The following is a 40,668-nucleotide window of genomic DNA, read 5'->3' as shown; positions in this document are numbered from 1 at the left end:
AAGTCGACCGCGACAACAGAGCAGCCACAGCTAACTTAGCCGACCAGTAACGTCAGACACACTACGATCACTACTTCCATGATAGTACATCTTACTCACCAGATCTACGACTAAGTCTAGACGCCGGCAAGCACCTTGTGTGCATGTGTTTTTTAAATGATACGGCGACCACCGAGATCTACACACTGCATATCGTCGGCAGCGGGTTCGCCGCCTTCGAGTGTGCGTGCAGACTGTGCCGGCGGTTAGCCAGGTCGCGCGTCTCGGAGGCACGGGTGACCATTGTTTCGCCAGTCGATTACCTGCAGTACACGCCCCTGCCGGCGGATGTCGCGGGCGGCCTGGTCGACCCGCGGTTTTTGTCTGTATCTCGCTGGCCGGAACGCTCAAGGGTGTGCGGACGGTGCGCGGCCGCGTCGACAGCGTTGACTTCGACCGGCATACGCTCTCGTTCACCGATCCGGAGGGTCGGGTAGCAGCGCTGCCGTGGGACCGGTTGGTCTTGACGCCCGGTTCGGTCACTCAGCTCTTCGATACGCCCGGCCTGGCCAAATATGCACACGGCCTGAAATCGACGGCTGAGGCGCTGTATCTGCGCGATCGTGTGATCGAGCAGCCGGAACTGGCGAACGGCGACGAACACTAATGCGCGCGGCGGGCGCGCCGGACGATTGTCGTTGTCGGTGCCTCGTATTCGGATCCGAGTTGACGGCACAACTGCGCGCGCTTGCCGACGCGGCGGCCAAGCAGATCGGCTTCGATCGAGCCTTGGTGTGGTTTGTGCTGCTGGATCTGTCCGACCACGTCATGCCGGAACTGGGGCAGGGCAAAATCGCCCCGCCCACGGCCCAGCACGCCGTCCGGCAAGTTAAGACGTTGACCTACAACGTCGCCGCGAGTCTCGGCTACCGCAAACGGAAGGACTACCGGCACAGCGACAAAGGCATGGTCGTCGACCTGGGTCCGCGCTACGCCGTCGCCAACCCGCTAGGCGTACACCTGTCGGGCTACCCGGCCAAGTTTGTCACTCGCGCCTACCATCTCTACGCGCTTCCCCGGCTGGTCAACCGCTGGGCGGTTGCCATCGCGTATCTCACCGCCGTCTTCTTTGCCAGGACGGTGTTGTCGGTGGGATTCGCCGAGGTCGACCTGACGGCGGGCGAGGTCATCCGGTTGTCGAAGGCGGCGTGCGCGGAATGATCTTCGACGACACCCATCACCCGGATGAACTGCCCAGCCGGATGACGACATCTCACCCCGTCGGGTGGATAGTGGTCGGTGAGCCAAGCGGTGACCCCCGAGACCTGGGCCGACCACGCTGACGGCACAGCAACCGCCGATCAATGATAAGAGAAAATGCGCACATGGCCACGCTCGAATTCTTCGACACACCCGGATACGGCGAGATTGCCCGTACCCGCAACCAATATTGCCCGTACCCGCGATCAATACAGGCAAGCTCTGCGGATTGGTGATCGTGTATCCTTCTCGTGCATGCCGTATTGGCGAGATTGCGCTTCGCTCCAGGGGTTCGACGTTTCATCGATCCGCCGCTGAAGGTGCTGATCCGGAATGGACGCGTCGAGCAACGTAACCTACGGCGGTGCGGACTCACGACTGCCGACCTGGAGGCTGTGCTGCGCCAGCACAGCCACGAAAGTCCCGAACACGTGCACCTGGCGATTATCGAAGCCAAGGGTGCTATCTCGATATTGGAATCGGATGAGAAGAAATGGTCAGGCGGGCACGTAGGAAGCCAAAGTCGACACGAACTGCTAGATGACCATCACGGTGCGCGCAACTTCGGCGCCGACATGCGCAATGGGAGTAGGGATGTGAGTTGAGTCGGGAACGTCGGCGCCGCCGACGACTATCACGCTGGACTCTGCCGCCAGCAGATCGCCAGCCAGTGCGGGCAAGGCCCCGTCCGAGTGCAGGAAGGAATCGAAAAGCACAGCGGTCAGCCGAGCGTTCGCCCGTCGCACAAGGCCGCGTAGGTCTTGCTCCGCGGTATGGCCCCGTGGCGTCGATCCCGGTCGCGTTGTTCGTGAGCAATGCTGCGTATAGCGCGGCCGCGGCGTGCTGGTTGAACCAGATATAGGACAACCGCGAATCCTGCTGGACCGCAACGCTGGCAGCCACTTCACGAAGTTCGGGCGGCAGCGTCGCGGTGGCGACGGTGCGCGCGAAATCGTCACTGTCCTCGTTGAGGAGTATCGAGGCGACATAATCGTGAACGATCAGTACGTTGAAAAATCCTGTCGGGCTGCCGGTTGCCGCGCTGCGCAGGAGAACCTCACAGTCCGCGACGGCAGTCAGGGGACTGGCCATGTCATCGGTGATCGCCACCACCGCTTCCGGCCTGATGGTTCGGCCGAGCTCATCGGCCAAGGTTCGGATATGTGCGTTCAAGCCCGATCATGACGTGACGATTAGCAGCGAGTCGGGGGTGGCAAGTCGCGGGGTCTCCAACAGACTCTTCGCATCGACCCACCAAGCGGCTTCGCCCGCGCCGCCACGAGCCGCCGCCAACTCGGCAGGCCAGCGATATGCTACGGGCCCGTTCCGGCGAAGATGACGCGCCGATAGTGGTCGCGCAGCAACGGATACAAGCCTAACGAGATCGGCGCTCGATCGAATTCGAGCAAGGACCGGGCCTGGGCCCGGGTGTCGACGCGAAACTGGCGCCGCGACCGTCGGTTGCACAAGAGCAATGCGGTTCTGGGGTTCACCGGTTCGTACTTCTTCATAGCTCGTTTGAATGGCGCGTCGTCGGCCACGGGGTCCTGCTTCCGTGTCGGCGAGACACGGAAGCGTACTGGTGGATATGCGTGCGAGAGCCGCGGCGCTTTGACTACGAGCGTGCTGCCTGCCCGGGTGAAATGTCATCACCCCCGCGACCGAATCACCCGGGTGACGGCGAACGCGAACAGCGTCCTGGCTGACGACTCGGTGTGCCGACAGCCACGGGCCAGAATGTCAACGATGGGCAGCATTTCGCGGTCTAACGATTCGCGGCCCGAGGCGTCGAAACGTGAACAGAGTTCTTGTATTTCGTCTTTGAGCTGCACCAGTTGTTAAAGACCGATGAGTTCGCCGTCAATCCGGATCGGCGAAACCGGTCACCAGGATGGTGATTTTACCGTAGGGACTGGCGACGTAGCAGACGGGCTCCGTGCGGCTGTCCACAAAGAGTTGGAGCATGGCGTCAAACCGCTGGTTGGTAACCGTGCGATGATGCCGGTCGTGTGGACGCTGTGGCCAAGGTAGCCGGATTCGCGGTCCAGGTGCTCGGACGCCCAATTGTTGTAATAGAGCACCACTGCCGTGGCGGTCCACGACGGTGACACCGAGACCAACTTGCTCGAGCAGCCGGTTCCGCCTATTCGTTTAAGGCTCAACCCGCGATTATCCGGTGGTCGGCGACCTCGGGCAGTTCCCCGTGTGCTTTCATCCAATACTCCGACGTGAGTGTCCGTCCCGGCGTCCACATCAAATGTATTGAGAAAAAAAATCACATTCGACGCGAGGCCCATTGCGGATGCGGTGGCCCCGTCTCACGGCGTTTTAGATGTCGATTCGTCGACCGGTGCGGTCGTTCTACGAATTCGTGCTTAATTTGGCTGATTTCGCGACAGGGCGAGCACCGGGCCGTCGAGCGTGGGGGCTATGGATGCAATCGACGGGTGAGGCGTGCATATCCCCCCACGGTCGACGCGCCCGACCAACGGAGTGGTAGCGAGCTCGGTCTCACGGTGCCAGTGTGATGAGGCCCGGCTCCAGGGGAGGCTTCGTTGTCATGCCGCCGGCACCTCCGCCATTGCCGCCGGCGCCGCCACCACCAATTGCCGGAGGGCCGACAACCGGCGGGCCTTTCTTTGGCGGGGCCGCGGGCGCCATCACGCGTGGTGAAATCATGGTATTTGCGTCGGGAACCTGCGGAAGCGGAACAGGTGCCGGTTGCTGGATCCCGTCCGAATACGACGCGAGCACAACCCGACGACGGCTGGTCCACGCTACAGGTCTGCCCGGGCAATAAGCTCCCACCGCCGCCTTGAGGAAAAGGGTTTCGCTACGCCGGACTCTGCCAGGGTCGCGCCCGGGCGTCACGTTGTTGGCGTTGTCCACCAGCGCCTGTACCACTGCATCCGGTGACATGCCGCCACCGAGCAATGCACAGATTTTGTGGGCTGTTTCGATAAGCGCCGGGACACCCGAAATGGGTGCAATGCCTTCTTGATTGAGGAGTGCCACAAACTGATCGTCTTGGGTTGAGTTGGCCGCTGCTGGGCCGCCCAGCAGAATGGCGGCGCCGATCAACGCCGCAATGGCGGCAATCAAGTAGCCAGCGCGAGTGGTGATGCCGGCAAACATGGCAGGGTTTCCGTTTCTGCTGAAGCCGTTCCCTGGTGGGATGCCGATCGCACCCCGGAGCCGTCCCTGGGGGCAGGCATATTGAGGGCATCCCGATTCCGGATCGGCGTTCGGATCAGGGTGCGCATCCAAAGTGACGGCTGCCAGGACGGCCGCGCCAACTAACCCCGCTTTTTGTGTGGCATCCTGGGCCCGCCTTGGCGCGGACGCGGTGGACACGGTGCGGTTCCCGTCAAACGCTTCACATGCACCTAACGGCATGCCGGGGCTGATTACTGCATGGAACCGAATTGACATTTGCCACCCCACTCGGCTAAACTATAAATCATTGGCATTTGAGCCTCCCGCCACTTGTTTTCTGGCAGATCCTGGGCGGATGCGCAATGGACTGCTACCACAATATACGTCGCGACCGGCTCGCTACGCCCAATTTGTTCAGTGTGATTTGATCATGATCGCGAGAGCTTAAACACGGCTGGATTTTACTTGTGAGATCCTATACGTCGCTCACGCTTCACCCGTTGGACATCTCGATGTCAAGCGCCGCACCGGCCGACGGATACGTCAAGGATCAATCGAAGTAACTGTTAACCATCAGCCGAGTCATACACGCCACAAAGTGCCCCCGGCAGGATTCGAACCTGCGACACCGGCTTTAGGAGAACCGTGCTCTATCCCCTGAGCTACGAGGGCGAACGGGCCTGAGCATACCGGGGCGGGCCGGCCCGCCCCGGTATGCTCAGGCCGTCAGCGCAGTTCCGCGATGACCTTGGCGAAGTTGTCGATGTTGTTGTCCTGCACGGTGAAGGAGGACACCCCGTACTTCTCCCGGTACGCCAGTAGGGTGTCGGCGATCGCGCGCGGCGATCCGCTGAGCACCGAGAGCTGGGAAAGGATCTCCTCGTAGGACAGATCCAGGGCGTAGCTGCGGGTAAGCTTCAGGTCCGGTTCGGTCTCGCCCAGCCGCGGCATCGCGGTGATGGCTAGGTTCAACTCCAGCGAGTCGACCCGGTCCCTGGTGGCGTTGCGGACGAAATCGATCCGTTCGGCGAACGGGTCGTCGACGGCGCGCACCTTGGAACCGGTCAACCCAATGATGTCGGCGTTGCGGGCCGCGATGGTCAGCAAGCGGCGAGTCGGGTCAGCCAGCGGGGTGAAGGCATGTGACGGGGTTTTCCCTTCGGTCTTCACAGTGAAGGCCGCTAATTTGTGCGCGGTCAACACGGCGCGGAGATGAAAACCTGCAAAAGGTCGGACGAATCCCGTGAAGGATGACGCAAGTTTTACGGTTTGGGCGCCGGGGCCGCATTCCCGGCCAAGCAGTCACGAAGTTCCTGACTGCCCGGCGCGAAGTCGAATCCGCAGTTGCACTCGTGGACTTGCTGGGTGTTGCCAAGGCCACTGCAATAGGGGTCTCCGCCGAGGCCGACGGTGCGGTCCACACAACCGCAGCGGCCAACGCCGCCGACGCGGTGCCGAACACGGCCATCAACAGATGAGTCTTTATGGTGGAATTCCTTTTCTGTCCGGTGCGTTCGAAGCAGCATCTCATCGGAATCGGCGTACCGCAGCGCCAGCACCGTCAGGTCGGCGCCGCAGGCGTGCGACGTTTGCTACTGCCCCTTCATTGTCAGATGGATCAGCACCACATTGAGCAGCGTGACCAGGAGCGCGACCGCCCAGCCGATGGCGGTCGTGACCGGGTGATTGGTGTCCTCGCCCATCAGCTTGCGGTTGCTGGTGAGTCGCACCAGCGGCAGCACCGCGAACGGGATGCCGAACGACAGCACGACTTGCGAGATCACCAACGAACGGGTCGGGTCGAGGCCCAGCGCCAACAGTGCGACGGCTGGGCACAGCGTGACCAGCCGTCGCACCATCATCGGTATCGATCGATGCAGCAGTCCCTGCATGATCATGGCACCGGCGTAAGCGCCGACCGACGAGGAGGCCAACCCGGACGCGAGCAGGCCCACCGCGAACAGCACCGCGGTGCTCGGGCCGAGCGTGCCGTGGATCGCGCTGTAGGCGCCGTCGATCGACGCCACGTCTGCCTGGCCGCGCAGATTGATCGCGGCGACCAACAGTATCGCCGCGTTCACCGTCCCGGCGACGGCCATCGCCAGCACCACGTCCACCTGGGTGATCCGCAACAGCCAGCGCCGGTCATGGCCGGGTTCGGGGTACCCGTGCCGATCCAGCACCAGGCCGGAGTGCATGTACACGGCGTGCGGCATCACGGTGGCACCGAGGATGGCGGCGGCCAATAGCATGCTTTCGGTGCCCTGGAACCGGGGCAATAGTCCGCCGAGTACGGCGCCGGGCGGTGGCGTGGTGACGAAGAAGCTCGCCGCGAAGCCGACCGCGATGATCAGCAACAGGCCGGTGATGACCCGCTCGAAAATGAGCTGTCCGCGGCGGTCCTTGATCGCCAGCAGCAGCATCGACATCACGCCGGTGATCACCCCGCCGAGCGGCAACGGCAGTCCGAACAGGATCCGCAGCGCGATCGCCCCGCCGATGACTTCGGCGACATCGGTTGCAATCGCCACGATTTCGGCTTGCGCCCAGAAGGTCAGCCGCAGCGGGTGGCTCATGTCCTTACCGATCGCCGCGGGCAGGGCACGTCCCGTCACCAGGCCGAGTTTGGCCGAGAGATATTGCACTAGCCCGGCCATCACGTTGGCGGCGACGATCACCCACAGCAGCAGATAACCTAGCTGGGCGCCGGAACTGACGTTGGCGGCGACGTTTCCGGGATCGACGTAGGCGATGGCGGCGACGAACGCCGGCCCGAGCAGATACCAGCTCGTCTTGAACGAGGCCCGGGTGTCCTGCGCCAACTGACCGACCTTCGATCCGCACTACCGAATAAAAAGTTAGGGTAGCCGATACTTGCTGGCCGGCCGCTGCCGGGCCTAGGTGGCGCCGGTGCTACCGCCGCCGTCGACCCGGAGGATTTGTCCGGTTAGATAGCCCGCATCCTCGTGCAGCAGCATGCAGATCACGTGGGCGATCTCGACGGAGACTCCGACGCGCTGCAGCAGAATACCTGTGAGCAGAAGCGCCTCGCGCTCCGATCCGACCGGGCTGCGTTCCCGTTACATCTCGGTCTCCCGTCGGACCCGGGGGCCGCCGCGTTGACGGTGATGCCCGACGGCGCCAGCTCGCGGGCCCAGATCCGGGTGCAGGTCTCCAGCGCGGCCTTCGCCGCGGCATAGAGTCCGTTCGGCGACGCCGAGCGTCGTTAGGCTACTGACGTTGACGATGCGGCCCCACCCCGCCTCGACCATGCCGGGCAACACCGCCTGAACCACCTTGACCGCGGTGCGCACGTTCATGTCGTAGGCATGCGCGAGATCGTCCAGATCGACCGACCCGATGCGGCCGAACCCCCAGGCCGACGTTGTTGACCACCGCGTCGACTGGGCCCTCGGCGAGGATCTCGTCCAGGGCCGCCGCCGTCGCCTCGCGGCTCGCCAAATCCGCCGCGCGGAACTGGCCGGGGAAATCCGGCGGCGCGCTGCGCGCCATACCCGATGGGTTCGTGGCCATCGGCCACCAGGCGGTCGACGACCGCACGCCCGATTCCCTTCGACGCCCCAGTGACCAGGACTCGTCGTTTCGACATCGCATTCCCCTTCCGCCCATGCAGCCAACGGAGGCAACGCCGGATCAGCATGGTTCATGCCGTGAGACACGTCACTGCGGTACGTATAGTCCCTTGCCGGTGATCAGGGGAGGTCGAGCGTGGTCACGATGCCCGGCAGGGTAGCCACCACCGCGGGGATCGCGTTCACCACCCGTATCGCGGTGGCGACCAGTCCAGCATGGTTGTCATCGCCGTTGCGGCTGCCCAGGCAGATGTCCATGGCGTAGGACGGTTCACCGGTGATCTCGACGCGGGGTAGGACCCGCCGGGCTGGGCGGGTAAGCCAGTTGCCGGACCACCGATCCCCACGCCAGGCTCAACACACCGGGCTGCAGGAGCATGGGGATGACGTCTGTGGGCTTACCGAATCCCATGACGTCGAACATGACTGCGGCGCTGTCGTAGGTCGCGTAGTCGACGATCTCCATGTATCGCAGTTGTTGAATACTTTGGCAGGTGCCGGCCAGGGCCAGCGGTAGCAGGTCGTTGGCAAAACCTGTATCAATTCCGTTGACGCATACGATCGAATTGCACTCGCGTGCAGTATCTTCCATCGGTCCGATGAGTTACTGTGGTATGACCTCCCACGGATACTGCAGGAAGACCGGGCCGCTGCCGACGACGTTGATCCCGGCCGCCAGCACCCGGCGGTAGCCCTCGAGCGCTTCGGGTAGCCGGTTGTCGGCGAGAGTGTTGTAGACCGCGCACTGTGGTCCGCCGGCGAGTACTGCATCCAGGTCGGTGCTGGCCAGTACGCCGGTCGAATTCGCAAGCCCGGCAAGCTCTGCGGCATCCTTGCCGGCTTTGGCGTCTGAGGACACCCATACGCCGGTGAGCTCGAATGCGGGGTTGGTGATGAGCGCGCGCAACGCATGGATACCGACATTGCCGTGCCCAGCTGAACGACACGAATGGGCATGACTGGCTCCTTCAGGGGTGGCTGATCACAGGTCCGGGACGGGAATGTCGAGATTCGGGAAGGTCAGGCCCCCTAGACCTCGAGTGTCTTGCCGGTCAGGAAGTTTCCGGCAGGTGATGCCAAATACACTGCCGCAGCGGCAATGTCGATGGGCCGAGACGGCGCATGGGTGTCACCTTCTCCATAGGCTTGCGCAGCTCGTCGTTGGAGGCCACCACGTCCAGCGCCGAGGTCAAGATCGAACCCGGCGCGATGGCGTTCACCCGGATGCGCGGGCACAAGTCGAGCGCGGCCAGCCGGATGTAGTGCGACAGCGCGGCCCTGGCGGTGCCGTAGGCGGCGAATCCTCGCCCGGCCAGCCGGCCCCATGGTCGAAGTGATGTTGATGATGCTGCCCTTGCAGGAATGCTCGAGGATCAGCGGAACGGCGACGACGGTCAGGGCGTGGGCGGTGGCGACGTTGAAGGTGAAGGCGTCCTTGAGGTCCTTCGTCGACGTGGTCAACAGCGTGTTGGGCATGGTTCCGCCGACGTTGTTGACGACGATGTCCAGTCGTCCGAAGGCCGCGACCGCCTGCTCGGCCAGCTGGGCGGTCGCCTCCGGATACGCCAAATCGGCGGCGACGGTGTAGGCCCGGAGGCCGGCCTCCCGGACCTGTTTGGCAACGGCCTCTAGTTGGGATTCTGTACGCGACGCGATGAGGACGTCGGCACCCGCTTCGGCAAACGCCACCGCGATCGCTGCCCCCAGTCCGCGGCCACAACCAGTGATGACAGCGACTTTATCGTCGAGACGGAACCTGTCCAGGATCATTACGGCCGCTCTTCGTCGAGGTGTCGACCGAAACGGAAATAAGACTGACCGGCTCGTATCGGGCATTTCTGAAACAGGTTCTAGTTTGGCATATGCCTGGCGCAATGCACCGGCCGATTCCATTTATTGGGATGCGGGGGCGAACCGGGCCGAGCGGTATGTACCAGGCGCGGCGACCGTCACGATCTGTCCAAGGCTCATAGGCATTTCTCCTAAATAGCTTGGCGGACAACGAAGGTCATACCCTAGGCGGAGACTGCCCGCGGCCGGCCGTCGCCACGCGCGACGGGAGCAGCCGAATACCGCGATTGTCAGGCTTGCGGGCCGGCCTGTTCGGGGGCGTCTGCCATGTCAAGATTTGCCGAACGTTAACCTGGCCGTACCGTTGCTTCATGTTCGCGACTCAGACGGTTGATTTTGTAGGCTGCTGCGGCCAGGGCCGTGGCGTTCAATCGTAAAGGTGAGGAACTGACTTGAAAATCAACTGGTTTGGCGGCCTGATGGGTGTGCTGGCTGCGGGGGCATTCGTCATTTCGGGATGTGGAAGTGACAACAACGCGTCCGGAGGGAGCTTGGCGACGAGTGCCCCCTCGGGGACTTCGGCGAAGGTGGCCTGCGGGGGCGCTAAGACGTTGAAGGCGAGCGGGTCGACGGCTCAGGCCAACGCGATGACCCGGTTCGTCAAGGCGTTCGAGCAGGCCTGCCCGGGGCAGACGTTGAACTACACTCCCAACGGATCTGGCGCCGGTATCCACGAATTCACGGGCAGGCAAACAGATTTCGGCGGCTCGGACTCACCGCTGAGCAAGGACGAGTACGCGGCCGCGCAGCAGCGGTGCGGCTCGCCGGCGTGGAACCTGCCCACGGTGTTCGGCCCGATCGCGGTGACCTACAATACCAGTGGGGTCACGTCGCTGAACCTCGACGGCCCGACGTTGGCGAAGATTTTCAACGGCGGCATCACCTCGTGGAACGACGCCGCGATCCAGGCGCTCAACGCCGGTGTGACGCTGCCGAACCAGCCGGTTCACGTCGTATTTCGCAGCGACGAGTCCGGGACCACCGACAACTTCCAGAAATACCTCGATGCCGCGTCCAACGGTGCGTGGGGCAAGGGCGCCGGAAAGAAATTCACCGGCGGTGTCGGCGAGGGGGCCAAGGGGAACGACGGCACCAGCGCCGCCGTCAAGGGAACGGACGGCTCGATCAGCTACAACCAATGGTCGTTCGCCCAGGCACAGCACCTGAACATGGCCAAGATCGTCACCTCGGCCAGTCCGGACCCGGTGGCGATCAGCACCGACTCGGTGGGCAAGACGATCGATGGAGCCTCGATCACCGGGCAGGGCAACGACTTGGTCCTCGACACGATCTCCTTCTACCGTCCCAGCCAGGCTGGCGCCTACCCGATCGTGCTGGCCACTTACGAGATCGTCTGCTCGAAGTATCCCGACGCCCAGGTCGGTGCGGCGGTGAAGGCCTTCCTGCAAAGCGCCATCGGTGCTGGTCAGAACGGCTTGGCCGGCAACGGATACATCCCCCTTCCGGATTCGTTCGGGTCGAGACTGTCGGCCGTGGCGAATGCGATCTCGTGACCCCGAGCTCGTAGTGGCGGAACGACCGCCCGTCAGCTCATCCGGCACAGAGCCCGCTCTGGCGGCGGTTGACGTACGCGCGGTCCGGCGGGGCGATCGGCTGTTTAAGTCGATCGCCACCGCCGCCGGTTCCACGATCGTGATCGCGATCGTGCTGATCGCGATCTTCCTGCTGGTGCGGGCCATCCCCGCGCTGCGGGTCAACCACGTGAACTTTTTCACCAGCGCCGAGTTCGACACCAGTAATGCGGCGGCGTTGGCGTTCGGCATCCGCGACCTGCTGATGGTGACCGTGCTGAGCTCGGTCAGCGCGCTGGTGCTGGCTGTGCCGGTCGCGGTGGGGATCGCGGTGTTCCTCACCCAGTACGCACCGGCGTGCCTGGCCCGCCCGTTCGCCGCCATGGTCGACCTGTTGGCGGCGGTGCCCTCGATCATATTCGGGCTGTGGGGAATTTTTGTGCTGGCACCCAAACTGCAGCCGGTCGCTGAATTCTTGAATCACCATCTGGGGTGGATCTTTCTGTTCAGGCAGGGCAACGTGTCGCTGGCGGGTGGCGGCACCGTCTTCACGGCCGGGATCGTGCTGTCGGTGATGATCCTGCCGATCATCACTTCGGTTGCGCGAGAAGTGTTCCGGCAGACTCCGCGGATCCAGATAGAAGCGGCACAGGCGCTCGGTGCCACTCGGTGGGAGGTGATCCGCATGACTGTGCTGCCGTACGGCCGCAGCGGCGTGGTCGCGGCGTCGATGCTCGGCCTGGAGCGCGCACTGGGCGAGACCGTTGCGGTGCTGATCATCTTGCGGGCGGCGGCCCGTCCCGGCAGTTGGTCGCTGTTCGACGGCGGTTACACGTTTGCCTCGAAAATCGCCTCGGCGGCATCGGAGTTCAGCGAACCATTGCCGACCGGGGCGTATATCGCCGCCGGCTTCGCGTTGTTCGTCGTGACGTTCGTGGTCAACGCGGCGGCCCGGGCGGTCGCCGGCGGAAAGGTCAACGCGTGAGCACCGACATCCTGCGGCAACCCGTCAAGCTCACGGTGTTGCAGCCGCTGAGCGTGTCAAGGCGGATCAAAAATCACGTCGCGACACTGTTTTTCCTTGCTTCCTTTGGCGTTGCCCTGGTGCCGCTGATCTGGGTGCTCTGGGTGGTGATCGCGCGGGGCGGGTACGCCGTGACGCGGCCGGATTGGTGGACGCACTCGCTGCGGGGGGTGTTACCTGAGGAGTTCGCCGGGGGTGTCTACCACGCCTTGTACGGGACGGTGGTGCAGGCCGGGGTGGCTGCCGCGCTGGCGGTGCCGCTCGGTTTGATGACGGCGGTGTTCCTGGTCGAATACGGTTCCGGGCGGCTGGCGCAGGTGACGACCTTCATGGTCGACGTGCTCGCCGGGGTCCCCTCGATCGTGGCGGCGCTGTTCATTTTCAGCCTGTGGATCGCCACGTTGGGATTTCAGCAGAGCGCGTTCGCCGTGTCGCTGGCGCTGGTTCTACTGATGCTGCCGGTCGTGGTGCGGTCCACCGAGGAGATGCTGCGACTCGTGCCCAACGAACTGCGCGAGGCCAGCTATGCGTTGGGCGTACCCAAGTGGAAAACCATTGTGCGGATTGTCTTTCCAATCGCGACGCAGGGCATCATCTCTGGTGTGCTGTTGGCGGTCGCGCGGGTTATCGGTGAAACCGCGCCGGTGCTAATCCTGGTAGGATATAACCGGTCGATCAACCTCGACGTCTTCCACGGCAACATGGCGTCGCTGCCAATGCTGATCTACACAGAACTCACCAATCCGCAGCACGCGGGTTTCCTGCGGATCTGGGGTGCGGCGCTGACCCTGATCATCATGGTGGCCGGGATCAACCTCACCGCCGTGGCGTTTCGCTTCCTGGCCGGCCTCCGGCGGTTATGACGCGCTCAGGAGCGTGACGAGGCTTTCGCGGCGGCCTTCTTCGCCGGCGCCTTTTTGGCGGCGGACTTTTTGGCCCCCGACAAGGCCGTCTTCTTCTTGACAACGGTCTTCTTCGCCGGTGCGTTTCCGTTCTCAGACCGAGCCTTCACGCTGGCCTCCAGCTTGGCTAGCAGGTCGGAGACGTCTCCGGTCTCGTCCAGCTCCTTCGGTTGTTCCTCGGTGGTAAACGCCTCTACGCCTTCGAGTTTCGCCTTAACCAGCTCGTGCAGCTGTTCCTGATAGGTGTCGTGGTAGCGATCCGGGTTAAAGTCCTCCGCCATCGATTCCACCACCTGGCCGGCCATCTTGAGCTCCGCGGGCTTGATCTCGACTTTCTTGTCCAGCACCGGACAGTCCGGGTAGCGGATCTCGTCCGGCCACAACAGAGTGTGGATCACCATCACGTCTCGCTTGCCAAAGTCTTTCACCCGCAACGCCGCAAGTCGGGTCTTGTTACGTAGCGTGAAATGAACGATGGCCATCCGGTCCGTCTCTGCGAGTGTCTTGGCCAGCAGCACATAAGGTTTCGAGGACTTCGAATCGGGCTCCAAAAAATAGCTGCGGTCGAACAATATCGGGTCCACGTCGCCGGTGGGAACGAACTCAAGCACTTCGATCTCGCGGCTGCGTTCTTCGGGCAGGGTGGCGATGTCGTCGTCGGTGATGATCACCATCTGGCCGTCGTCGGACTGATAGGCCCGCGCGATGTCGCGGTATGCGACGACCTTGCCGTCCACCTCGCACACCCGCTGATAGCGAATGCGGCCGTTGTCCTTGGCGTGCACCTGATGGAACTTGATGTCGTGGTCCTCGGTGGCGCTGTACACCTTGACCGGCACGTTGACGAGCCCGAATGTGATCGAACCCTTCCAGATAGAACGCATGCAGCCAGCATGCCCACACCGGTGCCGGCAAAACAGCCTGACAGGCGTGCTGAACAGGGTCAGCGCGAGTTGCAGGCAGAGGACGGTCCGGGTCGGGTGAAAACCGTTGCTGTTCAACACGATCAGTGATAAGTGCCCAGCGGCGGGGCCGTCACTTGGGTGTGGGCACCGCCCCGGAAAGATGGCGGGCCTGGTTGCCGCCGGCGCGTTTGGTCTGGTACATGGCGGCGTCCGAGGTCCGGATCAGGTCGTCGATGAGTTGCATGGCCGTCGTGAGAGGTTCGGCGTCGAGCGGGACGCTGGACGTGCCGATGCTCGCGGTGATCTCAAACGGCAGTGCGGCGACCGCGCGGCAGATCCGTTCGGCCATGGCCGAGGGGATCGGTGTGGTCTCGATATCGGCGACCACGATTTCTTCGCCGCCGGCGCGGCCGATCACCGCGGTCGCCCGACAACTGCGTTGCAGTGCGGCGGTGACGACCAGGGCCTGATCGCCGGCGGCGTGGCCGTGGGTGTCGTTCAGCCGCTTGAAGTCGTCGAGATCGATCACCGCGACCACCAGGTACGCGCCGGGTTGTGTTGCGGTGGACCCTGAGCAGTTCGTAGGCCGAGTTGTTGAAGGAACGCCGGTTGTGCAGGCCAGTGAGCGGATCACGATCGGAGCTCTGTAGGTCGGTCCGCAGCGTGTGCACCAGCGAGTGCATGCCGAACGGAACGCCGACGATAAGCCCGAGCACCACGATCAGCGACTCGGCGGTGAGGGCGACGTCACGGGTCTCGGCGATGATTCGGTACGCCAGCACCGCCAAGCACGTCACCGCCAGGGTTGACCAGCACATAACCGATGGTGTGAAAATAGGCGATGTAGGCGCTCAGGAGCGCGAAGGTCGTGCAGCTCATTAACGCCACGTACGGATTCGCCAGCGTGAACAGCATCGCCGCGATGCCGGTGATCGCGATAAGCAGCCACACGCTTGATTGCCGTCGCGTCGGCCAACGCTTCCAGCGTAACCCGGCGTCGACGATTCCGAATGATGCCGCCACCATCGTCACGGCACGCGCCACCGGATTGACCGGCCCGGCCGGGCTCCACAGCATGATCAACGGGTAGGCCGCGAACGAGGCGATGAAGACGGCCGAAATCCGCCGCCACGAGTTCAGGAGGCCGTAACCGTCCAGGTTAGGCACTGTAGCGCCGCGACGGCCAGGCAGCCCGGCTCACGCACGGCTGCGATCGACCCGGTGTGTACGAACAGCGGTGGGGCGACGTCCGTTGTGCAGGAGAGCTTCCACTCCAGATCGAAGGTGTAGGTGGCCGAGCCGTCGGCGCCGATCGTGGCCACCGCGGTGGGTGTGCGAACGGCACCGATGCTTCCCGGAAACAGTTGTACGCCCGAGACTTTCACGTACTCGACGATGCGCCGGCCGTGCGGGTCGTTGGCGATGTGAGTGAGGAAATCGACGTCGCGGCCCCAGCCGGCACAGCCCGACCGCTACGTTGAGGGGACTGCCGATGACGTGTTCGTCGTCACCGACGACATCGATCAGCGACTCGCCGATCACCAGACCACGGCTCATCGCACCAATGCCTTCAACGTCGCGCGAGCGCCTTTGTCGTGCAACGACTCCAGCGCCCAGCGGTAGGCCTGGACGAAGGCAGGTTGCGCAGCCAGATCGCCGAACGTTGCGGTGATCTCGATGAAGGCGGTGGGATTCTCGGACTGCGTCCGGGCGATCGGGATCAGCGAGTCCGCGAGCTGGTCGACCACCTCGAACGGTTCACCCCACTCGTCGGTGCCCCTCGGCGTAGCGGGCCCAACTAGCCACCGCTGCCGCCATCAGCCGAACCGGGCCGCCGGGCGAGGTTGTCATTGATCACCGGCACCAGCCACTTCGGGATGCGATCCGACGAGTAGGCGCACAGCCGCGCAACGGTGTCGCGGACGCCGGCGTTGGCGAACCGCTCGATCAACGTGCGGCTGTAGTCGTGCAGATCGATGCCCGGCACCGGCGGCAGCGTGGGAATGGCCTCGGATTCGAAGTAGCCGAACAGAAAGTCGGCGAACGACGGATCGCGGGCCGCGTCGTGGACGAACTCGAAGCCGCACAGATGGGCGAAGTAGGCCAGGCACTGATGCCCCGCGTTGAGCAGCCGCAGCTTCATCAGTTCGTACGGGCGACGTCGTCGACCAGCAGAACACCGGCCCGCTCCAATGGTGGTCTGCCGTCGGCGAAGGCGTCTTCGAGCACCCACGCGGCGAACGGTTCGGCCAGCACCGGCCACCGGTCGTTGACACCGAAATCTCGGCGCACCTCCTCGGCCTATCTACACCGTGGCCGGAGTGATGCGGTCGACCATCGAACTCGGGAAGCGGGCCTGCTCGGCGATCCAGTCAGCCCGTTCGGGATCCTGGCTTTCGGCGTTTGCCAGCACCGCTCGCCGCGCGATCTCACCGTTGCTTTCGATGTTGTCGCACGACACGATCGTCGGCGCGGCGATGCGGCGGTGCCGGCGTCGGTGCAGGGCCTCGGTGATCAACGCGAACACGGGGCCCGTCCGGATCGCGGTAACCGCCCTCGGTGATGGTCAACGAGATGATCCGGGTGGAGGCCGCGGCGAGCACCGCCAACGACGATTCCGGATCGTCGGGTGCCAGGCCTTGCTGCAGTAACCGCTCGATGTACATCGCCTGATGGGCCCGGTGAAAGTGACCGGCTCCGATGTGGGCGATACCGACACCGATGCCGGCGCGGTCATAGCGCGGTGCTTCGATGGGCAGCCGCCCGAGCGCCGCATTGTTCAGGTTGACCGCGCCAGCCACCATTGGCTAACTCATCCCCGGACCACTGCCCGGATCGTTAACGGGGTAGAAAACCTCCGGTCGGCGCGACCGACAACCGCAAGACGTCGGCCAGGGCACGCCACGAATCGATGATTGCCACCACACCCGCCGCGATCAATTCTTCACGGCGGCAAGCGATCCGACATTCCTGAACGGGCAAGGTCGTCGAAGTACACGGCCTGATGTGCCCTGTGGAAGTTGCCGGCGCCGATGTGCATCACCCCCCGCTGCAGGGCCGACCTGTCGTAGGTGGGCACGTCAACGCGTTGCGCATGCAGTTGCAGGGTCGCGTCGCTCAATGGGACGCCGGTTTTTGGACGCCAAGGGGAGGGAATGACATCAAACATTGCCTTCCTGTGCCCGCGGGCGGGGTGTGAACTAAACGCGTCGTGGTTGACGTCACACGGAGGTACGTTTAGCGGCGTACATCGAGGTCAACACCGTAACACTGCTGAAACGCGTAGGTTTGACACTATGGCAGCGCGGGTGAAGCTCACCAACGCCGACAAGGTGCTGTATCCGGCGACCGGAACCACCAAGCGGGACGTCTTCGACTACTACACGCGCATCGCCGAAGTGATGATCCCGCACATCGCTGGCCGACCGGCGACCCGCAAGCGTTGGCCCAACGGCGTCGACCAGGATTCCTTTTTTGAGAAGCAACTGGCGTCGTCGGCGCCGGACTGGCTGGCGCGTGCCAGCGTGACGCACCGGTCCGGCACCACGACGTATCCGATCATCGACAGCGTCGACGGGCTGGCCTGGATCGCGCAACAGGCGGCCCTGGAAGTGCACGTGCCACAGTGGCGGTTCGTCGCGCAGCGGACCCGAAGTAGGGCCCAGGAGCTCAAGCCCGGTCCGGCAACACGATTGGTGTTCGACCTCGACCCCGGTGAGGGAGTGACGATGACGCAACTCTGCGAGGTCGCCCACGCCGTGCGGGAGTTGATCATCGATATCGGATTGACCACTCTCCCGTTGACCAGCGGCAGCAAAGGACTGCATCTCTACACCCCCCTGGACGATCCGGTGAGCAGCACTGGTGCCAGCGTATTGGCGAAACGCATTGCGCAGCAGCTGGAAAAGACGATGCCCAAGCTGGTGACCTCGACGATGACCAAGCGTCTGCGCGCCGGCAAGGTGTTTGTGGACTGGAGCCAGAACAACGCGTCGAAAACTACGATCGCGCCGTACTCGTTGCGTGGCCGCGAACATCCGACGGTGGCCGCGCCGCGCACCTGGGACGAACTCGAAGACCCGCAGCTGCGCCAGCTGCGTTACGACGAGATGCTCGACCGGGTCGCCCGCGACGGCGATCTCATCGCGGCGCTGGACGCCTCAGAAATCGGAGCGCCGGTCGCGGGCAGGCTCACCAGGTACCGCAGCATGCGCGACCCGTCGAAGACACCTGAGCCTGTTCCCCAAGTCAAACCTACTGCTGGACGAGGTAATAAGTTTGTCATCCATGAACACCATGCCCGCCGGCTGCATTACGATTTCCGGCTGGAACGCGACGGGGTACTGGTGTCGTGGGCGGTGCCGAAAAACCTGCCCGAGACGACGTCGGTGAACCACCTCGCCGTCCACACCGAAGACCATCCGCTCGAATACGGCTCCTTCGAGGGCACCATCCCCAAAGGCGAATACGGCGCGGGCAAGGTCGTCATCTGGGACGCCGGCACTTACGATGCCGAGAAGTTCCGCGAGGACGAGATCATCGTGAACCTGCACGGCAACCGGATCTCGGGGCGCTATGCGCTGATCCGGACCAACGGTGATCAGTGGCTGGCGCACCGGATGAAAGACCAGCATGTCTTCGAGTTCGATGAGATTGCACCGATGTTCGCGACACACGGTTCGGTGACGTCCCTGAAGGCGACACAGTGGGTGTTCGAAGGGAAATGGGACGGCTACCGGCTGCTGGTCGAGGCGGATCACGGCGCCCTGCGGGTGCGGTCCCGAAGCGGTCGCGACGTCACCGGCGAATACCCGCAATTACAGTCCCTGGCAGACGCTTTGGCCGACCATCACGTGGTGCTCGACGGCGAGGCCGTGGTGCTGGATAACTCCGGCGTGCCCAGTTTTCATGCGATGCAGAACCGCGGCCGCGGCAGCCAGGTCGAATTCTGGGCGTTCGACCTGCTTTACCTCGACGGCCGCTCGCTGCTGCGGACGAAATACTCCGATCGCCGAAAGCTGCTGGAAACACTTTCCAGCGCAGGCACTCTCATCGTCCCCGAGCTGCTGCCGTGGGACGGCGCCGACGCACTCGAATACTCCCTGGCGCACGGCTGGGAGGGGGTGGTCGCCAAAAAGCGCGACTCCACCTACCAGCCCGGCCAGCGCTCGGCGTTCTGGTTTAAAGAAAAGAACTGGAACACACAGGAAGTCGTCATCGGCGGCTGGAAAGCCGGCGAAGGCGGGCGCAGCGGCGGCATCGGATCACTGATGGTGGGCATACCGAGCGAGGGTGGGCTGCGCTTCGTCGGGCGCGTGGGCACCGGCTTCACCGAACGCGATCTGGCCAACCTCAAGAAGGCGCTGGCGCCGCTACATACCGACGACTCCCCGTTCGACGCGCGACTGCCGACACGGGACGCCAAGGGCGTGACCTTTGTCGAACCGGTTCTGGTCGGTGAGGTCCGGTACAGCGAATGGACCCCCGATAACCGCCTGCGCCAACCGAGTTGGCGTGGACTGCGACCCGACAAGAAGCCGAGCGAGGTGGTGCGCGAATGAAATGGGTGACATTCCGGGGGCCTGACGGCGAGCGGACCGGCGTGCTGGCCGGCGACGCGATCCACTTCGGCGCCGGCGGGGGTTACGCTGCTCGATCTGGTGGCCCGGGGCGCCGACGGGTTGCGCGAGGCCGGCGAGCAGGCCCTGCAAACCGGTCCCATGCCGGTGCGTGAGGTCACCCTGCTGGCCCCGATACCGCGGCCGCCGTCCATCCGAGATTCGCTGTGCTTCCTGGACCACATGCGCAACTGTCAGGCCACCATGGGCGGCACCCGGGTGCTCAGCGACACCTGGTACCCCATCACCTCGTTCTACTTTGCTTGTACGGCAACAGTTTTCGGTCCTTACGACGATGTTCGGGCGGCACCGGGAAGCGCGTGGCAGGACTTCGAGTTGGAGATCGCCGCGATCATTGGTACCCGCGGCCAAGACCTGACCGTCGCGCAGGCCGATGAGGCGATCATCGGCTACATCTTCAACGACTGGTCGGCCCACGACCTGCAGCAGATGGAAGGCCAACTGGCGATCGGGCAGGGCAAGGGCAAGGACAGCGGCGTCACGCTGGGGCCCTACCTGGTGACGCCCGACGAGCTCGAACCGTATCGTCGTGACGGCAAGCTGGATCTGCAGGTCACTGTGATGGTCAACGACAAGGTGATCGGATCCGGTTCGACCGGGCAAATGGATTGGAGCTTCGCCGAAGTCATCTCCTACGTCTCGCGCGGAGTGCCGCTGCAGCCCGGAGACGTCATCGGCTCCGGCACCGTGCCCACCTGCACGCTCGTCGAGCACCTCAGCCTCAGCGACCCGGATGCGTTCCCGGGTGGGCTGGGCGACGGCGACGTCGTCGTCCCACCCCCAGTCACCCAGGTGCGCCGCGACGTCGGTGTGTTTCGCCGGGGTAGGTCAGCTCGGCGATGTCGAGGTCTAATCCGTGTCGGCGCCAGCCCTCGGACATCTTCCGGGCCTGCTCCTGCGCGTCGTTCGATGCATCGGTGACCGATCCATAGTCGGCGGCCAGCCGGCTGCTGGGGGCGCTCAGCGCAACGATGTCGTTCAGCAACCGGACCTCGGCCTGCGGGGGCAGGAAGCCGATGAGTACGCCCTCGGCGAGCCAGGCGGTGGGCTGGGCGGCGTCGAAGCCGGAGGCCCGCAGCGCCGTGGGCCAATCGTCGCGAAGGTCGATGCCCACCGTACGGTGCTCGGGGCTGGAATCGCACCGATGTCGGACAGCGTCGCGGTCTTGAACTCGATCACCTCGGGCTGGTCGATCTCGTAGACGGTCGTCCCGGCAGACCAGGACAGCCGGTAGGCGCGGCTGTCCAACCCGGCCGCGACGATCACGATCTGCCGCAGCCCCGCCGCGGTGACCTGGGCGAAGTAGTCATCGAAGAACCGGGCGCGGACGGCGAACGTGCCGGTCATCCGGGGGAAGCCCAACTCCTCGTCCTCGTCGAGGTCGAGTTCTCCCGCCGCCAACCGGGTGAACGCGTCGATTCCGACTGCGCGCACCAGGGGTTCGGCGAACGGGTCGTCGATGACCGGCTGCGGGCGCCTGGTGGCAGCCGCCCGCGCGGCGGCGACCATGGTGGCGGTGGCTCCGACGCTGGTGGCGGCGTCCCACGTGTCGCGTTCGGTTCGTGGCATCGTTTCTCCTTCGTCCTCGGGTCGAAAACACCCTATGTTCCACCGGTAAACAGCGACGTCGCATACGGTTTCGATATGCACGCAGTGACATTGGAAACCGTCGAAGACAACATCGCCTGCATCACCCTGAACCGCCTCGAGCGCCTGAACGCGATCGACGGCGTCGAGGAGGCGGCTCGACCCGCTGCGCGGCGGTCAGCATCGCGTCACGATCATCACCGGCGCGGGCCGCGGATTCTGCGCGGGCGCCGACCTGAGCGGCACCGGCCAGGCCTGGACCCGGCCGGCCAGCCCGGCGACCCCGCCCTTCAAGGTCAACTACGACGCGCAGGTCCGGCTGGCCGGCCTGTACACCCGGATCTACGAACTGGACCTTCCGGTGATCGCGGCGGTCAACGGCGTCGCCGTCGGGGGGCGGATTTGGCGTTCACGTTCGTCAGCGACATCCGGGTGGCCTCTCCGACCAGGCCCCGGCTTCTCGTCGATGTACATGGGCATCAGTTATCTGCTGCCGAAGATTGTCGACGCCGGGGTGGCGCGTGAGCTGATGTTGACCGGCCGCATCATCGACGCGGACGAAGCGTACCGCATCAAGCTGGTGCACCAGGTGGTCGCGCCGGACGAGCTGATGGCGGCGGCGCTGCGCAAAGCGCGCGAGATCGCCGCAAACAACGCCTACGGAGTGTGGCAGACCAAGATCGGTCTCAAAGCGGCGCCGGACGCGCCCAGCCTGCGGCATGCCATCGAGGATCGAAAACCGCATTCAGATTCTCAGCGGCTTCACCAACAACCCGGCGGAGGCGGCGCGAGCGCACTGGGAGAAACGGCCGTCCAGCTGGGATCCGCTGTAAGGCCCTGGGACGGTTAGAGTTTCGCGATCTCACGTTAGTTCCGTAGGCCGGATGTCACCAGATCACAATTCGGCGAGTGGTCAGGCTTTCGCCATGGCGTACGGGGGAGCGCCGACGCCGGCAACCGTGTGAGTCCCCCACGGTGTCTGTTCGACGATCCGCGCGGCCGCGCTGTGATCGTCCACGGTCAGCCTCGCGGCGCGATTCTGCTTGAGCAGTTCCTCGGGCAAGGGCTGGGTGGGGGAGCCGAACAGTGTGCCCTGCCAGTGGTACCGACCGTCGATCGGGTCCAGCCGGCCGGTGAGCCGTGCGCGCACCGGCACCTCCACGCCCTCGACCGTCAGCGCGGCCGCTCCGTCGTAGATATCATCGTCGGCGGGGGCGGCCGACGACAGGTCGAACGCGTTGGCCAGGCGAGCCGCCGGCAACGCCGGCCCCAGGTGGGCACGCTCGTTGAACACCTGCATGCTGCTGCCCAGTACTTCGATGCGGGTGCTCCCGCTGCGGTTCAGCAGCGCCAGGCAGCCGATGACGTGGCGGGTCTGCGTATCGATGTCGGGCCCCGCCAGACAGAAATAGTTGGGAAACCCGTGGATCGCGACACCGAGGAAGGGCTCGATGCCGTCCCGCCAGCTCTGCGCGAGGTGCACCCCGCCGGCGCCGACAAGTTCGGCGGCCCCGTCGGCGACGGTGAACCCGGTGCCGAAGATGACCGCGTCGAGGCGGTGCTCGCCGTCGGGCGTGCGGATACCGGACGGGGTGATCGCGCTGATCGGTGCCGTCACCAACGCGGGACGTAACGGCGTGCTGCCCAGGGCGGCCCGGGTATGACGGAGCAGCCAGCGTTTGACCCGGGTGGCTGGCAGCGGCAGCTCGGCGACGATCCGCCGCGGCGCGTGGGCGAACACGGTGACCGACGACGCCACGGCGGTGAGCCGATCGAGGTGAGCGGCGGCAACCGAATCGGCGCCGATGACCGCGACGTGCTTGCCGGCCGGGTCGAAATTGGTGTGCCATTGCGCTGCATGAAACGACGTGCCGTGAAAGTCGTTGAGCCCGGCTATATCTGGCGTCCACGGCGCCAACGGCGGCGCGGTGCTGACGAGGACGCGGGCCCGAACATTTCCGGATGCGATGCGTAACGTCCAGGTGTCGGTCGCTTCGTCGTACCGGTAGGTCGCGGGCGTCGTGTCCAGAACCGCGACGTCGGCGATGCCGGCCGAGGTCAGCTTATGTGCGATGCGTGGTGCCCCGGCGCCGAGGACGATGACCTGCGCCGGGCTCACAGAAACCTGGTGCGCTTCCAGCTGCGACGGGCGATCGGGCCCAGCAATCCGATCTCGGTCAAAAAGGCTGCGAGTGGGGCGAACCCGGCGCGTTGCATCTCATGGCGGTGCGGGCTGCTGCGCGCCAGCGCCTTTGCTCGGTGCGGGTCGAGTCCGGTCCGAGCGTAGGGAATCGGATTGCTGAACAGGAAACGGAAAAAGTACCCGCCGAGGCCGTTGATGTTGGCCATGAACCACTTATTGAATCGCGGCATCGTCTGGACTCGCTTGCGGGCGCCGTCGCGCGCGAACTGAATGTGGCGGGCCTCCTCGGTGACGTGAATCCGCATGAGGCGCTGGATAATTGGCTGTAGTTCCGGGTCATCCATCATCTGGCGCTGCAGCGAATCGAAGATTTCTTCACCGATCAGGGCGGCGATCCACAACATCGAACCGTGCTGAAAAGCCAGCGGCAGGCTGTTGATGATCCACCGGTGCAACAGCCGCGGGCGTACAGGTTTGGCGCCGATGCGCTCGATTGCCTTGCCGAACATCACCATGTGCCGGGTTTCATCGCCCAATTCGGTGAGCTTGTAGTGCGTGGACCGGCTGGTCGGGTCCTCGTACAGGATGGTGCGCAACAACGATTGATTGAGCATGTTCTCGAACCAGATTCCGGCCGAGAGCGTGTTGACCAGTTCCTGACGCGACAGCTCGATCTGTTGTTCCCGGGTCATCTCGTCCCACATCGGGGTGTTGTAGAGCGAGACCAGCCGGGGCGGGAGATAGAACTTGTCAGGATCCAGCGGGGCGTCCCAGTCGATGTCGACGGCCGGTTCGTAGGACTTCTTCACCGAGCCCTTGAGCAGCCGCTCCGAGAACTCTTCACGGCTCGGTCCACTCGGTCTCACCGCGGTGGTCATCGGCGCCGCTCCCCCCCGCAAGCGGGAGGTGCCCCCACCTCATCGCTTGCGCTCTGCATCGTCGCTGCGCATGTCATGGGCGCCGCTCCATCCTCATCGAAGTGAGTCCAAACGGTACCCATGGTACTGGGTACTTTTGGTCCCGGCCAGGTGTTCGAGGTTGCGATTCGGCTCGGATTAGGCAGTGTGGCGGGCAACAAGCATAGGAGGCGGCCGTGGGTAGGCATATTCACGTGATCGGCATCGGCGCCGGGGACCCCGAGTATGTGACCGTCCAGGCGATCGAGGCGCTCAACGACACCCAGGTGTTTTTCGCGATGGACAAGGGCGAGGTCAAAAGCGATCTGGTCGGGCTGCGACGGCAGATCTTGCGCCCGGTTCATCCGCGAGCCCGGCTATCGCTTCGTGCAGCTACCCGACCCGAAGCGCGCGAATCCCGGCGACCGGCAGGGGCCGATTACCGCGACGCGGTCTCGGACTGGCACGCGGCGCGGACCCGCCTTAGGGCCACGGCCATCGCCACCGAGCTGGCCCGACGGCGTGGGCGCCTTTCTGGCCTGGGGCGATTCGTCACTCTACGACAGCACGATGCGGATCCTTGACGCGGCTGCGGCCGAGGTCGAGTTCACCTTCGATGTCATCCCGGGGATCACCGCCGTCCAGGCGCTGACGGCGCGCCACCGCATCCCGCTCAACGAGGTCGGCGAACCCGTTCTGAATCACTACCGGCCGTCAATTGCGCGCCCACGGACTGGCGGGTGCGGCGGTGGTGATGCTCGACGGGGACTGCTCGTTTGCGAGCTGCCCGCCTGAGACCCTTATCAGGGGGCGCCTACCTCGGTACCACGACGAATTGCTGGCGGCCGGCACCGTCAGCGAGGCAGGGTCGCGCATCCAGGCATTGTGCGCCGACGCCCGCGCCCGGCAAGGCTGGATCATGGACCTATTTACTGCAGGTTTACTGCAGGCTCGCTAAGGGCGTACCGATTGAGCGCCGATGGACACTGCGCGGTTGGGATCGGCAAACTGGGTGTGTGCCCGAACTGCCCGAAATCGAAGCGCTGATGGACCACCTGCGGCGCCATGCCGTCGGTTCGACCATCGGCCGCGTCGACGTCGCTGCGCTGTCGGTGCTGAAAACCTTCGATCCACCGATCAGCGACCTGCACGGGCTGACGGTGACCGCGGCCAGCCGGTGGGGCAAATACCTGGGTCTGCAAGCCGGAAACCTGCTGTTGATCGCGCACCTGTCACGGGCGGGCTGGGTGCGCTGGTCGGACAAGTTGGCCGCGGCGCCGCTGCGACCAGGTAAGGGACCCATCGCACTGCGCGTCCACCTGGGCCCGCCCGGCGAGGCACCCGGCTTCGACCTCACCGAGGCCGGCACCCAGAAGCGGCTGGCGGTCTGGCTGGTCCACGACCCGGAGCATGTCCCCGGCATCGCCGCCCTGGGGCCCGACGCCCTGGACCTGAGCGCCGACGATCTGGGCGGGCTGCTGTCCGGCAACAGCGGGCGGATCAAGACCGTCATCACCGACCAGAAGGTGATCGCCGGCATCGGCAATGCGTACAGCGACGAAATCCTGCACGTGGCCAAGATCTCGCCGTTCGCCACCGCGGGAAAACTCACTGGCGGACAGACCGTCACCCTGCACGACGCGATGATCTCGGTGCTGACCGATGCGGTGAACCGGTCCGTCGGCCAGGGCGCCGCGATGCTCAAAGGCGAAAAGCGCTCCGGGCTGCGGGTGTACGCGCGCACTGGGCTGCCGTGCCCGGTCCGCGGGGACACCGTGCGGGAAGTGTCGTTCGCGGACCAGTCATTTCAGTACTGCCCGACGTGTCAGACCGGCGGCAAGATCCTGACCGATCGTCGGATGTCCCGGCTGCTCAAGTAGCCGATTGTCGCCCGGACGTGACATCTGTCGATATGCTGCCCGGATGACTTGCCGCAAGATTCTAATCACGGGTGCCAGTGCCGGGTTGGGCGCCGGGATGGCGCGGTCCTTTGCGGCCAAGGGGCGCGACCTGGCGCTGTGTGCCCGTCGGACCGACCGGCTCGACGAGCTGAAAGCAGAGCTGTGGCAACGGTATCCGAACATCAAGATCGCGGTCGCCGCGTTGGACGTCAACGACCACGAGCAGGTGCCGAAGGTCTTCGCCGACCTCCGCGGCGAGCTCGGCGGCGTCGATCGGATCATCGTAAACGCCGGCATCGGCAAGGGTGCGGTGTTGGGCTCCGGTAAGTTGTCGGCCAACAAGGCGACCATCGAGACCAACCTGGTGGCCGCGCTGGTGCAGATCGAGTCGGCGCTGGAGATCTTCACCAAGGCTGGCGCGGGGCACCTGGTGCTCATCTCGTCGGTGCTCGGCAATACCGGTGTCCCGGGCGTCAAGGCCGCCTACTGTGCGAGCAAGGCGGGCCTGCGGTCGCTGGGTGAGTCGCTGCGCGCGGAATACGCCAAGGGGCCGATCAAGGTCACGGTGATCGAGCCGGGCTACATCGAGTCGGAGATGACCGCCAAGTCGACGAGCACAATGCTGATGGTGGACAACGAAACCGGCGTCAAGGCCATGGTTGCCGCCATCGAACGCGAGCCCGGTCGGGCCGTGGTGCCGCGGTGGCCGTGGGCGCCGCTGGTTCAGCTGATGCGGGTGCTGCCGCCGCAGCTGACCAAGCCGTTCGCCTGATCCGCGCCGGGTGCGCGACACAGGTCAGTGCGCTACCGGCGTGTAATGTGCTGCTTCAAGTAGTTGAATTCGGGCTTCCCGTAGGTCGCCAGGCGTAATTTGAGCAAGCCGATGACGTATGCGTCGGTGAGGTGTCGCGCAACACGGGGATCCATCTGACCTGGCTCACGGCGTTGGACCGTCCGATGATGAACGGCGCGGTGAGGGCCACGCGCAGCAGATCGGTCGGGCCCATCGAGCGCCCATCGCCTCGGCGATCTCGCGATCGCCATTGCAGAAGGTACGGACGAAAGTGAGCTTGCTGAAACTCTTTTCGACTGCTTCGGCGCACCGGTCGAACAGCGTGGAACCCGTCGCGCAGCAGGGTCGAGCGCGCGTGCAGGACGTGGATGATGTCGGCCGGCTCCGAGGGGCGGCAGTTCCTCCGGCAGGCCGAGCAGAAAGCAGCGATACCTGGACATGGCAGCGACCTCCGGCTAACTAACACTGTGTGTGAGTAATACTCACAAGTTGTTAGTTATGCTGTTAAGCATGGCTGCGGGCATCTCGAAGCGCCGGATGTCGGCCGAAGAACACCGCAAGCAGAACCTCGATGTCACGCACGCGATCGTGGACGCCGGAGGGTTTCACGCCGCCGCCACGCCTAACCGCATCGCCGCGGCGGCAGGCATCAACCGGTCGCTGCTCTATCAGCTGCTCGGCGACCCGGCGGGGCTGTTCGTCGCGCTGATCGACCGCGAAGCGGCGCGGGCCAGGGCCCAGTTCGCCGAGGCGATCGCCGGATTGGACTCCGGCCGCCGACGAGCGGGCGTTCGTGCTCGCATTCGACGGTGACGGTGTGCTGGCCGCGGTCGACGCCCACCCGGCGACCGCGGCTGCACCTGTCCGATCCGCAGACCGCGACGGTGAAACACCTGCGCACCTTTGTGCGGCGACTGGGCTCCGAGGTGATCAGCCACTCGGGGTGAGCGGCTAGCTCACCCGCCCCCGTTCGGTCCGGTAGCGACGGACCAGGGCATCGGTGGAGCTGTCGGACTGGGGTGCGGGGGAGCCGTCGCTGGTCAGCACCGGCAGCAGCGCCTTGGCCTGCGTCTTGCCCAGCTCCACTCCCCACTGGTCGAAGGAATCGATTCCCCAGATCACGCCCTCGGTGAAAACCTGGTGCTCGTAAAGTGCGGTCAGCTGGCCCAGCACCGATGGCGTAAGCCGTTCGGCCAGAATCGAAGTCGACGGCCGATTGCCGGGCATCACCTTGTGCGGCACCACCGCAGCGGGGGTGCCCTCGGCGGCGATTTCCGCGGCGGTCTTGCCGAACGCCAGCACCTGGGTCTGTGCGAAGAAATTGCTCATCAACAGGTCGTGCATGCTGCCATTGCCTTCGGCGGTGGGCAGGTCGTCGGTGGGTTGGCTGAATCCGATGAAATCGGCCGGTATCAACCGGGTTCCCTGATGCAATAACTGGTAAAAAGCATGCTGTCCGTTGGTTCCTGGCTCGCCCCAATAGATTTCACCGGTATCGGTGGTGACCGGCTTGCCGTCGGCGTGCGTCGATTTGCCGTTGGACTCCATGGTCAGCTGCTGCAAATAGGCGACAAATCGGGCCAGGTCGTTGGAATACGGCAGCACGGCGCGTGATTGCGCGCCCATGAAATTGGAATACCAGAGGCCGATAAGGCCAAGCAGGACAGGCGCGTTGGATTCCAGCGGGGCGGTTTTGAAGTGCTCGTCGACAATGTGGAATCCGGACAGGAAATCCGCGAAGCCCTGCCGTCCGATCGTGGCCATCAGCGACAGCCCGATCGCCGAATCGACAGAGTAGCGCCCCCCGACCCAATCCCAGAAACCGAACATGTTGTCGGTGTTGATGCCGAAGTCGTAGACCAGGCGTTTGTTCGTCGACACGGCCACGAAGTGCTTCGACACCGCGGCATCGCTCAGCGCGTCGGTCACCCAGCGGCGCGCGGCCGTCGCGTTGGTCAGCGTCTCCAGCGTGGAGAAGGTCTTGGAGGACACGATGAAAAGCGTTGTGGCGGGGTCTAAATCGGCGAGCTTGGCGATCAGGTCGGCGGGGTCGACGTTGGATACGAATCGGGCCGAAATTCCCGCGTCCACGTAATGGCGCAATGCCTGGTGCACCATCACCGGACCCAGGTCGGACCCGCCGATGCCGATGTTGACGACGGTACGGATGCGCTCGCCGGTGGCGCCTGTCCATTCGCCGCTGCGCAACCGGTCGGTGAAGTCGCCCATCGCGTCCAGCACCTGGTGCACATCGGCGACGACGTTTTGGCCGTCGACGATCAGCTCGGCGTCCCGAGGCAGCCGCAGCGCGGTGTGCAGCACCGCGCGATCCTCCGAGGTGTTGATGTGCACGCCGGCGAACATCTGATCCCGACGCTCTTCGAGATTGGCCGCGCGGGCCAGGTCCAGTAGCAGCCGCAGCGTCTCCCGGGTGACCCGGTGCTTGCTGTAGTCGATGTACAGGTCGCCGACCGTGATGGTCAGCTCGCGGCCGCGATCCGGGTCGTCGTCGAAGAACTGGCGGAGGTGGGTCTTGCCGATCTGTTCGTGATGTCCACGTAAGGCGTCCCACGCCGGTGTGGCGGTGATGTCAGGGATGTTGAGTACGGAGGTCATGAACCGACCCTAGTGCTGACTCACGCCACCGAGCCAACGCTAGCGGACAGTCCGATTTACCGCGCAAATTAAAGAATTTGCGGCCGCGCAATCCTTGATTACGAGGACCGTTTAGTGGCCGAGGCGGCCGCGGCCCAGACGCAGCAACAGCATCGCCAAGTCCTTGCCCTCCGGGCCCAGCTCGCTGTAGCGCTGAATGACCTTCATCTCCCGGCTGTGCACCAGACGGGTACCCCCCGAAGCCATCCGGGCGCGGCCGATCTCCCGAGAAACTTCAGCTCGCTTGCGGACAGCGGCAAGAATCTCGGCGTCCAGCCGGTCAATCTCGAGGCGCAACTCTTCAATGTTCGCCAACTGTTCAATGTCGATCACCTCGACGCTCAATCCCTACACCCCCGTGTTATTTTGCGGTTCTTCTGTAGCTCTTGTTCGTTTTTGGCTTGAAAACGTTATCAGGCGTGTAAAAAGTTCAAGCCCTGCATCCGGAGGTTCAAGCCCTGCATCCGGAGGCACAGGGCCCTAACAACGACAGCTAGACCGTGGGCACCGTAGGACGGTACCCACGGAAAAATTGGCGGCGCCACTCGAGGATCGAGAGACGGCGATGGACTGTGCATTTGTCCATGCCAAGTTAGTGTGCCACAGCCGCGGACACGCGGGAGCAAAACGACGAGTTCGGCGGCATCACCTTGCTGGGCGGCTGTCGGAGGTTTTGGGAGGCCCCGGCCTGCGCCTTGTCGTCGGACGTTAGCGGTAAATTTAGATAGACATGACTGTGCACGCAACCGCCGCCACTGCCAGCGCCGAGGTAGAGCAGCTGCTCGACGGCTTGAATCCCCAACAGCGCCAGGCCGTGGTTCACGAAGGTTCGCCGTTGCTGATCGTGGCGGGTGCGGGCTCCGGCAAGACCGCGGTGTTGACGCGCCGCGTCGCCCACCTGATTGCCGCGCGCGGTGTCGGGGTCGGCCAGATCCTGGCCATCACCTTCACCAACAAGGCCGCCAACGAAATGCGGGACCGCGTGGTCAGGCTGGTCGGCAACCGCGCTCGCGCGATGTGGGTGTCGACGTTTCACTCGACGTGTGTGCGGATTCTGCGCAACCAGGCGTCGCTGATCCAGGGCCTCAATTCCAACTTCTCCATCTACGACGCCGACGACTCTCGGCGGTTGCTGCAGATGATCGGGCGCGACATGGGTCTGGACATCAAGCGCTACTCACCGCGACTGCTGTCCGTCGCGATCTCCAACCTCAAGAATGAGTTGATCGATCCGGACCAGGCCGTGTCCAATCTCACAGACGATTCCGACGACTTCGCCCGCACCGTCGCCTCCGTCTACGCCGAGTATCAGCGGCGGCTGCGGGCGGCCAACGCGTTGGATTTCGACGACCTGATCGGGGAGACTGTTGCGGTACTGCAGACGTTCCCGCAGACCGCCCAGTACTACCGGCGCCGCTTCCGCCACGTCCTGGTTGACGAGTACCAGGACACCAACCACGCTCAATACGTGCTGGTGCGGGAACTGGTCGGGCGCACCGCCGGTGGGGGCCTTGGCGAGGGTGCCGACGCGCCGGGCCAGGATGTGCCGCCGGCGGAGTTGTGCGTGGTCGGCGATGCTGACCAATCGATCTACGCCTTCCGCGGCGCCACCATTCGCAATATCGAGGAATTCGAACGCGACTACCCGGACGCGACCACTATTCTGCTCGAGCAGAACTACCGTTCTACGCAGAACATTCTGTCGGCGGCCAATTCGGTGATCGCGCGTAATTCGGGACGCCGCGAGAAGCGGCTGTGGACCGATGCAGGCGAAGGCGAGTTGATTGTTGGTTATGTCGCCGACAATGAACACGATGAAGCGCGGTTCGTCGCCGAGGAAATTGACGCCCTCGCAGATCGCGGCGAAATCACCTATAACGATGTAGCCGTCTTCTATCGCACCAACAATTCGTCGCGGTCGCTGGAAGAAGTGTTCATCCGCGCCGGAATTCCCTACAAGGTCGTCGGCGGAGTGCGCTTTTACGAGCGCAAGGAGATCCGTGACATCGTGGCCTACTTGCGGGTGCTGGACAACCCCGGCGACGCGGTCAGCATGCGGCGCATCCTGAACACCCCCCGGCGCGGGATCGGGGATCGCGCCGAAGCGTGCGTGGCGGTGTACGCCGAGAACACCGGCGCCAGCTTCGTCGACGCGCTAGTGGCCGCCGCCGAAGGTAAAGTTCCGATGCTCAATTCCCGTGCGAAGAAAGCAATTTCGGGCTTTGTCGAGTTGCTCGACGAGTTGCGCGGCTGCCTCAGTGATGACCTCGGCGATCTCGTCGAATCGGTGCTGGAACGCACCGGGTACCGCCGGGAGCTGGAGTCCTCAACCGATCCGCAGGAGCTGGCCCGGCTGGACAACCTGAACGAACTCGTCAGCGTCGCACACGAATTCAGTATCGACCGGGCGAACAGCGTCGCGCTCGACGAGTCCGGGGAGTACCCCAAGGACGAGGACGTACCCGAAACCGGGGTGCTGGCAGCATTCTTGGAGCGGGTATCGCTGGTCGCCGACACCGACGAAATCCCCGAGCACGGCGCCGGCGTGGTGATCCTGATGACGTTGCACACCGCGAAGGGGCTGGAGTTCCCGGTGGTGTTCGTCACCGGCTGGGAGGACGGCATGTTCCCGCACATGCGGGCCCTCGACGATCCCACCGAACTTTCGGAGGAACGGCGGCTGGCCTACGTGGGGATCACCCGCGCCCGGCAGCGGCTGTATGTGAGCCGGGCAATTGTGCGGTCTTCCTGGGGGCAACCCATGCTCAACCCGGAATCGCGTTTTCTGCAAGAGATTCCGCAGGAACTGATCGAATGGCGGCGCACCGCACCGACACCGTCCTATAGCGCACCGGTGAGCGGGGCGGGGCGGTTCGGAACGCTCCGCGTCTTGCCCACCCGCTCCGGGGCGGGCAAGCGCCCCCTGCTGGTGTTGGCACCCGGCGACCGGGTGACCCACGACAAATACGGGCTGGGCCGGGTCGAAGAGGTTTCCGGCGTCGGCGAATCGGCAATGTCGCTGATCGACTTCGGCAGTTCCGGCCGGGTCAAGCTGATGCACAACCACGTGCCGCTGAGCAAGCTCTAGCGGCGCCGGACTCGTCCGATCACATTCTCCGCTCGCCCCTTGATTTCCGGTGCAAACGCGAGCACCACGCTGGCGATCGGCAAGACCCACAGCGTGTACACGATCCACGCGACGTAGGCGCCCGCGATGAACACGCCGCCGTAGGTCAGGATCGCGACCACCGCGCCCGCCGCGATGAGGTGGCGTCCCACCAGACGATCCCGCAGCAGCATGATCACCCCGGAGATCGTGGTCGACGCGAACACCAGGGCCAGGAACGCGATCGCGATGCAAAACAGCCGATCGGTCTGCCACCAGCCGGCGATCAAATCGGTGACCACCACCGACGTAGCCCAGCCGCTGACGATGCTGAACCGCACACGCGGCGATCTTCGTCCGCGCCACCGGGTCGCCAACGGGGCGGTCAGCCAGGCCGCCGCGCACGGCCGCGCGGGTGTCGCCAAGAATCGGCGTGACCCGCGGGATGTGGGTGGTCGGCGATTCGGGGATGGTGGGCAGTGGCCCGGTCGGGGCACGCCGGATGATCCGTGTTCGTGAATCCGACGGCGGCTCAGCGGCTGGTGGGTGGTTCGGCGCGGTCACCTCATCCAGCGTAATTGCCGACGAAAAGTCCCCGCTTGGCCAGCCACGGCACCGGGTCGATCCGTTCGGTGCCGCCCCGCAGCACCTCGAAGTGCAGGTGCGGACCGGTTGAGTTGCCCCGGTTGCCCATCGTGGCGATCTGATCGCCGGCCATCACCCGCTGGCCCACGCTGACCAGTGCGGTATTGATGTGGCCGTACAGGGTGACCGTGCCGTCGGCATGGCGCAGCTTGACCCACATGCCGTAGCCGGCGGTCGGGCCAGCGTCGATCACCACACCGTCGGAGACGGCGAGGATCGGCGTTCCGATCGAGTTGGCGAGGTCGATCCCGGCGTGCAGGACGCCCCAGCGATAGCCGAAGTTCGACGTGAAGATCCCGTGGGTAGGCATGACATACAGCGGCTGTTGCAGCCGTGCCTCGCGCTGCGCGCGGTCGTTGGCGAAGGCCACGCCCTTGGCGAGCTCCTGATTGTGCAGCGCCGCGCTGCCCGCCGGCTGCACGGCGATCACCTGGGCGCCGCGGCTGGGGTTGCCGCTGGACCCGCCGGTCAGCGCTGAGGCGTTGGCGGTCAACACCGTTTCGGCATTGGTGGTGTCGGAGTGGCTGGTCGCGGTGTGCGCGGCAGCGGCCGCCGCGCCGGCGGCCATCGCCGAGATCAGCAGGCGGCCGCGGGCCGCACTGGTCGGCTGCTTGCGGTGCTGCCCACCCCGCCGCAGCGTGCCGAACACTTCCGTTGTCTCCGCGTCGGTGGGTGGCGCGGCGACGTCGACCGTGTTCGCGAACCGCAGCACCACCCCGTCGGCGGGGGCGGCTAGCCGCAGTGGGGTCAGATCGTCGATGTCGTCCAGGTCGTCGAGCTCGGGCGCCAACAGCACCCGGGCCTCGTAATCGAAGGGGGGGTTATTACTGAGGTCCAGCTCGGCGAGCTCGACGGAGTCCACGAATTCGAGATCGTCGAAGTCAAAGCCGTCTAGCGGCAAAATTTCGGTGACTTCGTTGCGGTGAGGTTGAGTCCAGCAGTCGCGGTGGTGTCGACCAGCTTCCGACGACGCAGGAGAACGAACAAGACTGCGCTGGGACAACCTGGAATGTCCTCGTATCGTGACCATAACGTTATCTGGACACTGAGACGGTATCCGTTGAGCGATCCGGCTGGCAACCTCGGCCGGATTGTGAGCTGTATCACACTTAACACCTGACCGGTGTGTCGTGACCTGCACCACATCGGTGGATGCGGCGGTAGGGCCCGTTTACGGGGTGGATAAAGTTCCACCGTGCGAGTAGCCGAATCCGGCGTCGCCCAGCTGTAGGCCTTGCAAGCAACTTGAGCGAAGACAGTGAGTTCATGGACCTTTTCGAGTATCAAACGAAAGAACTGTTCGTTAAGCACAACGTACCGACCTCGCCCGGCCGGGTGACCGACACCGCTGAGGGCGCCAAGGAGATCGCGACCGAAGTCGGCGCCCCCGTGATGGTCAAGGCGCAGGTCAAGGTCGGCGGTCGCGGCAAGGCCGGTGGCGTCAAGTACGCCGCGACGCCTGACGACGCCTACGAACACGCCAAGAACATCCTCGGTCTGGACATCAAGGGCCACATCGTCAAGAAGCTCTTGGTGGCCGAGGCCAGTGAGATCGCCGAGGAGCACTACGTCTCCTTTCTGCTCGATCGCGCCAACCGCACCTACCTGGCGATGTGCTCGGTCGAGGGCGGCATGGAGATCGAAGAGGTGGCCGCCACCAAGCCCGACCGGCTGGCCAAGGTCCCGGTGAACGCGGTCAAGGGTGTCGACCTCGCATTCGCCCGCTCCATCGCTGAGCAGGGCCACCTGCCGGCCGAGGTGCTCGACGTCGCCGCGGTGACCATTCAGAAACTGTGGGAGCTCTTCGTCGCCGAGGACGCCACCCTGGTCGAGGTCAACCCGCTGGTGCGTACGCCGGACGACCAGATCCTGGCGCTGGACGGCAAGGTCACCCTGGACGCCAACGCCGACTTCCGTCAGCCTGGTCACGCCGAGTTCAAGGACCGCGACTCCACCGACCCGCTGGAACTCAAGGCCAAGGAGCACGAGCTCAACTACGTCAAGCTGGACGGCCAGGTCGGCATCATCGGCAACGGCGCGGGCCTGGTGATGTCGACGCTCGACGTGGTGGCCTACGCCGGTGAGAAGCACGGCGGGGTCAAGCCGGCCAACTTCCTGGACATCGGCGGCGGCGCGTCGGCCGAGGTGATGGCTGCCGGGCTGGACATGATTCTGAATGAGAAGCAGGTCAAGAGCGTGTTCGTCAATGTGTTCGGCGGCATCACCTCCTGCGACGCCGTCGCCAACGGCATCGTGACCGCACTGAAGATGCTCGGCGACGAGGCCAACAAGCCGCTCGTGGTGCGTCTCCACGGCAACAACGTCGATGAGGGCCGTCAAATCCTCGCCCAAGCCAACCACCCGCTGGTGATCCAGGCCGAGACCATGGACGCCGGCGCCGACAAAGCCGCCGAGCTGGCGAACAAGTAAGGAAGCCAAGCCATGTCGATCTTTTTGAACAAAGACTCGAAGGTCATCGTCCAGGGCATCACCGGCGGCGAGGGGACCAAGCACACCGCGCTGATGCTCAAGGCCGGCACCCAGGTGGTCGGCGGCGTCAACGCTTGCAAGGCCGGCACCACCGTGTCGCACGTGGACCCTGCCGGCAAGAACGTCGAGCTGCCGGTGTTCGGCTCCGTCACCGAAGCGATGAAGGAGACCGGCGCCGACGTGTCGGTCGTCTTCGTGCCGCCGAAGTTCGCCAAGGACGCGATCATCGAGGCCATCGATGCCGAGATTCCGCTGCTGGTGGTCATCACTGAAGGAATTCCGGTGCAGGACAGCGCCTATACGTGGGCTTATAACGTCGAGAAGGGTCAGAAAACGCGGATCATCGGGCCGAACTGCCCGGGCATCATCACCCCGGGTGAGGCGCTGGCCGGCATCACCCCGGCCAACATCAGCGGCTCCGGCCCCGTTGGGCTGGTGTCCAAGTCGGGCACCCTGACCTACCAGATGATGTACGAGCTGCGCGATTTCGGCTTCTCCACCCTCATCGGTATCGGTGGCGACCCGGTGATCGGGACCACCCACATCGACGCCATCGAGGCGTTCGAGAAGGACCCCGACACCAAGATCATCGTGATTATCGGTGAGATCGGCGGTGACGCCGAGGAGCGGGCTGCCGAGTACATCAAGGCCAACGTGTCCAAGCCGGTCGTCGGCTACGTTGCGGGATTCGCTGCCCCGGAAGGCAAGACGATGGGCCACGCGGGTGCCATCGTGTCCGGCTCGTCGGGCACCGCGGCTGCCAAGAAGGAGGCCCTGGAGGCCGCGGGCGTCAAGGTCGGCAAGACGCCGTCGGAGACCGCGGAGCTGGCCCGGGAGGTTCTGCAGAACCTGTAGGACCGCCGCGCGGGGCCCGGATTTGTCCGGGTCCCCGACTCTGCGGTAGCATAGTGGTTCTATGAATCTTGACCTGAACATCCCCGGCATCGTTCTATCTCGGGATGTCGTCGGTGGAGCTGGCGACCCAAGCGGCGCGGGCCGCTCTGCATGACTGCGGGGCCGACGCCACCGCCGTGGCCGCGGCCATCGATACCGTCGCCGCGATCCGTCAGTTCGAACTCTCCGGGCGCGCACCCCGGCGCCGATGGGGAAGTCCACGAACTATCCGCGCTCGGTGGCCAACCGCATCGGCGCCGCGTCTCCGCGCGCGGTTCTCGAACCCATCGGCGGTCAGGGCCCGCAGCATCTGGTCACCGAGTTCGCCGGCGTTATGACCGCGGGTGCGGCCGGGGTCGTGATGACCTTCGGCTCCGAAAACACTTCCAGCATCCGGTATTCCGCCGACCGGAAGAAGCCGGACCACTCCGACACGGTCGAAGGGCTGTTGGAGGACCGCGAGTTCGGCTACGAGGGCCTGTTCGACGACTACACCGTCGCGCACGGCCTGATCGGGGCCCCGGTCCAGTACGGCCTGCTGGAGAACGCACGCCGCGCCCGGCTCGGCCTGAGCGTCGCCGGATGGGCGAGCTGTTTGCCCCGTTCACCAAGGTGGCGGCGAAGAACCCGTTCGCGTCCGCCCCAGTGGAGCGCACCGTCGACGAACTCATCACCGTGACCGCTATCCAACCGGATGATCTGCGATCCACACGCGGCTGCTGGTGGCCCGCGACCAGGTCAACCAGGGTGCGGCCGCTGCAATACCTACTCACTGCACGCCATCGCCGAGACAGTCAGCGAAATGTGGGGACCTGCCAGGGCAATTCGGCCTCGTCGCGGCCAACAGCGGGATCATGAGCAAGTACTCTGTCGGGGTGTACTCGACCACGCCGGTGAACTGGAAGCCCGACAACAGCGCCGCACTGCGCGCCGAGGTCGCCTCCCGCCCGAAGATGCCGGTAGACCGTCAAGGCCGACGGCCGGGCAACCATCGAGACCTACACCGTGCGCTACGACTGGCCGGTGCGCACCGGCCTCATCATCGGCCGCCTCGACGACAGCAGCCGCTTCCTGGCGTTGACCGACGACCTCGACCTGGTCGGGTTGCTCAGCGACGGCGAGCCGATTGTGGTGCGGCCATCAGAGAAGGACAACCGGGCCGCGCTGGCCTGACCGTCACACCCTGGCGGCCAGCTTGCCCGCCAGCCGCTCGACGTAGGCGCCGACCTCGTCCTCGGACTTGTCCGGCAGACCGGACAGCACCTCGGTCACCCCGAGTTCGGACCAGTGCGCCAACTTCTCCGGCACCGGCTTGAAATCCGGCGCACGATCTGCGGGGCGCTGTCGTGGTCGGCCGCCGCCCAGGTGTCCTGCAATAACTTCACCGGTTCGTCGATATTCAAGTCACGCGACGTGGTGATCCAGCCGTCGGCGCTGCGCGCGATCCACTTTTCTTCTCGGTGCCCGCCGCACCCACCAGCACCGGGATATGCGACTGCACCGGCTTGGGCCAGGCCCAGCTGGGAACTTGACGAACTCGCCGTCGTATTCGGCTTCTTCCTGCGTCCACAGCCTGCATCGCTTCCAGGTACTCGCGCAGCATGGTGCGGCGGTGCGCCGGCGGCACGTTGTGGTCGGCCAGTTCGTCGGTGTTCCAACCGAACCCGACGCCCAGGCTGGACCCGGCCGCCGGATAGGTGATCCAGCGTGGCGATGCTTTTCGCCAGCGTGATCGGGTCGTGCTCGACGGGCAGCGCGACCGCGGTGGACAGCCGCACCCGCGAGGTGACCGCGCACGCCGCGCCCAGGCTGACCCACGGGTCCAGCGTGCGCATGTACCGGTCGTCGGGCAGTGATTCGTCGTCCGTCGTGGGATGGGCCGCTTCGCGTTTCATCGGGATGTGGGTGTGTTCTGGCATGTAATCATATAGTAACGTCGTGAAGCCGTGGTCGTCGGTGACTTTGGCCGCGGCGGCTGGGGTGATGCCACGATCACTGGTGAAAAGCACAAGGCCGTAATCCATACACAGAATTAGAACGTGTTCTACCTGTGCTGAGCAAGCGACCCCCCCGGTTGCCCACCCGCAGACGGGCCCCCAAGGCAGTCGCTCGTCGTCCCGCCCGGGGGTCGGTCGCTCCCGCGCCCTGCTCGAACGTGCGCTAGCGTGATTGATCGGTCGCGCGTAACGCAAGCGCCGGCGCGCCTTGGTCGTTACCGAGGGGCGACTCATGCAGGCATAGCGTCGCACTGCAGCAGTGACGTGGCGCCCGACGAGGTCTTGAAGGCACTGGAAGCAACAGGAGGAGTCATGACCTACTCGCCCGGGAATCCCGGATATCCGCAAGCGCAGCCACGCGGCTCCTACCCAGGCGCCTCACCGTCGTTCGCGAAGACCGACGACGGGGAAAGCAAGCTTCCGCAGTACGTGAACATCGCGGTGGTGGTGCTCGGCTTCGCGGAGTATCTGTTGAACTTCGGGCCGACATTCGTGCTAAGCGCCGACCTCGGTCCGGCGTCCGGTGGGCGCGCCGGCGACGCCGGCACCGCGGTTCTGGTGGCTGTGCTCGCCGCGCTCCTCGCGGGGCTGAGCCTGCTGCCGAAGGCGAAGGACTACTCGGGCGTCGTCGCGGCCGTCGCCGTGCTGGGGGCACTGCTGTCGATCTCAGAGGTCATCAATACCCCGGCGGGATTCGCGGTCGGCTGGGCCATGTGGCCGTTGGTGGCCTGCAGCGTGCTGCAGGCGATCGCCGCCATCGTGGTGCTTCTGTTGGAGGAGGGCGTCATCACGCTGCCGCCGCCGCGGCTCAAGTACGACCCGTACGCGCAGTACGGCCAATACGGTCAGTACGGCCAGCAGTACGGGGGCCAGCAGCACGGTGGTTACTACGGTCAACAGGGGCCGCAACAGCACAACCCGCAGGGTTACGGATCGCAATACAGCGGATACTCCTCGAGCGTTCCGACGCAGAGCGCGATCCCGACGACCGGCGGATTCGGTGCCCAGTCGGCTCAGTCCGCCGCCCAGCCGGCAGCGTCCCAACAGGGTTCGTCCACGCCGCCGACCGGCTTCCCGAGCTTCAGCCCACCGCCGTCGGCCGGCGGAACGTCCGAGCAAGGTGGTGACCAGCCTTCGTCTGGCTCTGGGCCGGCCTCGGCCTGACCGAGGGCTCTCGCGCCTCGTCGGGCACGGCCGCCAGAAGTGAACAGGCTGTCAGAAAGCGAGGACAACCGGGCAGCGGGTGCCCGCCAGGCGCGGGACCTGGTTCGGGTTGCGTTCGGCCCTGCCGTCCTGGCACTGATCATCATCGCCGCGGTCACGTTATTGCAGCTGCTGATCGCGAACAGCGACATGACCGGCGCGCTGGGCGCGATCGGCAGTATCTGGCTGGGCGTGCATGCGGTACCGATCTCGATCGGCGGCCGCGAGCTGGGCGTATTGCCGCTGCTCCCAATCCTGTTGATGGTGTGGGCGACCGCGTGCACCACCGCGCGGGTCACCACACGGTGCTCGTCCTGGCTGGTGATTCGTTGGGTCGTCGCGTCCGCGCTGGGCGGGCCGCTGTTGATCGCGGCGATTGCCCTGGCGGTGATCCACGACGCCTCGACGGTATTGACCGAGCTGCAGACACCCGGCGCCCTGTGCGCGTTCGCCAGGGTCCTGGCGGTGCACGCGGCCGGGGCGGCGATCGGGGTGGGGTCCCGGGTCGGCCGGCGGG

30 protein-coding genes, 1 tRNA gene and 14 pseudogenes are annotated in these 40,668 nt (G+C 64.9%); 21 read left to right on the top strand and 24 right to left on the bottom strand.

Going from position 1 to position 40,668, the window contains the following annotated elements:
• The first annotated feature begins 1,490 nt into the window (after positions 1-1,490).
• Positions 1,491-1,844: a DUF421 domain-containing protein gene (locus FQ389_RS12190; RefSeq protein ID WP_260860707.1), complete on the top strand. Its 354-nt coding sequence runs from the start codon at positions 1,491-1,493 to the stop codon at positions 1,842-1,844.
• Here the strand turns inward: FQ389_RS12190 and FQ389_RS12185 are convergent.
• Positions 1,776-1,955: a hypothetical protein gene (locus FQ389_RS12185; RefSeq protein ID WP_144208007.1), complete on the bottom strand. Its 180-nt coding sequence runs from the start codon at positions 1,953-1,955 to the stop codon at positions 1,776-1,778. The genes FQ389_RS12190 and FQ389_RS12185 overlap by 69 nt on opposite strands.
• Positions 1,956-2,079: 124 nt before the next feature.
• On the opposite strand from FQ389_RS12185, the gene FQ389_RS12180 reads away from it, so the two are divergent.
• The gene (locus FQ389_RS12180) at positions 2,080-2,424 is read left to right on the top strand and encodes a hypothetical protein (RefSeq protein WP_144208004.1); all 345 of its coding nucleotides are present in this window, start codon (positions 2,080-2,082) and stop codon (positions 2,422-2,424) included.
• Between the two features lie 128 nt (positions 2,425-2,552).
• Here the strand turns inward: FQ389_RS12180 and FQ389_RS18050 are convergent, their stop codons facing one another.
• The 8 genes and pseudogenes from FQ389_RS18050 to FQ389_RS12140 form a co-directional block, all read right to left on the bottom strand.
• Positions 2,553-2,780, bottom strand: coding sequence for a hypothetical protein (locus tag FQ389_RS18050; protein ID WP_186296389.1), 228 nt, complete (start codon positions 2,778-2,780; stop codon positions 2,553-2,555).
• A gap of 970 nt (positions 2,781-3,750) precedes the next feature.
• A complete protein-coding gene (locus FQ389_RS12170; protein ID WP_186296388.1) occupies positions 3,751-4,374 on the bottom strand; it encodes a DUF732 domain-containing protein in 624 nt (207 codons plus the stop codon).
• A gap of 620 nt (positions 4,375-4,994) precedes the next feature.
• A tRNA-Arg gene (locus tag FQ389_RS12165) sits at positions 4,995-5,067 on the bottom strand.
• A gap of 54 nt (positions 5,068-5,121) precedes the next feature.
• A pseudogene (locus tag FQ389_RS12160) lies at positions 5,122-5,538 on the bottom strand (LLM class F420-dependent oxidoreductase); the annotation flags it as partial.
• 449 nt (positions 5,539-5,987) lie between these two features.
• The gene (locus FQ389_RS12155; protein ID WP_144207999.1) at positions 5,988-7,217 is read right to left on the bottom strand and encodes an Nramp family divalent metal transporter; all 1,230 of its coding nucleotides are present in this window, start codon (positions 7,215-7,217) and stop codon (positions 5,988-5,990) included.
• Between the two features lie 75 nt (positions 7,218-7,292).
• Positions 7,293-8,005 (bottom strand): annotated as a pseudogene (locus FQ389_RS12150) (SDR family oxidoreductase).
• Between the two features lie 71 nt (positions 8,006-8,076).
• A pseudogene (locus FQ389_RS12145) lies at positions 8,077-8,945 on the bottom strand (NAD(P)H-dependent amine dehydrogenase family protein).
• A gap of 25 nt (positions 8,946-8,970) precedes the next feature.
• Positions 8,971-9,758 (bottom strand): annotated as a pseudogene (locus FQ389_RS12140) (SDR family oxidoreductase).
• Between the two features lie 473 nt (positions 9,759-10,231).
• Here FQ389_RS12140 and pstS point away from each other — a divergent pair.
• Genes pstS through pstA form a run of 3 tightly spaced genes read left to right on the top strand, consistent with a single transcriptional unit; the run spans position 10,232 to position 13,258 of the window.
• Positions 10,232-11,353 carry a phosphate ABC transporter substrate-binding protein PstS gene (gene pstS / locus FQ389_RS12135; RefSeq protein WP_144207996.1) on the top strand — a complete coding sequence of 374 codons (1,122 nt, stop codon included), beginning with the start codon at positions 10,232-10,234 and terminating at the stop codon, positions 11,351-11,353.
• Positions 11,340-12,356 carry a phosphate ABC transporter permease subunit PstC gene (gene pstC / locus FQ389_RS12130; RefSeq protein ID WP_144207993.1) on the top strand — a complete coding sequence of 339 codons (1,017 nt, stop codon included), beginning with the start codon at positions 11,340-11,342 and terminating at the stop codon, positions 12,354-12,356. The genes pstS and pstC overlap by 14 nt, the downstream gene beginning before the upstream one ends.
• Positions 12,353-13,258, top strand: a complete 906-nt coding sequence (gene pstA / locus FQ389_RS12125) for a phosphate ABC transporter permease PstA (protein WP_144207990.1) — start codon at positions 12,353-12,355, stop codon at positions 13,256-13,258. The genes pstC and pstA overlap by 4 nt, the downstream gene beginning before the upstream one ends.
• A gap of 5 nt (positions 13,259-13,263) precedes the next feature.
• On the opposite strand, the gene ku is transcribed toward pstA, so the two are convergent.
• The 6 genes and pseudogenes from ku to FQ389_RS21275 form a co-directional block, all read right to left on the bottom strand.
• Positions 13,264-14,181: a non-homologous end joining protein Ku gene (gene ku, locus FQ389_RS12120; protein WP_144207987.1), complete on the bottom strand. Its 918-nt coding sequence runs from the start codon at positions 14,179-14,181 to the stop codon at positions 13,264-13,266.
• A gap of 151 nt (positions 14,182-14,332) precedes the next feature.
• Positions 14,333-14,836, bottom strand: coding sequence for a GGDEF domain-containing protein (locus FQ389_RS12115; RefSeq protein ID WP_260860706.1), 504 nt, complete (start codon positions 14,834-14,836; stop codon positions 14,333-14,335).
• Between the two features lie 113 nt (positions 14,837-14,949).
• Positions 14,950-15,369: a hypothetical protein gene (locus tag FQ389_RS12110; protein WP_144207981.1), complete on the bottom strand. Its 420-nt coding sequence runs from the start codon at positions 15,367-15,369 to the stop codon at positions 14,950-14,952.
• A 2-nt stretch (positions 15,370-15,371) separates the two neighbouring features.
• Positions 15,372-15,759, bottom strand: a pseudogene (locus tag FQ389_RS12105) (carbohydrate kinase); the annotation flags it as partial.
• Positions 15,756-17,006, bottom strand: a pseudogene (locus tag FQ389_RS12100) (mannitol dehydrogenase family protein). The pseudogenes FQ389_RS12100 and FQ389_RS12105, both read right to left, overlap by 4 nt.
• Positions 17,007-17,158: 152 nt before the next feature.
• Positions 17,159-17,371, bottom strand: a pseudogene (locus tag FQ389_RS21275) (mannitol dehydrogenase family protein); the annotation flags it as partial.
• A 127-nt stretch (positions 17,372-17,498) separates the two neighbouring features.
• Between FQ389_RS21275 and FQ389_RS12090 the strand changes: the two are divergent.
• Together FQ389_RS12090 and FQ389_RS12085 are read left to right on the top strand one after the other, a co-directional pair.
• Positions 17,499-19,763 carry an ATP-dependent DNA ligase gene (locus FQ389_RS12090; protein WP_260860705.1) on the top strand — a complete coding sequence of 755 codons (2,265 nt, stop codon included), beginning with the start codon at positions 17,499-17,501 and terminating at the stop codon, positions 19,761-19,763.
• Positions 19,760-20,612: pseudogene (locus FQ389_RS12085) on the top strand (fumarylacetoacetate hydrolase family protein); the annotation flags it as partial. The gene FQ389_RS12090 and the pseudogene FQ389_RS12085, both read left to right, overlap by 4 nt.
• Before the next feature lie 3 nt (positions 20,613-20,615).
• Here FQ389_RS12085 and FQ389_RS12080 read toward each other — a convergent pair.
• Positions 20,616-21,410: pseudogene (locus FQ389_RS12080) on the bottom strand (SAM-dependent methyltransferase); the annotation flags it as partial.
• Positions 21,411-21,594: 184 nt separating this feature from the next.
• Here FQ389_RS12080 and FQ389_RS12075 point away from each other — a divergent pair.
• Positions 21,595-22,278 carry an enoyl-CoA hydratase/isomerase family protein gene (locus tag FQ389_RS12075; RefSeq protein ID WP_313901976.1) on the top strand — a complete coding sequence of 228 codons (684 nt, stop codon included), beginning with the start codon at positions 21,595-21,597 and terminating at the stop codon, positions 22,276-22,278.
• A gap of 63 nt (positions 22,279-22,341) precedes the next feature.
• Here FQ389_RS12075 and FQ389_RS12070 read toward each other — a convergent pair whose 3' ends face one another.
• The gene (locus FQ389_RS12070; RefSeq protein WP_407662867.1) at positions 22,342-23,346 is read right to left on the bottom strand and encodes a DUF4873 domain-containing protein; all 1,005 of its coding nucleotides are present in this window, start codon (positions 23,344-23,346) and stop codon (positions 22,342-22,344) included.
• Positions 23,347-23,543: 197 nt separating this feature from the next.
• A complete protein-coding gene (locus FQ389_RS12065; protein WP_144207972.1) occupies positions 23,544-24,449 on the bottom strand; it encodes an AurF N-oxygenase family protein in 906 nt (301 codons plus the stop codon).
• Between the two features lie 215 nt (positions 24,450-24,664).
• Here FQ389_RS12065 and FQ389_RS20045 point away from each other — a divergent pair, with 215 nt between their 5' ends.
• From FQ389_RS20045 to FQ389_RS18040, 7 genes and pseudogenes are all read left to right on the top strand, one after another.
• The gene (locus FQ389_RS20045; protein WP_260860703.1) at positions 24,665-25,051 is read left to right on the top strand and encodes an SAM-dependent methyltransferase; all 387 of its coding nucleotides are present in this window, start codon (positions 24,665-24,667) and stop codon (positions 25,049-25,051) included.
• Positions 25,038-25,262 (top strand): SAM-dependent methyltransferase, encoded by a 225-nt coding sequence (locus tag FQ389_RS20040; RefSeq protein ID WP_260860702.1) that lies wholly within the window; start codon positions 25,038-25,040, stop codon positions 25,260-25,262. The genes FQ389_RS20045 and FQ389_RS20040 overlap by 14 nt, the downstream gene beginning before the upstream one ends.
• Before the next feature lie 221 nt (positions 25,263-25,483).
• Positions 25,484-25,726 (top strand): annotated as a pseudogene (locus FQ389_RS20035) (DNA-formamidopyrimidine glycosylase family protein); the annotation flags it as partial.
• Between the two features lie 132 nt (positions 25,727-25,858).
• Positions 25,859-26,347 (top strand): Fpg/Nei family DNA glycosylase, encoded by a 489-nt coding sequence (locus FQ389_RS20030; RefSeq protein WP_407662866.1) that lies wholly within the window; start codon positions 25,859-25,861, stop codon positions 26,345-26,347.
• A gap of 43 nt (positions 26,348-26,390) precedes the next feature.
• Entirely contained in the window at positions 26,391-27,140 is a 750-nt protein-coding gene (locus FQ389_RS12050; RefSeq protein WP_144207966.1) for an SDR family oxidoreductase, read from the top strand.
• 531 nt (positions 27,141-27,671) lie between these two features.
• On the top strand, positions 27,672-27,974 hold the full coding sequence (locus tag FQ389_RS12040) for a hypothetical protein (protein WP_260860701.1): 303 nt from the start codon (positions 27,672-27,674) through the stop codon (positions 27,972-27,974).
• Positions 27,975-27,976: 2 nt separating this feature from the next.
• Positions 27,977-28,108 carry a hypothetical protein gene (locus FQ389_RS18040; RefSeq protein WP_260860700.1) on the top strand — a complete coding sequence of 44 codons (132 nt, stop codon included), beginning with the start codon at positions 27,977-27,979 and terminating at the stop codon, positions 28,106-28,108.
• Between the two features lie 4 nt (positions 28,109-28,112).
• On the opposite strand, the gene pgi is transcribed toward FQ389_RS18040, so the two are convergent.
• Together pgi and FQ389_RS12030 are read right to left on the bottom strand one after the other, a co-directional pair.
• The gene (gene pgi / locus FQ389_RS12035) at positions 28,113-29,777 is read right to left on the bottom strand and encodes a glucose-6-phosphate isomerase (RefSeq protein WP_144207963.1); all 1,665 of its coding nucleotides are present in this window, start codon (positions 29,775-29,777) and stop codon (positions 28,113-28,115) included.
• A gap of 111 nt (positions 29,778-29,888) precedes the next feature.
• Positions 29,889-30,161 (bottom strand): chorismate mutase, encoded by a 273-nt coding sequence (locus FQ389_RS12030; protein ID WP_144207960.1) that lies wholly within the window; start codon positions 30,159-30,161, stop codon positions 29,889-29,891.
• Positions 30,162-30,546: 385 nt separating this feature from the next.
• On the opposite strand from FQ389_RS12030, the gene pcrA reads away from it, so the two are divergent.
• A complete protein-coding gene (pcrA, locus tag FQ389_RS12025; protein ID WP_144207957.1) occupies positions 30,547-32,904 on the top strand; it encodes a DNA helicase PcrA in 2,358 nt (785 codons plus the stop codon).
• Here pcrA and FQ389_RS21270 read toward each other — a convergent pair.
• Both FQ389_RS21270 and FQ389_RS12015 read right to left on the bottom strand, forming a co-directional pair.
• Positions 32,901-33,486: pseudogene (locus tag FQ389_RS21270) on the bottom strand (hypothetical protein). The gene pcrA and the pseudogene FQ389_RS21270 overlap by 4 nt on opposite strands.
• A gap of 1 nt (position 33,487) precedes the next feature.
• Positions 33,488-34,570 (bottom strand): M23 family metallopeptidase, encoded by a 1,083-nt coding sequence (locus FQ389_RS12015; protein ID WP_407662864.1) that lies wholly within the window; start codon positions 34,568-34,570, stop codon positions 33,488-33,490.
• 263 nt (positions 34,571-34,833) lie between these two features.
• Here FQ389_RS12015 and sucC point away from each other — a divergent pair, with 263 nt between their 5' ends.
• The 3 genes and pseudogenes from sucC (at position 34,834) to FQ389_RS12000 (ending at position 38,124) form a co-directional block, all read left to right on the top strand.
• Positions 34,834-35,997 (top strand): ADP-forming succinate--CoA ligase subunit beta, encoded by a 1,164-nt coding sequence (gene sucC / locus FQ389_RS12010; protein WP_144207951.1) that lies wholly within the window; start codon positions 34,834-34,836, stop codon positions 35,995-35,997.
• 12 nt (positions 35,998-36,009) lie between these two features.
• Entirely contained in the window at positions 36,010-36,912 is a 903-nt protein-coding gene (gene sucD, locus FQ389_RS12005) for a succinate--CoA ligase subunit alpha (protein WP_144207948.1), read from the top strand.
• A 104-nt stretch (positions 36,913-37,016) separates the two neighbouring features.
• Positions 37,017-38,124, top strand: a pseudogene (locus tag FQ389_RS12000) (hypothetical protein).
• Between the two features lie 226 nt (positions 38,125-38,350).
• On the opposite strand, the gene FQ389_RS22490 reads toward FQ389_RS12000, so the two are convergent.
• The gene (locus FQ389_RS22490; RefSeq protein ID WP_407662865.1) at positions 38,351-38,578 is read right to left on the bottom strand and encodes an LLM class oxidoreductase; all 228 of its coding nucleotides are present in this window, start codon (positions 38,576-38,578) and stop codon (positions 38,351-38,353) included.
• Between the two features lie 109 nt (positions 38,579-38,687).
• A pseudogene (locus FQ389_RS22485) lies at positions 38,688-38,870 on the bottom strand (LLM class F420-dependent oxidoreductase); the annotation flags it as partial.
• Positions 38,871-39,260: 390 nt separating this feature from the next.
• Here FQ389_RS22485 and FQ389_RS11990 point away from each other — a divergent pair.
• Positions 39,261-40,112 (top strand): DUF5336 domain-containing protein, encoded by an 852-nt coding sequence (locus FQ389_RS11990; protein ID WP_144207944.1) that lies wholly within the window; start codon positions 39,261-39,263, stop codon positions 40,110-40,112.
• A gap of 39 nt (positions 40,113-40,151) precedes the next feature.
• Positions 40,152-40,668 (top strand): annotated as a pseudogene (locus FQ389_RS11985) (DUF6350 family protein); the annotation flags it as partial.

This window comes from Mycobacterium tilburgii, from assembly GCF_902168065.1.
Classification (GTDB): Bacteria; Actinomycetota; Actinomycetes; order Mycobacteriales; family Mycobacteriaceae; genus Mycobacterium; species Mycobacterium tilburgii.
The sequence above is the reverse complement of the archived record's forward strand: the minus strand, read 5'-3'. Positions and strand labels throughout refer to the sequence as shown.

Coding starts and splice junctions, on each gene's coding strand:
- FQ389_RS12170 (WP_186296388.1), bottom strand. CDS start 4,374: ATGTTTGCCGGCATCACCACTCGCGCTGGCTACTTGATTGCCGCCATT.
- pstC (WP_144207993.1), top strand. CDS start 11,340: ATGCGATCTCGTGACCCCGAGCTCGTAGTGGCGGAACGACCGCCCGTC.
- ku (WP_144207987.1), bottom strand. CDS start 14,181: ATGCGTTCTATCTGGAAGGGTTCGATCACATTCGGGCTCGTCAACGTG.
- FQ389_RS12090 (WP_260860705.1), top strand. CDS start 17,499: ATGGCAGCGCGGGTGAAGCTCACCAACGCCGACAAGGTGCTGTATCCG.
- FQ389_RS12065 (WP_144207972.1), bottom strand. CDS start 24,449: ATGACCACCGCGGTGAGACCGAGTGGACCGAGCCGTGAAGAGTTCTCG.
- FQ389_RS20040 (WP_260860702.1), top strand. CDS start 25,038: ATGCGGATCCTTGACGCGGCTGCGGCCGAGGTCGAGTTCACCTTCGAT.
- FQ389_RS12050 (WP_144207966.1), top strand. CDS start 26,391: ATGACTTGCCGCAAGATTCTAATCACGGGTGCCAGTGCCGGGTTGGGC.
- FQ389_RS12040 (WP_260860701.1), top strand. CDS start 27,672: ATGGCTGCGGGCATCTCGAAGCGCCGGATGTCGGCCGAAGAACACCGC.
- pgi (WP_144207963.1), bottom strand. CDS start 29,777: ATGACCTCCGTACTCAACATCCCTGACATCACCGCCACACCGGCGTGG.
- pcrA (WP_144207957.1), top strand. CDS start 30,547: ATGACTGTGCACGCAACCGCCGCCACTGCCAGCGCCGAGGTAGAGCAG.
- sucC (WP_144207951.1), top strand. CDS start 34,834: ATGGACCTTTTCGAGTATCAAACGAAAGAACTGTTCGTTAAGCACAAC.
- sucD (WP_144207948.1), top strand. CDS start 36,010: ATGTCGATCTTTTTGAACAAAGACTCGAAGGTCATCGTCCAGGGCATC.
- FQ389_RS11990 (WP_144207944.1), top strand. CDS start 39,261: ATGACCTACTCGCCCGGGAATCCCGGATATCCGCAAGCGCAGCCACGC.